This is a genomic window from Caballeronia calidae (assembly GCF_900044055.2).
Taxonomy (GTDB): Bacteria; Pseudomonadota; Gammaproteobacteria; order Burkholderiales; family Burkholderiaceae; genus Caballeronia; species Caballeronia calidae.
In genome coordinates, this window is the sequence record NZ_FCOX02000031.1 from 57,672 (window position 1) to 106,538 (window position 48,867).

Genomic DNA, 48,867 nt, shown 5'->3' on the forward strand with positions numbered 1-48,867 from the left:
GCGTGCGCGCTGGTGTTCGAAGGACGCACGCAACCGAGCGGTTATACGGAACCGCTGCTGCACAAGTTCCGTCTTGCCGCGAAGGAATCGATGTAACCTGAAAGCGCGCGCACGCAAACCAGCGTGCGCGCGCTGTCTTCACTGCTCCGACCAGAGCTTGCCCGCGGTCGCCCAGTTCTCGCGCTTCACGTCCGTCAGGATGATATCCACCGAGCCCGGCTCGCAGCCGAGCGTCTCGCACGTCGTGCGCGTGATCGCCTCGACGAACTTGCGCTTCTCTTCCACCGTGCGGCCTTCGAAAAGCTGAATGTTGAATGTTGGCATGCCGTCGATCTCCTTTGTCAAAGTGGTTTCAATCGCGATAAGACGCATCGATGCGATCGAGCTTGCGCAATAGCGCCGGCCATTCGAGCGCGCCTTCGATGGCGTCATCGTCATGCAGTTGCGCCGCGGTGCGCGTGACGACGTCCGGCGTCGGCACGATCATCTTGCCCACGCCCGCGAGCGCGCGCAGCTGAATATCGCATGCCTTGACGAGCATATCCATCAGCACATAAGCCTCGGCGATCGTGCGCCCGAGCGTGAGCGGACCGTGATTGCGCAGCAGCATCGCGCGATGCGCGCCGAGACTTTTCACCAGCCGTTCGCCTTCGGCCGGTGAGAACGCCAGCCCTTCGTAATCGTGATACGCGAGATGACCATGAAAGCGCATCGCGTGCTGCGACGCAGGCAGCAGACCATGCGGCTGCGCGGACACCGCAACGGCCTCGCGCACATGCAGATGCATCACGCATACGGCATCTTCCCGCGCGGCATGCACGGCGCCGTGCAGCGCGAAGCCCGTCGCATTCACCGGATGCGCGCTTTCGCCGATCACGTTCCCGTCGATATCGATCTTCACGAGATTCGACGCCGTGACTTCATCGAACGAAAGCCCGAACGGATTGATGAGAAAGCGCCCCGGCTCGCCCGGCACGCTCGCGGAAATGTGCGTGTAGACGACATCGTCCCAGCCGTTGAGCGCAACCAGCCGGTAGGCGGCGGCGAGGTCCACGCGCGTTGCGTTTTCGGCCGCCGAGCGCGGTCCGCTTTCCGCGATCCTGCGCTCAGGCGTGTGGGTGAACGACATGCGAATCTCCTTGTTTCGATGTTCCCGACCAGCGCCGCTGAACGACGATCATCGCCCATGACGCGAGCACGAAAGGCGCGGTCAGCGCCGCGATGCCGATGCAATCGATCACGCGCTCGATCAGCACGGCCGCGACGATCGCGCCGAGCGCATAGCGCTTGCCGAGCGGCGCGGTCGCGAGTGCGGCGAGCGCCGCGTTGAAGCCGCACGCACCCGACAGCACGACGGCATCGCTCGCGCCGCCGAGGCCGTGCAGCGTGGCGCCGAGCGCGCTGCCCGCCAGCGCCCATGCCGCCTGCGACGGCCGCGACGCGAACAGCCCCGCCGCGATCAACGCGCCCGCGAGCGCGCCGGTCGCGAAGGTGATGGGCGCGAGACCCGCGAACGCAGCCTGAAGCATCGTGATGAAGCCCGCCGCGACTTGCGGAATCGCGCCCGTGTCGCCGCGATCGGCGAACAGCGGCAGCCAGCACCAGGTCACGATGATCGCGGGGCTCGAAAAGATCGGCAAACGGTGGCGCGAAAGCACGCGCGTGAGCTTGCGGGCGAGAAAGGTCGCGAACATCGCCGCGACGATCGCGACGGCGGCGGCCTGAGACGCATCGCCGATGAAGGTGAAAGCGGCAAGCGCCGCGAGCGCGCCATTGAAGCCGTAGAGATCGTCGCGGAATGCGGGAGCGTCGCTGTCTTCGATGATCACGCTGATGACGTTGCCCGTCAGCGTGCCGATCAGAAGCCCGCACGCGAGGCGCGGACTCGCGCACAGAACGGCGAGAAACAGCAGCGCGCCGGTCGCGGCGTTGCGCTGGAGCACGATTTGCCCGATCGCGCGGGCAAAGCTGCGGAGCTGGTCGCCGAAGGCGGCGTTTGAATGGAGTGCGGAGGACATGCTGGGCGGCGACGGCATGGGAAGCCGCCAGCATATAGCAGCCGGCGCGCGCCGTGCGACGGCGGGCCGAATAACCTGTATCTGGCTTGCAGCAGAGGGCGCGGCGAATGTCGCGCCAGGAGAGAAAGACTTAGTTGAGCGCCATGGGAACCAGCGGCGACGGCTCGCCGACACCCGGATTCGCGAGCGACAGTTCCGCGCTTATCTTGACCATTTCCGTGACGTTTTCGCGGAAATTCGGGTGCTTTTCCCAGGTGATGTAGCTCGCGTCCATGACGGCGGAAATCGTGAGCAAGGCAAAAGCGGCTTTTTCCAGCATTTCGTAGCGGCGGCGCATGATCTGCTCCTCAATTTTTGCAACATTGTAACGGAACCTAGGGTTTCCCCCTAACGGTTTGTTGCAATGCCGCAAATCGCCCGCCGCTACGACGGCTGCGCCCCGGCCCCTTTTTTGGGACGGAGCACGTTTTACGCGATCACATCGATGCTTCGAGCATCGCCTCGTAATCCGCGCTCGACGCCTCGCGCGGATTCGTCTTGTGACTGTGATCCTTCAGCGCGCCCGCGATGATGCGCGGGAACAGCTCGCGCGTCACGCCGAGTTCCGCGAGGCCGCGCGGCAGGCCCAGCGTGGCGGTCATCTTGCGCACCGCTTCGCCGACCTCGCCGCCGGATGTCAGGCCCATCGCCTGCGCGATGCGGTCGAGCTTGCCCTCTTCCAGCATCGTAGGCGCGCTGCTGTTGAACGCGATGACCGCTGGCAAGAAGATGGCGTTGAGCGTGCCGTGATGCAGCTTCGGATTGATGCCGCCGAGCGAATGGCTCAGGCTGTGCACGCAGCCGAGCCCCTTCTGAAACGCGAGTGCGCCCTGCATCGACGCACTCATCATGTTCCAGCGCGCGACGCGGTCCGAGCCGTCGCGCGTCGCGCGCTCGATGTGACGCCACGCGCGCCACAGGCCGTCGAGCGCGATGCCGTCGGCGGGTGCGTTGAACGCCGGCGCCATGAAGGTTTCGAGGCAATGCGCGATCGCGTCCATGCCGGTCGCGGCGGTGAGCATCGGCGGCAGGCCGAGCGTCAGTTCGGGATCGCAGATCGCGACCTTCGGCACGACATGCGGCGAGATCACGCCGACCTTGCGGCCATCGTCGAGGATCAGGATCGCGCCGCGGCCCACTTCGCTGCCGGTGCCCGCGGTCGTCGGAATGGCGATCACGGGCGCGGTCTTCGCGGTGATGCGCGCGAGACCGCCTTCGATCACCGCGAAGCTTTGCAGCGGGCCATCGTGCGTCGCGCAGACGGCGACGCCCTTCGCGAGATCGATCGACGAGCCGCCGCCCGCAGCGATCACGCCGTCGCACTGGTTCTCCTTGAACATCGCGACGGCATCGCGCACGGCCGCCTCGTTCGGATTGGGCGGCGTGGCGTCGAACACCGGCACGGGCGATGAAGCCCCGAGCGCATCGAGCACCTTGTCGAGCAGGCCTGCCGCGCGGATGCCGGCATCGGTCACGATCAGCGGACGGCGAATGCCGATGCGCTCGCATTCGCCGGCGAGCAGGCGCACCGCGCCGAAATCGAACTGAATCTGCGTGATGTAATTGATGAGGGACATGATGACTGACTGAAGGTTATAGTCATTGCCGCCTTGGCTTTCCGGGTTCAGGCGGCACGGTGCCTGCCAGTATACGAGCGGACGCAGCCGCGCGATACTGACGACTTTTGATACCGCTATAACTTTTCGTCAACCCGGAATCCTTCGATGACGCCCTCGCTCAACTCGATCGTCTCGCGCCTTCACGTCAAGCAGCTGCGTTTGTTGATCGCGCTCGAAGAACGCGGCTCGCTGCTCGGCGCGGCAAAACAGCTCGCGTTGACGCAGCCGGGTGCGAGCAAGGCGCTGCATGAAATCGAAACTACCTTCGGCACGCCGCTTTTCGTGCGTACCAATCGCGGCCTCGCGCCGAACGCGGTCGGTCATTGCGTGATTCGCTATGCGCGGCTCATTCATACGGACCTGGCGCATCTGCGTGAAGAGATCGTCGGCATCATGCGCGGCTATGGCGGGCGCGTGTCGGTGGGCGTGATCATGGGCGCGGTGCCGCTGCTCACCGACGCCATCACTGCCGTGAGCGAGCGTCAGCCGGAAATGTCGGTGGAAATCGTCGAGGATACGAGCCCGGGCTTGCTCGGTCTGATCGACGCGGGCCGGCTCGATCTCGCGATATGCCGCACGAGCGTGAGTCAAACGCCGTATCTCTACGACAGCGTGATCGTGAAAGACGAAACGCTTGCGGTCATCGCGAACGTCGCGCATCCGCTTGCGAAACGCAGGCGTATTGCACTGAAGGATCTCGCGAAGCATCGCTGGGTCGTCTATCGCGCGAATATGCCGATGCGGCTTCTGCTCGAACGCGAATTTCACGATGCGGGCCTGCGCTTCCCCGCTCATCTGCTGGAAACGACATCGGCGTTCGCGACGCTCGCCTTATTGCAGAAGGATCCGTCGCTGGTCGCGCTCGTATCCGTCGATGTCGCGCGCTTCTGCACGGCGCATGGCATCGTGTGCACGCTGCCAGTGGCGCTGGCATCGCGCAGCGAGCCTTATGAAATGGTCACGCGCCGCGATGCGCCGCTTTCGCCGGGCGTGCGTCTGCTGATGCAGGCGATCACCGAAGCGGGCAGCGCGGCGGCATAGTTCGCGTCAGAAGCGGAAGTCATTGAAGAACTTTTCGCGCTCCATCACGGTGAGCGCGGCGCGCTTGTGCGGGAAATCGAACTCCTTCAGCGTATAGAAACCCATGCGATGCATGTACGCGATATGCCGCACATGATCGACGCGCGGTTCGCCCACGAGCCGCCCGGTGCGCGGATCATCGATGAACATGTAGTGCAGCACGCCGCTCCACCACGCCTTCAGCTTGCCTGCGCTTTGGAATTGCGCATCCCCGATCAGCAGATGCAGGCCGCGGTCGAAGTCGCCCGCATCGTAGAACGGGCCGAGGCGGTCTTCCTTCGCCCAATAGAACTCGAAGTATCCGAAGGGCTTATCGTCGAAATAGCCGATCATCGGATGCATGTGCGGGTCTTCGCGACGTTCCGCGAGATAAGCCGCGTGCTCGGCCCGTGTGCCGCGCTGGTCCCAGAAGTGCGCTACGCGGTCGAGGTTCATCCATTCGCTGAAGACTTTCGAATCTGATTCGGGATCGGCGGTGCGCAGGCTGAAGGTCATGGCGATCTGCGGGAAGTGGCGTTCGTAGATCGTGCCTTCGGTGTTTTCGGGTCTGACTGGATGCGTGACGCCGTTGCTGCTTTCTGTGTAGCGCAGAAGGGTTTCGCTCGATGGTGGGGCCTTTAGCCAAGGGCGAGGGCTTTGCCAGAAGGTGTTGCGCGATGTGGTGAGCAGAATGTGATCGTCGCGGGGATCGGCATTGTCGATCAGGTTTTCGTTTTGTGCCTGGGCGGCGAAGGCTATTGCTGGTACAGCTTCGCTTGGCGCATGAGGTATGGATAACGTCGCCGTGCGGCGCTCAGGCTCGTTGCAGTAGATTTCGCATAGGGCGTTGAGCAATGTCTCCGACTTGTAATGCTGTTGCCATGCGGGTAATGTGCGGTCCGCTTTTGTTGCTTTTACTGCTTCTGCATCCGGTGCTGTGTTCATTGTTGTGCCTCTCTGGCAGTTTTCTCTCTGATGGATCAGGCTTCTGGCGGATCCTGTGTTCGCGTCGGTCTGTTGGCACTGCCCCTGTGCGGGGCGGCAGTCGCTTTTTGCTTCGCTTTCTATGGAATCCTGTTTTCGTGTCGGTCTATTTGCGTTGCCCCTGTGCGGGGCGGCAGTCACTTTCTTTGCTGCTGCAAAGAAAGTAACCAAAGAAACAGCTATCCCCATCCAAAGTACTTCAAGCCGGCCCCGGCACAGAAGCACTCTCGTGGTCCGGCAGTAGCGAGTGCCCTCATAGGTCTAATCGGGCTTGGATCGCGCACGGTCTGTCTCATCGCACCACTTAACTGACTGGTAAGGCGCCAAATAGCTCCAGCCCGCTTCGCGGCCGACCGGTCCATCGGGGCTGCGTGTGCTTCCTTTCTAACGCTTCCATCTCACTGCATCTGCTTTCCGTTGGTTTCCCTTGCAAACCCAACGGCAGCGCGTAGCGCTGTGCCGGAACTCTTTGGTGCTGCACCAGCGCGCTATAACTTCTAGCTTGTCAGACCGTGCGCGATCCAAGCCCGATTAGGCCTATGAGGGCACTCGCTACTGCCGGACCACGTGCCATCTTCTGTGCCGCGGCCGGCATGAAGTGCTTAGGCTGGGGATAGCTGTTTCTTTGGTTACTTTCTTTGCAGCAGCAAAGAAAGTGACTGCCGCCCCGCACAGGGGCAACGCCAATAGACCACTAAGAAAACGGGATCCGGCGAAAAACCAAAAAACACCCTACACAATGTCCTTGGCAAAACTTTCAGCCATAGCCAAAAGCCCCCCTTCGAGCGCCGGAAACAAACTCCGCTGAAAGTTATTCCAGCGCAACTCGAGAATAGAGTCCACAGGATCAATACTCGTGCCGAGCACATCAAAGATGACTTCCCCCGAATCGATCCCATCATCGACGTAATGAAACGAAGCCCCGGTCCTATCGATCACCGGCGCGGACTGCACGCGCATCGTGCTCCAGTCGACCACGCGTTCACCACGCGCCCCGTACAGCGCATCGAGCGTCGCATACGCGCCGCGTCTTTCAAACGGCGAACCGAGCCGCGTAACCCCAGGATGAATGTTCGCAATGCGACCGCAGAACTCCGCCCCAGGCCGAACGAGTTCATCGAGAATCACGAGCAAGCCATCGAGCACGACGAAATCCGCATCGAGCGCATGAAGCTTGTCGAGCAAGCGCTTCTCGAACGCACTCTTCCCCACCGCGCGCTCGACGACAGCATCCACAGGCAAGCGACGATAGGCAGACGGAATCGCATGAAGCAGACTCATCACCGGCACGCCTTGCACAGCAAGCTCCGGTGGATGAATCCACTGTCCGCCCGGCGCAGGCCGAAAGCCGTATCCAGCGAGTTTGAAGCAATCCCGCGGCGAGTCTTCATCATCGTCGTAGATCACGCCTTCGAGCGAATACAGGTCGCCCAGCGGCGATCGATTGAGCTGTTCGACGAGAAACTCGAGCGGCGATTTCATATACCGCGTGCCGCCCTTGTACTCGATATGCTGTCCCGCGCGATCCGCTGCCGCGTTGCGCAAGGACATGACGTACACCAGTTTTATCTTCGTCATTGAATTCCGCTTCAAAAGTGGCGACGCCGATCACGCTCAGCGCCGCCAACGATCATCACCAGTTATAGCGGGCGCTCGCGATCACCGTGCGCGGATTGCCATAGAAGCAGGCCGAATCCGACTGGCAACCGCTCACGAACGTGCGATTGAAAATGTTCGACGCATTCACCGCGAAACGCCAATGCGGCATGTCGTAATGAACGGCCGCGTCATACACCGTATAGCTCGGGACATACAGCGAGTTGTCCGCCGCGCCCGCAAGACCACTCTGATAACGAATGCCCGCGCCGAATCCGAGTCCATCGAGCGGTCCCGAATGCCACGTCCAGTCGGCCCACAACGATGCCATCTGGCGCGGCAACGGAATCGATACGGGCCACTTGTCGAGCGTCACGTCGTTCGCGCTGATGTTCTTCACATCCTGATAGACATAAGCCGCGATCACCGACAGATTGCGCGTCACGTTGCCCACCGCCGAAAGCTCGATGCCGCGCGAGCGCACTTCGCCCGTCTGCACGGAGAACGTGCCGGTCGGATCGGTCGGGTCGGGCGTGAGGACGTTCGTCTGGTTGATCTGATACACCGCCGCGCCGAGCATCAGGTTCTTGCCCGGCGGCTGCCAGCGCAGGCCCGCTTCGATCTGGCGGCCTCGCGTCGGTGCGGGCAGGCTGCCATCGGCCATCTTCACGCCGATGATCGGATTGAACGAAGTCGAATAGCTGATATACGGTGACAGCCCGTAATCGCCGAGATATGTCATGCCGACGCGCCCCGTGAACGCACTGTCGTCCTGCTTCAGCTGCGTGCCGCCGACGATGTCATCCTGCTTCGTATGGCTCCAGTCCTCGCGGCCGCCGATGGTCAGCATCCAGCGGTTCCACTTCACCTGATCCTGCGCATAGAGGCCAAAAGTATCGAGCGTCGTGCGGGTGTCGGTCTGGCCGAACGAATCCGGTCCGCTGAAGATCGCAGTCGAAACCGGCGTATAGACCGGGTTGTACATGTTGAGGCTCGGACCCAGCGCCAGCCATTCGCTGTCAGTCGAGTTCTGGCGGTTGTACTCGAAGCCGAGCAGCACCGTATGTTCGAGCGGTCCCGTGCCAAAGCGCGCCTGCGCCTGATTGTCGATATCAAAGCGGCTGTAGTTCGGCTGGAACAGCCCCGCATAGCGCGCGAGCGTCTGCTCGGTCGGATCGCTCGGATCGAGGCCCGCGCCCCATACCGCGCCGTTATCGAGCGACAGATGCATCCAGCGCGTGTTCTGACGAAACGTCCAGATGTCGTTGAACTTGTGCTCGAACTGATAGCCGATCGACCATTCCTTCTTGCGATAGTACGAGTACGTCGGATCGCCGGTATAGAGGTCCGGCGAAATCTTGCCGTTCGGATTGGGCAGCACCGTGCCTTGCGCGGGCAGGAAGTTGTTCGATGCATCGCCCCAGTCCTGCAAGTAGCTTGCCGCGATCGTCAACGACGTACTCGCGCTTGGCTGCCAGCGAACCGAAGGCGAAATCGCGAAGCGCTGTTCCGCGTGCGGACCGGTCATCGAGTTGCCGTCGCGCCCGACTGCGAGCACGCGATACGACCATGTCCCGTCCTTATCGATCTTGTCGCCGATATCGAACATCACCTGCTTGCGCGCGTAGTTGCCGATCTGCACGCCCGCTTCGCGATAGCGCCCGCCATCGGCGAGCTTGCTTTGCACATCGACGATCGCGCCAGGATCGCCCTGCCCGTACAACACCGACGTCGGACCGCGCAGGATCGTGATACTGTCGACCATGTACGGATCGACGCGCCAGCTCGACAGGTTCAGCGTATTGGGCACCTGCAAGCCGTCGACGAACACGGTCGGTGTGAAGCCGCGCAGCGCCGAGTACCAGTCGGAACGCACGTCCGAGCCATACGATGAAAATCCCGGCACATAGCGCAAGGCCTCGTTGATGGTCGTCGCGCCGGTCTCCTCGATCTGCGCAGAAGTAACGACGTTGATCGTCTGCGGAATCTCGTCGATGGGCGTATCGGTCTTCGTGCCGGTGCGGCTCCTGCGCGCGACGAGTCCCACGGTGTCGTCGTTGTCCGCAGATGCGTTCACGCGAACCGCGGGCAATGTGTTCGTCTGCGAAGCATCCTGCTGTGTTTCCTGCGGCGCATCCTGTTGTTGCGCCAACGCATGATCGGCCGCTGCCAGGCAAAACGCCGTGCTCGCCGCTGCGGCGATCGCCCGGCGCGTCCCTCTTCCCCACATCATTCTTCTTCTCTCCAATCGCAATGCGGCTTCGCATTCGCCGCTACTTCGTCAAAGAGCTACGGCCATGCGACCGCTGCTCACCCCGTTTTTCTTCGTATCGGCTGCCTGCCCTGCGATGTTTTCTCGTCCCGCGCCGGAAAGCGATGCGGCGATCTCATCCGAACGCACCGCAAGCACGGAAAGCAGCGTGTCGGAGAGACCGTGGCTGTCTTCGCAGCAGCCTTGCAGATAGATGCGCGCCTTGAAGTTCGACGGCGTGGCGAGGCGATAATCACGGCCCACGTTGCGCTCCGCGAGGGCATCGCCGAGATGCGGTGCGAGTCCGTCGAGCAGCGCAAGATGCGCGTCGCGCCGATAACCTGTCGCGAGCACGAGCGCATCGAAACGTTCCGCGTGCGCGTGGCCGGTGAGCATGTCGCGCATCGTCAGTTCGATATGGCCGCTCGCGCGGCGCGCGCTGTTCTCGATAACCGTATTCGCCAGCAACCGGTGCCGCGTTTCATCGGAAACCTTTTGCAGATAGAGCATTTCGTAGATCTGTTCGATCAACGGACGATCGACGACCGCATAGTTCGTATCGCGGAAGCGCTCGATCAGCGAGCGGCGCCCGTCTTCCGATTGCGCATAGACGACATCGGTGAATTCGGGGCTGAAGATCTCGTTGACGAAAGGCGTGTCATCGGCGGGCTTGAGCGCGCTCGCGCGAATCACGAGTGTCGCGTCGACGTGCGGAAAGCGGCGCGTGAGATCGGTGAACACTTCCGCCGCGCTCTGTCCCGCGCCGATCACGGCGATGCGCTTCTTGCCGTCGCGATCGTCGCCCGCGACATGCTCGATCGAACTCAGATACGCCGACGAGTGAATCACGTTATGCGGCCCGAGCGACGCGAACGGCTCCGGCACGCGCGCCGTTCCCCCCACGCCGATCGAAAGCGCCTTCGTCACGCGACGCCATTCGCGGCCGTCCTCATCCTCCGACACGACGCGCAGCGCATTCACGTCACCGCTCGTGTCGAGCATAGGCTCGATAGCCTTGACGCGCTGACCGTAATGCACGCGGTCGTCGAAAGCCCGCGCGACCCAGCTCAGATAATCGTGAAACTCGACGCGCGTCGGATAGAAGTTCTTCAGGTTCACGAACTCGTTCAGACGCCCGCGTTCGAACAGATAGTTGATGAACGTGAAGCGGCTCGTCGGGTCGCGTTGGGTGACGAGATCTTTGAGGAAGGAAATCTGCATGCGGCAATCGTCGAGCAGCATGTCGCGATGCCAGCCGAACGCCTGCTGCCGTTCGATGTAGCAATGCTTCATGCTGGACGCGCCGCGCGCTTCGGCGAGCCGCACGGCAAGCGACAGATTCGACGGCCCAAAGCCGACGCCGATCAGATCGAATACGGTTTCATTTTTCATGTTCCTGTGTCTCTCAGATGTCATTGGTCGATGCCGTCGATAAGCGGCGCGCGAGCGTCGTCGCGAGGCCCGCGAAATGCGGCGTGGCGAATACGTCCTGAATGGCGATATCGAAGCCCGCCTTGCGCGCTGCATCGACGAAGCGCACGACCGCGAACGACGTTGCGCCTGCTTCGAAGAGGTCGTCGTTCGGCGTGAGCGCCTGGCCGTCGAAAAGCTCCCGCCAGATACGGGCGAGCGATCGTGCTTCGCTGCTGTCCTCGTTCGAACAAGCCTCCGATACCGCACTGCGCTGAACACATTCGAGCGCCCCTTCGCATGCGTCGAAGACATCGTGCGGCGCGTGAGCGAATTGCTCGACAGTCGCGAGATAACGCTTTGCAAGTGCGTCGACGAATGCGCCATCGATGCGTTCATTCGCGTATGAAAGCGCGCAACTCACGCGGCCATCCGCATACTCGGTGACGTCCAGTTCCAGATCGAACACCACGCGATGGCGCACATCGTCGAAGCCTTCGATGACAAGACCGGCCCATTCGCGCGTAGCCATCGCGGCCGGGCGCAGATAGTTGAACATCACCTGAAAGAGCGGGTTGCCCGCGCGGGGACGCTCCGCGCGCAACGCCGCCACGACATCGGCGAAGGGCACATCGGCGTGGGCGTACGCGGCGAGCGCGGCGTCGCGCACCGTGGCGAGCAGCGTCGCAGGCGTGTCGTGCTTCGTCATGCGCGTGCGCACGACGACCGCGTTGATGAAGAGGCCGAGCGCATCGCGCGCGGCATCGCCCGTCGATTCCCGTGTCGACGCAAGCACGCCGACAGGTTGATCACACGCGCCCGTCAGACGATGCAGCGCCGCGTTCAATGCCGCGTGCAGCAGCATCGGCAGCGTGGCGTGGCATTCGAGCGCAAACGCGCGGGCACGTTCGACGAGCGCATCGTCGAGTTCGAATGCGATGCGGCTCGCGAGCCATCGCGGATTGTCGACCCGGCCCGAACCGGGCGCGGGCAATGCCATCGCGGGCAAGTCCTGAAGCGTATCGCGCCAGAATGCGAGACGTGCGCCCGTTGCGGACGACGGCAACACCAACGCGTGCGACGCCCGCTCCGATACCGACGCGCCCTTTCGCAACGCGACATACGTTGAGCGGATATCGTCGAGCCACAAATCGATCGAGGTCCCATCGGACACGATGTGATGCACGACGAGCGAAAGCACGTGATCGTCATCGCAAAGACGAATCAGACGTGCGCGCCATAGATGTCTTGCGTGGGCGAGATCGAACGGTGTGAGCGCGTCTTCATCGGTGATGCGCTTCGTTTCGGCGATATCTCCCGCGACGTCAATGACCGGTAACTCGACACGCCACATCGGAGCGATACGCTGGCCCGGCAACGCGCCCTCGCGTTCGATCAGTTGCGTGCGCAAGGCCGGATGACGTGCGGCCGCTTGCGCGAGCGCTTCGCGCAAGGCATCCGCATCGAGCGATCCACGCAGACGCACCGCGACCGGAATGTTGTACGCGGCGCTCTGCGGCTGTGCCCGCCACAAAAACCAGAGACCGAGTTGCGCGGCGGAAAGCGGCCACTCGCCATGTTCATCGGGTTCGAGCACGGTTTTCACGGCTTCCGATGCACCTTCGCAAGCATGTGCCTGCAGCACACGCTTCGCGTATTGCGACAGCACCGGCGTTTCGAACAACGCGCGCACGGGCACGTCGCGTTCCAGCGTCTCCGCGATTCGCGTCACGACACGCACCGCCGCGAGCGAATGCCCGCCCAGTTCGAAGAAATGATCGGCACGTCCCACGCGTTCGATGTTCAACACCTCGCGCCAGATCTTCGCGAGCGCCGCTTCGATGCCCGCCGCCGGCGCTTCGTACACACGCTCCTTCTTCGGCGGCTCGGGCAGCGCCGCGCGATCGACCTTGCTGTTCGCATTGCGCGGCAACGCATCGAGCACGACGATATGCGCAGGCACCATGTAATCGGGCAAGGTGCGGCGCAGATGCGCGTCGAGTTCGGCGGCATCGGCGGAGCGGCCGAGCGCGGCGCGTTCGCGAGCATCGGCCTTCAGTTCGACATAGGCGACGAGCGCCGCCTGTGCGCCCTTGCCGCGCACCACGGCGCACGCTTCGCGCACATCGTCATGCGCCGCGAGTTGCGCTTCGATCTCGCCAAGCTCGATACGCAAACCGCGCAGCTTCACCTGATGATCGACGCGCCCGATGAAATCGAAGACGCCATCGGCACGGCGCCGCACGAGATCGCCCGTGCGATACAGACGCGCGCCCGGCTCGCCATATGGATCCGGCACGAAGCGCTCCGCAGTCAGCCCGGGTCGATCGAGATAGCCGCGTGCGACGCCCACGCCTTCGCCACCGAGATATAACTCGCCGATCACCCCGACCGGCAAGCGATTCAGCCGCTCATCGAGCACATGCGCGGTGCGCGCGCCGACCAGCGTACCGATCGGCAGATAGGCGCAATCAGCGAGCCTCGCAGGATCGTCGCCGGGATGGAACATCCACAGCATCGGCGTGATGACGGTCTCGGTCGGACCATAACCATTGACGATGCGCGCGTTCGGAAACGCACGTCGCATCAATGCGAAGGCTTCGCGCGATGTCGCTTCGCCGCCCACCGTGATCGACTTCAACGTAGCCGGCGCGCCATGCACGAGCGCCCATTCCGCGAGTTGCGTCGCGCAGCCGGGCGGCACGTAGGTCATCGTGACGCCTTCCCTGTTCATGAGCCTGCACGTCAGCGCGGGCGGCCAGAGCGTATCGGCGGTGATGGCGACAGCCGCACCCGAGATGTACTGCGAGAACCAGCCTTCATGCGCGCCGTCGAAGTTGACGGACTGGAACAGCATGAACGTGTCGCGTTCGGTCGCGCCATACCGCTCGGCGATCGCAACGCAATGGCGCGCGAACGAACCGTGATCGACGATCACGCCTTTCGGCTTGCCTGTCGAACCCGATGTATAGATCGCATAGGCCGCCTGTTCGGCAGCGACATCGGGCAACGCGATCCGCGAGGTTGCATCGTCGGCGTAGAGCGTTTCATCGTCGAGAAGCAGGACGTGGGCGTTATCAGGCACGGGCAGCGCATCGAGGCTCGCCCGTTCCGTCACGATGTGCTCGATACGCGCATCGTCGAGAATTTGCGCGAGACGTTCGCGCGGATGGCTCGGATCGAGCGGCACGAAAGCGCCGCCCGACTTCAGCGCCGCGATCAGGCCGACGAGCAGATCGACCGAACGGCTCAACGCCACGCCAACGCGCATCTCCGCGCGCACGCCCGCATCGATCAGCCGTTGCGCGATGCGCGCCGCGCGGGCATCGACGTCGGCGCGCGTGAAGGCGCGTTGCATATCGGCGACGCCGCGCGCATCGGGTCGCGCACGCGCGTGACGCGCGATGCGTTCGTGCACGGCGACGAATTCCGGCGCACGTTCGGGCGCATTGCGATTCCATTCGTCGAGCTGTGCGCGCTCGTCGTGCGGCAGCCATTGCACATCGCCGACGAGCGTTTGCGGCGCGTCGAGCGCATTGCGCAACAGTTCGATGAACCGGCGCGCGAGCCGTTCGATGGCATCGGCTTCGAAGAGATCGAGCGCATAGATGAAGGCCGCCGCGAGCGAACCGTCTGCGCGCTCCTCGAAGCTCGCGGTCAGATCGAACTTCGCGAACGGCGAGCCGGACGGCAATTCGGTCGCGCGCACATCGGCGAAAGCAGGCAACGCACGACGTGCGCCGTATGCGGCCATCACCTGAAAGAGCGGATGATGACTCGCGCTGCGCACGACGCCGAGCGCTTCGACCACTTGCTCGAACGGCACGTCCTGATGCGATTGCGCATCGACGAGCGCGCGTTGCGCCGCATCGACCAGCGTGGTGAACGGCTGCGTTGCATCGACCTGTGTAGCAAGCGTCAGCGTGTTGACGAAGAAGCCGATGAGGCCCGCCGTTTCCCCGCGCTCGCGGTTCGCCGCGGGCACGCCGATCCGGACATGCGTCTCGCCCGATGCACGCGCGAAGAGCGCATCGAGCGCGACGAGCAGCACGGCGAATGGCGTCGCACGGCGTTCGTTCGCGAAGGCGCGCAGGCGTTGGGCAAGCGCTGTATCGAGCGCGAACACATGACGTGCACCGCGCGCGCTGCGCTCGCCGGGACGCGGCCTCGCGCCGGGCAACGTCAGCACATCGCGCGACGGGTCGAGTCGCGCGCGCCAGAAATCCAGTTGCCGATCGCGCTCGCCCGCATCGAGCCAGCGTCGCTGCCACAGCGCGTAATCCGCATATTGAATCGGCAATGGCGCGACGGACACGGCTTCGCCTTTCGCATACGCGCGATAGAACGATGCAAGCTCGGCCAGCGCGATATCGGCGGACCAGCCATCGGACACGATGTGATGCGTCGTCAGCGATAGCCAGTGTGTGTTCGCATCGAGCCTGATGAGATGCGCGCGCACGAGCGGCACATGCGCGAGATCGAAGGGACGCGATTCATCTGCGAGCGCGAGCGCGGCGGCGCGCGATTCGCGTTCGTCAACCGGCACGTGCGTGAAATCCACCGACTGCCACGGACAACGCATCGGCGCATGCACGTTCTGCAGCACGCCGTCCGCGCCTTCCGCGAAGGTCGTGCGCAAGGCTTCGTGGCGCGCGATCAATGCATCGCACGAAAGGCGCAGCGCGTTTGCATCGAGCGCGCCGTCGAGTTGCAGGCGCTCGGTGATGTGATAGGCAGCGGGCTCGTCGATCATGCGCGCATGCAGCCACAGGCGCGTCTGCGCGAACGATGCGGGCACACGGACCTCCGATGGATCGCATGTTTCGCCTCTCGCACGCGGCGGAATCGGCAACATGCGAAAGTCGATGCCCGCATCCGCGAGCCGCGCGACGAACACCTTGCGCTGCGCATCGGGCAACTGCGCGAAGCGCGTCGCGAGCGAGAGCAGATCGGGTTGTGCCTTCGTCATGCGTGTCCTCTTTGTGTTGCATCTTTCATCGCGCGTCTCATTGCGTCTCCAGTTCATCGAGCAAGGCGTCGATCGCGCTTGCCGCGTCTTGCGCGCCGCCTGCGGCATCGCGTCGGGCAAGCGCGCTGTCGATCGCGGCAGCGCAGCGCGCGAGCGTGCGTTCGTCGAAGATCGTGCGCAGCGGCAGCGTGATCGACCAATGCAGGTTGGCTTGCGCGTTCGCTTGCGTTGCGAGCAGCGAGTGGCCGCCAAGCGCGAAGAAGTCGTCATCGCGGCCGATGGCTTCGATATGCAGCACGCGTTGCCAGATTGCGGCGAGCTCGCGCTCGGTCGGCGTTCGCGGGGCCTCGATCGTCTTTTGCCTGCGCGTCGGCGCGGGCAGCGCATTGCGGTCGCATTTGCCGTTCGGCGTGACGGGCAGCGCGTCGAGTGCGATCACATGGGCGGGCACCATGTAGACGGGTAGTTGCATTTGCAACGACTTCAGCACGGCGGCTTCATCGAACGTATCGGGCGCGGCGCACGCGATGTAGCCGATCAACCGTTCGTCGCGCAGGATCACCACCGCATCGCGCACATTCGGCTGCGCACGCAGCAGCGCCTCGATCTCGCCCGGTTCGATGCGCTGTCCGCGCAGCTTCACTTGGGTATCGATGCGGCCGAGATAGTCGAGCGCCCCGTCATCGCGTCGACGCGCGAGATCGCCGGTGCGATAGAGCCGTCCGCCCGCAACGAACGGATCGGGCACGAAGCGCTCCGCCGTCAAGGCCGCGCGACCGAGATAACCGCGTGCGAGACCCGCACCACCGAGATACAGCTCGCCGATGCCGCCGATGGGCACGGGATGCATTGCGGCATCGAGCACATGCAGTTGCAGGTTCGCGATCGGATATCCGATCGGCACCGAAGGCGCTTCGATATCGCTTGCCCCGCACGTCCAGTGCGATACGTCGATGGCCGCCTCGGTCGGACCGTAAAGGTTGTAGAGCCGCGCATCGGGCAAGAGCCTTGCGACACGCGCGACGAGCTCGGGCGCAAGCGCCTCGCCACTCGCGATGATTCGCTCGATGCTCGCGCAGCGCGCTGCCTCGCCGAATTCATCGATATGGGCGAGGAACGCCGCAAGCATCGACGGCACGAAATGCAGCGTGCTCACGCGATGCGCTTCGATCGTGGCGACGAGCCGCGCCGGATCGCGATGATCGCCAGGCGCCGCGATGGCGAGCTTCGCGCCCGTCGCGAGCGGCCAGACGAATTCCCATACGGATACATCGAAGCCGAACGGCGTCTTGTGCAGCACGACATCGTCGCTGGTCAGGCGATAGGCGTCCTGCATCCACGCGATGCGGTTCGCTAACGCGCCGTGCGTATTGCCCGCGCCCTTGGGCTTGCCCGTCGAGCCCGACGTGTAGATGAGATACGCGAGCTGCGCGTCGGCGACATCGATGGGTGTCGCGAGGCTCGCATCGCTTTGCATGAGCGCATTGATATCGAAGACACGCGCAGTGGATGCGACCGCTTCGACACGCTCGAGCAGATGCGCTTGCGTGAGCACGATGGCGGGCTTCGCATCGTCGAGCAGATACGCGATGCGTTCAGCCGGATATTCCGGATCGACAGGCAGATAGGCCGCGCCCGCCTTCAACACACCGAACAGCGCGACGACCATCTCGAACGAACGCTCGACGCACAGCGCAACCGCCGTGTCCGGTGCGGCGCCCGCGGCGACGAGCGCAGCCGCGACGCGATCCGCGCGTTCGTTCAGTTCGCCATATGTCATGCGATTCGACGCGCCATTGCCGGCGTTCATTTCGAGCGCGATGGCATCGGGCGCGGCCTTCGCCATGCGTTCGAATTGCCGATGCAGCGGCGCGCTTTGCGCATCGCTCCATGCGTGCGCGGTAGTGTTGAAACGAGCGGTGTCATCGGCGAGCGATACCGTACCCAGCGGAGCATCCGCATTCGCGGCGAATGCATCGAGACACGCGGACAACGCGCGATGCATCGCGGCCACACGCGATTCGTCCAGACGCGCCGCGTCGTATCCGTAATCGATGACGATCGATTCGCGCGCCTCCACCACGACCGTCAATGCGAAGTCCGTCGCTTCGATGTTGCGCAACTCGCGCATGTCCAGCGCGCGCGCATCGCGGCCAGCCCATGCTTCATCGACGGGATAGTTTTCGAACACGACGAGCGTATCGAAGAGTTCACCGCCACCTTGTCCTGCCCAGCGTTGAATGTCCGCAAGCGGCGTATGCGCGTGTTCGTTCGCCGCGGCGTTATCGGCCTGCAATTCGCGCAGCCATGCCGATACGGCGCGCTGCGGCAGCGGCGTCGTGATGACCGGGATCGTATTGATGAAGAGACCCAGCACGTCATCGATGCCGGCAAGCGCGTCGGGACGTCCCGCCACCGTCGCACCGAACGCAATGCTCGTGCGATGCGTCATGCGTTGCAGCGCGAGTGCCCATGCGCCTTGAACCAGCGTATTGAGCGTCACGCGAAGACGGCGCGCGGTATGGGTGAGGCGCGCGGTCGTCGCGGCATCGAGCGTCGCGCGCCACGTGCGGTGATCGTCGAGCGAAGGTTGCTCGCTCGCCTCGCGTTGCGCGATGCGTGTCGGCTCGTCGAGGCGTGCGAGTCGTTCGAGCCAGAAGGCTTCGTCCGCTTGCACGTCACGCGCGGCGAGCCACGCGATGAAGTCGCGATAATGCGTCTTCGCCTGTGTCGCGAACGGCTGCGCGCGCGGCGGCTCGATGTAATCGCGCAGCACGTCCGCGAACATGCGCGCGGTGCTCCATCCATCGAGCAGCAGATGATGACGCGTCCACACGATGCGCCATTCGTCGCCCGTCAATCGAATCAGCGTGACGCGCATCAATGGCGGCGATGCGAGATCGAAGCCGCACGCGCGGTCTTCGGCGAGCCATGCTTCGAACGAGGTCGACGCGTCAGTACGATCGCGCCAGTCGAGCACGTCGAACGGCATGCGCGCCTGGCGATGCACGATCTGCATCGGCGCGGCTTCATCGTGCGTGAAGCTGGTGCGCAGAATATCGTGACGTGGCACGGCCGCATCGAACGCCGCGCGCAATCTGTCTATATCCGGCGCGATCAGCGTTGCCGCGAGCTGATTCACATATGTCGATTGCTCCGGCGCGAACAGCGAATGGAACAGAATGCCCTGCTGCATCGGCGCGAGCGGATAGATATCGGCAACACCGCGCATATCGAACGTCATACGTTCGAGCGCCGCCTGCGTCAGGCCGCCATCGCGTGCGAGCGGAAAGTCGCCCGGCGTCGCGCCCGCGCCCTTCTGTTCGATGCGCGCGGCACATGCCGTGACGATATCGGCGAGTGCGTGCTCGAAACGCCGAACGAGCGCCTCGATCGTCGCGCGCTCGAACTGGGTCGAGCCATAAACCCAATGCAGCTTGAGCTTGCGTTCGTCGTTGCCGTCGACATAGGCGTGAATCGCGAGCGCGTTGCCGAGCGGGCCTGCCGGATCGCGCTCGCAGCCGGCGCCGCCGAAGCGCGGCGTGAATGCGGCGTCGCGCGTGCCGTGCGAATCGAACTGGCCGAGATAGTTGAAGGTCACGCGCGGACGATGCAACGCTTCGAGCGCGATGCGCGTCGCATCGTCGCCGTAATGGCGCAGCACGCCGAAGCCGAGACCCTTGTGCGGCACCGCTCGCAACGTGTCCTTCGTCGCAGCGAGCGTCTCTATCGGCGATGCTTCCACGGGAAGCGTCACCGGATAGTGACTCGTCAGCCAGCCGAGCGTGCGGCTTGCGTCGATATCGTCGAAAAGCGGCTCGCGGCCATGTCCTTCGAGTTCGATGCGGCATGTCACGCCTATCGCATGCGCGAGCGCCGCGATCAACACCTCGACCGTCTGCGTGCGATACGCGGCATTCGCTTCGGTGAACGCGGCATCGAGCGTCTGTTCGATGACCGTTGCATCGGCGTTCGTGGCCTTCGCGTGCGGATGATCGAGACGCAGATCATCGCCCGATGCGAGCATCGTGGTCCAGTAGTCCGCTTCGCCGGCGAATGGCGAAAGCGGATCGCGTGCAGCCTTCGCAAGACGCGCGGCCCACTGCGCCGCACTCGCGCCGGTACGCGTCAGGCTCGCGATGCCACGCGTTTCGGCCGCGCGATAGGCGCTCTGCAAGTCATCGAGCAGGATGCGCCACGACACGCCATCGACGATCAGGTGATGAATCGCCAGATAGAGCGTCGTGCGTCCGTCCGGCAGCGATGCGGCGAGCGCACACGCAAGCGGGCCGCGTGAAATGTCGAGCGTGCGCTGGATCGCATCGAAGTGCGCGAGGGCTTCGGTTTCATCGCTGGCTATGACGGTTGCGAGCGGCAGCGTGTCGAATGCCTTCTGCGCGTGCACGATGCGCCATGTATTCGCGGCGGGGTCGCGCTCGAAGCGTTGCCGGAAAATCTCGTGATGCGTGAGCAGCGCATCGAAGGCGCGCGCGAAGGTATCGAGATCGAAGGGCGCGCGCGTATCGAATTCGATCGACTGATTCCAGTGGCCGCGCTGCGGAATATCGAGCGCGAAGAAGCGCAGTTGCGCGGGCGTGAGCGTAGTCTCTTGCTCCGTTTGCTTCGCTACGATTGCGGGCGCTTTCGCTTCGGTCGTGTCTATCGGCCTGGCGATGAGCGCGAGTTGCGCAACCGTCGCGTTGTCGAAAACTTGCTTCGGCGTCGCGCGCAGCCCGCGCTTGCGCAGACGCGCGATCACCTGCAGCACGAGAATCGAATCCCCGCCGAGTTCGAAGAAGTTATCGTCGCGGCCGACATGTTTCGCCTTCAACACGTCCTTCCACACGGATGCGATCGCTTCCTCGACATCGCCTCGGGGCGCATCGCTCGTTGCGGCGGATTCGACCGGTTTCATCGCGATATCGCGCAGCGCGGCGCGATCGATCTTGCCGTTGGCCGTCACCGGCAACGCGTCGAGCAGGAAGATCGTCGCGGGCACCATGTAGTCGGGCAAGCGCGCGGCCAGTGCATCGCGCAGCGTGGCTTCGTTGTTTCCGGAACCGCTCACGAAGGACGCGAGTTGAATGCGGCCATCGCGATCGATCGGCAAGGTTTCCGCCTGCACGACACCTTCGATCGCACGCAGCGCCGCGCTCACTTCGCCCGGCTCCACGCGATAGCCGCGAATCTTCACCTGATCGTCGAGCCGCCCGAGAAACACGATGCGCCCATCGGCGAGAAGACGCACGCGATCGCCCGTGCGATAAAGCCGTTCGCCGCGCGCGAACGGATGCGGCACGAAACGCTCTGCCGTAGCGGCCGCGCGGCCGAGATACCCACGCGCAACGCCGGGGCCGCCGAGATACAACTCGCCGATGCCACCGGGTGGCACACACGCGCCGGCCGCATCGAACACATACGCCTGAGCATTCGGTAACGGACGTCCGAGCGGCGCGCCTTGCGAACTGCGTTCATCGTCATTGAAAGCCGATGCTTCGCATGCAAGCGCGCCGACTGTCGCTTCGGTCGGGCCATAGTGATTGATCACGCGGCATGCGGGCTTCAATCTCTTCACACGATCCACGAGCGTCCACGGCAGCAACTCGCCGCCCGTCACGAGCGCATGCGAAGGCAATACATCGGCGGGATGCTGCGCTTCGAGCAACGCATGCAGATGACTCGGCACGATCTTCAACACGCCCACATCTCGCGCGCGCATTTCCGCGGCGAAGCGGTCAGGATCGAACGCGCACTGCGCAGGCAGCAGATGCAGCGTGCGTCCCGAGCACAACGCGCCGAAGAGCGTCGTGTGACCGAGATCGGCGGCGACGGTCGAGACCATCGCCATCGATGCGCCCGGCGCGAACGTGAGTTCATCGAGCAGGCCTTGCACGTAATCGGCCAGCGCGCGATGCGGCACCGCGACGCCCTTCGGCGTCCCCGTCGAACCGGACGTGAAGATGACGTATGCGGTCTGTTCCGGTGCGGGTTGCAGGCGTTGCGCAGCGGCATTCGCGAGCGATGCATCATGCGCGAGCGTATCGGCATCGAACATTCGCGCGTTGCCGAGTGCTCGAGGCGCGTTGCCGTCCTTCTTTGCGATGAGCGCGAGACGTGCGCCGCATGCTTCGATCGCGGCGTCCAGGCGCGCTTGCGGCATCGCAGGATCGAGCGAAACCACGTACGCACCCGACTTCATCGCGCCGATCAACGCGACGACGAAGCCCGCGGAACGCTCGATGCAGACGGCGACCGCTCGCTCCGCCCCCGCGCCCTGCTGACGTAACGCGAGCGCGATGCGGTTCGATGCATCGTCGAACTCGGCGAAACTGAGTTGCGTGTGCGCGTCGGCGAGCGCGATGCGATGCGGCGTAGCGCTCGCATGCTGAGCGATCAGCGCGAGGACGTCGTTGGCGTGGAAGGTAAGCGCACGGCCTCGTTGCCATTCGCTCTGTGCCGTGCAGTTCAGCGATGCAATCGGGCGCGATGGATCGCGCACCGCATCGGCGACGAGTGTCGCGAAGCTCGCGAGCCACGCGTGTGCCGTTGCGTCGTCGATGCAATCGAGCGCATGCGCCGCGACGAGTTCGATGCCGCGCGCATCGTCGATGAAGTCGATCGCGAGATCGAAGCGCGCCGCAAGGTCAGGACCGGGCTTCGCGATCGCCGATGCATCCGGCAACGTCGCCTTAAATTCCGCATCGAATTGCTGAGCGAACTTCACGCGCAGCCATTCGTCGCCGCGCGCGACGGGCGGCTTCACGGCATCGAGCACGCGATCGAAGGGCACGTCCTGATGCGCGAATGCCGCGAGCGCATCGGCGCGCACTTCATCGAGCAATGCGGAGAAGCTCCGATGCACATCGACGCGCGCACGCAATGCCAATGTGTTGAGGCACAGGCCGATGAGCGACGCGGTCTCAGGCCGCTGCCGATGCGCGACCGGCACCGCGACCACGAAATCGTTTGCGCCGGTCAATCGATGCAGCCACGCATCGAACGCGGCCAGCAGCACGACGAACGGCGATGCCTGTGCACTGCGCGCGAGCAGGCGCAATGCGTTCGATGTATCGACGGACAAGCGCAGCGACACGCGTCCACCGCGATGATCGCGTTCAGCGGGACGCGCGCGGTCATAGGGAAGCGCGAGCGGCGTGGGCGCCGCGCGCAGCGCTTCACGCCAGTAAGCAAGCTGACGCTCGCCCTCTTCGCTCTCAACGAGATCGCGTTGCCATTGCGCGTAGTCCGCGTACTGGATCGGCAACGCGGGCAGCGATGGCGCGTTGCCCCGCGCATACGCCGAATAAGCGTGCGCGAGTTCATCGAAGACGATGCGCGAGCTATAGCCATCCGTGATGGCGTGATGCGCCGTCAGCATCAGCCGATGCGATGCAGCGTCGAACGAGACGAGCGTCGCGCGCAACAGCGGACCGTTGGACAGATCGAACGCGTCGCTTGCATGACGTTGCGCGAGCGCGTCGGCATCGTCGGTTGCATCGAGGTGCACGCGTTCCATCGTCACCGGCAAGGACGCGTGAATGCGCTGCATGACGATGCCGTCCTCGTTTTCGACGAGCGTCGTGCGCCAAGCCTCGTGACGCTCGATCACATGATCGAGCGCGCGTTGCAGCGCGTTTGCATCGAGTGTGCCGCTGATGTCCCAATGGCCCGCGATGTGATAGGCCGCACTCGCGTCGCGCGTTTGCGCGAGCACCCAGAAGCGCTGCTGCGCGAACGATGCGGGTCGGTCGATATGACGCGCGTTCGCCGATGCCGTGCGCTTCACGATCGACACGCCGCGCGTTTCCTTCTCACTCGCGTCGATCAACGCGCTCAGCGCGTCGAGCGATGGATCGTCGAAGATCGCGTCGAGGCGCAGATTCACGCACCAGTCGATGCGAATGGCCGCTTGCAGTTGCATCGCCGCGAGCGAATCGCCGCCGCGTTCGAAGAAGCGATCCGTTCTGCCGATGGGCGCGGCATCGTCGAGAATGCGCTGCCAGGTCTGGGCAAGACGGCGCTCGGTATCGGTGGCGGGCTCGATGTGATCCGCGTCATGCCGTGCCGATATCGAAGCCGCTTGCGCCTTCAGTGCATCGCGGTCGAGCTTGCCGTTCAGCGTATAAGGCAGGCGCGCAACGCGCACATAGCGATGCGGCAGCCACGCCGCGGGCAATCGTTCCGAGAGATACGTCTTCAAGGCGGCATCGTTCGCGGCTTCATCGGCGATAGCGAAGCAGGCGGTTAATTGTGTGCGGCCGTTCGTCGAATCGGCGAGCACGGCTGCATCATGAACCGATGGATGCGCGCGCAGGCACGCCGCGATTTCCGCGGGCTCGACACGCACGCCGCGAACCTGCACCTGATCGTCGATGCGGCCGAGATAATCGTAGACGCCATCGGCACGTTCGCGTGCGAGATCGCCCGTGCGATAGATGCGCGCGCCCGGCTCGCCCGAAGCATCGGGCACGAAGCGCTCGGCCGTCAGCGCCGCGCGTCCGTGATAACCGCGCGCGATGCACGCACCGCCGAGCAACAGTTCACCTTCTTCGATGCGCGCGACACGCGGCCCGATCACGCGTCCGATGGGCAACGACGCGTAGGGATCGGCATCGTTCAGATCGGGTGTGACGTGCGGCTCGACAGGCCAGAGCATCGGCGAGATGACGGCTTCGGTCGGCCCGTAACCGTTGATGAGACGCTGCGCCGCGAACACACGGCGCACGCGCGCGAACGCTTCGCGCGACAGCGCTTCGCCGCCGAACGCGAGCACGCGCAGCGATGCGGGCACGCCTTCGCGCTCGGCAACGGCCGCGAACTCGCGCAGATAAGCCGGCGGAAACGCCGCGACGTTCACGCCCTCGCGCTCGATCAGCGCATGCGCCGCCTCGGGCGCGAACGGCGGCGGCGCCGTGATGACGACGCGCGCGCCCACCGCGAGCGGCGCGAGCCAGCATTCGTGCGCGGCATCGAAATTGACCGACGCGAAGTGCAGCAGGCTATCGCCCTCGCCGATGCCAAGCGCCGTCGCGAGCGCATCGCAATGCGCGGCGAGCGGACCGTGCTCGACGACGACGGCTTTGGGCGTGCCCGTCGAGCCCGAGGTGTAGATCATGTATGCGGCCGCGCGCGGATGCACGGGTGCTTCGTCATCGAACGAGGGCGCATCGCCCGAATCATTCCGTATCTCGAAGCACAGGTTGAAGCGGGCACGCATCGCATCGTCGGCGCCTGCATCGACGATGCCGTGCGCGAGATTCGCATCGTTCGCGATCCAGTCGAGGCGCGCGGCAGGATGATGCGGATCGAGCGGCACGAAGACGCCGCCCGCTTTCAGCACGGCAAGGAGCGCGACGAACAGTTCGCAAGAACGCTCGACGCATACGCCGACGCGCACTTCCGCACCGACGCCTGCCGCACGCAGTTGCGCCGCGAGACGCGACGCGCGGGCATCGAGTTCGCCGCGTGTGAGACACGCATCGTCATGGGCATCGAATGCGAGCGCGGCCGCTTCGGGTCGAAGGCGCGCGAGGGCTTTGATACGAAGATGCAGCGCGGTCGGGAAACTCGTCATCGGCATGAAATTCCTTCGGGGTTCTGGCCGCGCCGGAAAGAGCTGCAGCATGAACGGGGCGCCGCTGGAAATGCGGCTTCACTCGGGATGACGATTCGCGCGAAAAAATTTTTACCGCTTTTCATGCGCTAAAGATTCGGCGTGCTGAAACGTCTGTTTCTAGAGGCGCACTCGGCGCCGTCTTCCCGACTACAGCGATGCCTTGCCAATGACTGCTATCAACGAGCCTTTAGACTTTTCCGCCGGACAGAAGCCCGCGGCGCGCCTGATCCTCGCACTGCTCAAGCGTGCGCGCGGTGCGTTCGCGATCGCGCTGATCGCCTGCATCATGAACGGCATCGCGAGCGTGATGCTCGTCGCGACGCTCAATCGCGCACTGTCCGCGCCTTCATCGGCCGATGGCGCGCTCGCGTGGCGGTTCGCGTTATGCGCGGTCATCGCGTTATGCACGCGCGTCATCTCGGGCGTGCTTTTCGCGCGGCTCTCGCAGGACACGATGGCGCAATTGCGCGAGCATGTGGCGCGGCGCGTGGCGTCGGCCGAGCTGCGCGATGTCGAGCGCATCGGCGCGGCGCCCGTGCAATCCGTCCTGACCGACGATGCCACCAACGTCTCGATGCTCTTCTTCGCGTTGCCGAACATCGTGATGCACGGATCGATCGTGTTCGGCTGCCTCGGCTATCTCGCGTGGCTGTCGTGGCCGGTGTGCCTGCTTGCGCTCGCGGCCATCGTCACGGGATCGCTCGGCTATCACCTCGGCGACAGGCGCGCGATCGCATCGCTCGAAGCCGCGGGGCAATCGCAGGACAAGTTGTTCGGCTATCTCGGCGCGCTCTTTGCGGGCGCAAAGGAATTGAAGCTGCATCGCGCGCGCTCGCAACAATTCGTCGACGGCCAACTCGGCGCGGCGATCGGCGAGGTGCGCGATCATCGCCGTCGTGCGTTCAGCGCGTATGCGATCGGCGTCGGCTGGATCATCTTTCTGTTCTATGGGTTTCTCGGCGCGGCGGCGTTCTGGCCTTCGCTCGGCGTGCGCGCGGATGCCGCCGCGACCGCGGGCTATGTCGTCGTGTTTCTCTTCATGCTCGTGCCGCTCGATGGCCTGCTCAACAACATCCCGACGCTGAATGCGGCGCGTGTTTCGCTCGCGCGTATCGAGAAGGTGATGGCGGAGTTCGGCGGTCTGCGTGTGCCTGCGTCGGCGGTTTCATCGACGCATGATGCGGGCTTCGAAACGCTCACGATGCGCGGCATCACGCATTCGTATTTTCATGAGCGCGATGAACGCATGTTCCGTATCGGCCCGGTCGATCTGACATTCAGGCCGGGCGAGCTGGTGTTCATCGTCGGGGGCAACGGCAGCGGCAAGACCACCCTTGCCAAAGTGCTGACGGGGCTTTATGAGCCGGAGTCGGGTGTTATCGAAGTCGATGGCAAGGCTATCGGCATGAGTGAGCGCGCGGCGTATCGCGAGCGCTTCACGGCCGTGTTCAACGATTTCCATCTGTTCGATGCCCTGCTCGGCATCGTCGATCCTGACGATGCATCGCGCGCGGCGGCCGATGAGCGCGCGAATGCGCTCGTCGCGAAGCTGGCGCTGGATCACAAGGTGAAGGTGATCGATGGCGCATTCTCCACGCGCGCTCTCTCGACCGGGCAGCGCAAGCGGCTTGCGTTGGTGGTGGCGTATCTGGAGGACCGGCCGCTTTATCTCTTCGACGAATGGGCGGCGGATCAGGACCCGGCGTTCAAGGCGGTGTTTTATGAGCAGTTGTTGCCGGAGTTGCGCGGGCGCGGGAAGACGGTGATCGTCGTTACGCACGATGACCGGTATTTTTCGATCGCGGACCGGGTGTTGAAGCTGGAGAACGGGGTCGTGGTGAGTGAGACGCGGGGCGCGGGGGTCAGGGGCGCGGTTGTGGACGTGAAGGGGAATGGGACGGTGGGGTGAAGGTGGGCGGGGCGTGATGCCCCGCCGCCAAGGACCATTCGACGGCGCTACGGAGCAGTTCGCGGCAACGCCAGCAACTTCTCCGTAATCACATCCCCGAGCCGCAACGCCGACATCGGCCCGCCGAAACCCCAGATATTCGGCTCGACGAGCGTCACGCGCCCTTCTCTCTTCGCGGGCACGAAGCGCCAGACGGGCGAATCCAGTTTCGCCTCGACAGGCGCATCGGCGCCCGACGCGGTCACGAACAACACCGCCACATCGGGCCGCTTCAAAAAGTCCGCCGACGTCACATACACCGTGCCTTCGCGCGTCGGCTTCTCCGGCCACAGCTTCACGCCGAGCGCGCGCGCCACGCCCGCCGCCGTGCTGTTGCCCGTGTAAGCCCAATAGCGATCGGGCAAGCCGAGTTCCTGCAAGAGCGCGAAGCGCGTGCCCGACAAACCCGCCTCCCGCAAACGCGCCGCATCGCGGGCCAGGCCCGCATCGAGCTTCGCATCGGCATCGCGTGCCTGTTGCTCGCGTCCCGTCATGCAGGCGATCGTGTGAAAGATGCTGCGCGTCCATTCGAGCTGCGTGCGCGCGCCGTCGCCGTTGCCGTTCGCGACATCCGGGCTGAACTGAAACAGCACCGTCGGCGCAATGCGGTCGGCCATCGTAATACTCGGGATCGACCACGCCGACGGGCGTCAGGTCGAGCGCCGCCACATCCTCCGCGAACATGAATTCGAGTACGACGATGCGCTTCGGATGCACGGGCATCGTCTTGCTGAACTGCGAGACGGTCGGGTTGCCCGCGAGCGGCGCGCACGCGTTCGCATCGCCGGCGAGCGCGTTGCGCGCGGCGAACGCGAAGCACACACAGGCGGCAAGCGAAAGCGCGCGCTTCACCGGATGGCGTCCTGCAACGCGAGTTCGTCGTCGCGCATCGTCAAAAGCAGCGGGCAGCTTGCGCACAGTTGCGTCTCTCCGGGAATTTCATAGCGCACGCAGCATACGCGGCGCGCGCGAAACGGGCTGGGCAAGAGCGGCGAACGCGGCGTCGTGTCGCGTATCGGCGTGCGCAGCGGGTTCGCATCGTCGGGGCGAAAGAGCCATTCGGCGTCGATGTCTTCATCACTCACATTCGACGGGCAACTCGCCAGCAAGTAATCCAGCAGATTGCCCGCGTTGCTCCACAGCACGCGCGGCGCGATCTTCGTCATGCCCGCGATCATGCCGATCACGCTATCCAGATGCGCGATGAGGCCCGCATAACGCAGCGCGGGATCGGCTGCGGGCGCGCGCAATGCGTCGGCGTCGAAATGAAGCGCGGCGGGCATGCCTTCTTTCAGCACGAGCCAGGTGCGCTCGGGCGACATATCGAGCGGACGTCCGAGCAGCCGCGCCGCCGCCACGCCCGCAGGCGCTGCAAGGCCGAAGTAGTACTTGCTCCACTGCGACAGCAACGCGCGCGCATGCAGTCCGGCATCGCCGCCATACAGCGCGGTCATCGCGGCGAGCAAAACGTCGCGGTGTGCGTGCAACGATGTCAGCGGGATGCACAGGGTATCGTCGCCGAAGGATTCGCAAGGCGTGCCGAGCCACACGTTCTGCAGATACGGCGCAAGCGCGGCCGGCGCGAACTCCGCGAAGCTGCGCGCTCGATGCATCATCGCGTGCGGCCTCGTCGATGGTCGCGCCGCGTCTCGATGACGAGCAGCGCCAGCATATAAGGCGCGCCGATCAGCGCAGTCAGCACGCCCGCCGGAATCTCGCGCGGCGCGAGCAGCGTGCGCGCGGCGAGATCGGCGGATGCGAGTATCAGCGCGCCCAGCAGCGCCGCGAACCAGAGCCGCGTGCCGTGCGAGCGCGCGCCGAGCATCGCCGCGAGATGCGGCGCCATCAGTCCGATGAAGCCGACCGGCCCCACCGCCGCCACCGCCGCGCACGCGGCGAGGGTCGCCACCGTCAGCACGAGCGGACGCAGCAGCGCGATCGGAAGGCCGAGCGCGGACGCCTGATCGTCGCCGAGCGCGAGCAGATCGAGCGGACGCGCGATCGACGCGAACACCGGCAACGCGAGCACGCACCACGGCAGGATGGTCGCGACTTCGCCCCAGCTCCTTCCATACGTGCCGCCGACGAGCCACACGACGAAGCGCGCCGGCTGCACGCTTTGCTGCGTGATGAGCCATTGCGCGAGCGTCGTGCACAGCGTCCCGATGACGATGCCCGTCAACGCCACCGCAAGCGGCGCGTACCGATGCCGCCGGTTGAACAGCAGCGTGATGACGAGCGTCGCGCCGCCGCCGGTCAACGCGGCGGCAGCGAGAAAGAGATGCCCCGCGAGCGGCCAGATCATCAGCGCGGCGAGCGTCGCGAGTCCCGCGCCCTGCGTCACGCCGAGCACTTCCGGACCCGCGAGCGGATTGCGCACGATGCTTTGCATCAGCACGCCGCTCGCCGCGAGCATCGCGCCCGCGAGCAATGCGCAGAGCAAACGCGGAACGCGCAGTTCGAGCAGCATGCGGGCGATGTCATCGCGATGCGTGAGCGCATCGATCCAGCGCGCGGGGCCGAGCATCGTCGGACCGATGGATGCGCCGATCAACAGCACCGCGCATCCGCTCACGAGCAGCAACGCCGTGAGCGCGGGCCACGGCAGCGCGGACATCGCCTGCACCGCGCGCATGCCGCGCTTCACCGATTCGCGCGCCGGGCCCGCGTGCAGTGCGCCGGACCACGCCGCGCCGCTGCGGATCATCGCGAGCATCAGCGGCGTGCCGACGAACGCAATGGCGACGCCCGTCGACAAGGTCGAATCGAGATCGAGCGCAAGCACGGCGCTGTCGGTGGCGAGCACCAGCGCGCCGCCCGCCAGCGCCGAGAGCGGCACGAGCGCCGCCAGCTTCGACGCCTTCGCGCCGCGCATCCGACGCAGCAGATTCGGCGCGATCAGCCCGACATACGACAGCGGCCCCGCGATCGCCACCGCGACGCTCGCGAAGCCCACGGCGACGGTCATCGCGAAGAGGCGTGCCGCATCGACATTGACGCCAGCGGCCGCGGCGGCATCGTCGCCGAGCGCGAGCGGATCGAGCGGACGCATCACGAACGGCAACGCGACGAGCGGCAACACGAGCCACCCGAGCGCCGACATCAATCCCGATGCGCCCGGCTGATACAGACTGCCGCTCGCCCACAGCGACGCACCGACGACCGTCTGCTCGAAGAACGCGAGCAACAGCGTCGAGATCGCGGAGAAGAGCAGCATGCACACGCTGCCCGCGAGCACGAGCCGCAAAGGCGTCGCGCGCCAGCCGCCCGCCGCGGCCGCGACGCAGCCCGCCGCCGCGAGGCCGCACACGAACAGCAGCGGCACGGACGCCGCGCCGACGATCTCCGGCGCGATCATCGCCGCGAGCAGGCCGAGTTGCGCCCCGCCAGTGATGCCGAGCAGATCGGGCGCGGCGAGCGGATTGCGCGTCAACGCCTGAAAGAGCGCACCCGCGACGGCGAGACAGCCGCCCGCGACCAGCGCCGCCGCGACGCGCGGCGCGCTCAGATCGAACAGGAAGACATGCGCGAGCTGCGCGGCATCGCTGCCCGATGGCGCATCGAGCCAGGCGCGCCATTCAGGACCGAGACGCAGCGCGGCGAGCGCGAGAATCAGCGCGATCAACGCAGCGGCGATCACGCCGACACGATCCGGCGCGGCCACGCGATGCCGCGTCGCCCTGGCTGTGGCGAGCATCGTCATGTTCTGCCGCGCCCCGCGATCAGATCGATGACGAAGGACACGCGCGCCCAGAAGGCATTCGCGCGATGCAGGCGGCGTCGGGTGGAAAGCGTCGTCATGCCGCGATATCCCTTTCCCTGGCGTTGTCATACGCGGGCACGCACATCGGCGCGCCCGTCTGCGGATGCGTGACGCGCAGCATGCGCACGCCGAAGGTCTCCTGCAAATGGCGCGGATCGATGATCGCTTCGGGCGTGCCTTGCGCGACGATGCTTCCCGCGCGCATCAGCACGATCTCGTCGGAAAACGCGGCGGCCTGATTCAGATCGTGCAGCACCCAGACGATCGTCAGGCCGCGCTCGCGATTCAAGCGGCGCAATTCGCGCAGGATGTCGAGCTGATGATGAATGTCGAGATACGTCGTCGGCTCGTCGAGCAGGACGATGGGCGCTTCCTGCGCGAGCGCCATCGCGATCCACGCGCGCTGACGCTCGCCGCCGGAGAGCGCGGCGACATCGCGCGCGGCGTCGTCGATGAGGCCGCTCGCGTCCAGCGCCGCATCGATGGCCGCGTGGTCCGCGCTCGTGAGACCGCGCATCCAGCCGCCGTGCGCGTAGCGTCCATACGCGACCAGCTCGCGCACCGTGAGGCCCGCCGGAATCTGATTGAACTGCGCGAGCATCGTGAGCGTGCGGGCGAGCGCGCGGCGGCGCATCGACGCGATCGGCTGGCCGTTCACGGTCACTTCGCCCGAACGCGCGGGTTGCAATCCGGCGAGCGTGCGCAACAGCGTGCTCTTGCCGCAACCGTTCGGCCCGCATAACGCGGTGATGCGCCCCGCCGCGATATCGATGTCGAGGTTCGCCAACACCACATCGTCGCGATAAGCCACCGTCAATGAACGCGCGCGCAGCGCCGTGCGGACCGTCATCGCGCCTCGCGGTAACTCTGCGCCATCGCGACGACGACCTTGCGCGGCCCGTCGAACGGATCGCGTGCGTGCGCGGTGAGCATGTTGTCGAGCATCAGCACGTCGCCGGTGAGCCAGGGAAACACGATGCGCTGGTCGTCGAGCACCGCGCGGATTTCGGCGAGCGCATCGGCTTCGAGCGGCGCGCCGTCGCCGTAATAGACGTTGCGCGGCACGTTGTCCAGACCGACGGCATCGACGAGCGCTTCCTGCATGTCCTCGTCGAGCGTCGACAGATGAAAGAGATTCGCCTGATTGAACCAGACCATGTCGCCCGTGCGCGGATGACGCGCGACCGCCTGACAGAGCTCTTCCGTGCGCAGCAGCAGTTCGCCGTCCTCGCCGTCGCGCCAGCCGCACGCGATACCGCGCGCCGCGCAGATGCGTTCGACCTCGCGCGGATCGTCCGTGCCGAACGCGTTCTGCCACGGCAGGTCGAGCCCTTGCCCGAAGTTGCGCACATAGCGCAGCTCGCGCTTCGCGAAGCGTTCGACGAGCGCCGGATCGAGCGCGCGATACACCGCGCGGCTGTCGGCGATCGGCGTCGCGCCGCCCGAGCGCGCCGCGAGCGCGCAGTGAAACCAGATGCGCATCGGCCATTCGCGCGTATACGACTGCTCGTTGTGCAGCGGAATCGAGCGATGCGGCGGATATTCCGTCGACGTGTACACCGCGCCCTCGACCTGGCTGCGCGGCGTCGATGCGAACTCATAGCCGATCAGCGGATCGCCGAACGATGCGGCGAAGCGCTGGAACGCCTCGATCGACTCGACGCGAAAGCCGGTGAAGCGCACGCCGCCCGCGCGTTCGAGCGATTCGGCGACGATCGCATGCAGCAGCGGCGCGGCGTCGGCGAGCGCGATGTCGGCGCCCGCGCGCGGCGATACGACGACCGGCAAGCCCGCCTCGATGCGCAGATCGGCCAACTGGATCGCTTTCACTGGGAGTTCGGTCATGCGATGTCCCGGATCAGTTGAGTTGCGACTTCGCCTGCGCGCTCAACGCGTCCATGTGACGGCGCAGGCTCGCGGGCCGCATATCGGTCCACACGGTTTCGATGTACGCGAGGCAATCGGCCTTCGCGCCGCGCTTGCCGGCTTCGCGCCAGCCCGCGGGCACGTCGCGGAAGGTCGGCCAGATCGAGTACTGCTCTTCTTCGTTGATGACGACCGTGTAGACGAGATCGTCCGCTGCCTGGTTCTGCTGTTGCGTCATGGTGATGTGTCTCTCTGGTTCGCGGCGCGTGCGGCGCCTTCATCGAATAGACGTTCGGGGCGCGCGCTTTTTTACCGCCGCCGCGCCCGCCCGCCGACGAACGCCGGACACTCGACATTGCGCTCGCACGCGTCGAGGCAATCGGCGCAATGCTGTTGCGCGTCGCGGACCATGAAGTGCACGAGCGTCTGCGAGACGTTCAGCGCGCGCGCCGTGCTCTCTAGCGTCTCCTCGCGCAGGCGCACCATTTCGAACGCGGCGCGGCTGCGGTCGGGCAACTGCGCGAGCGCATCGCAGACGCGCCGCAGCGTATCGCGCGCCTGCGCGCTCGCTTCGGGCGTCAGTTCCTGCGAGGGCACGTCGAGGCCGTCCTCCTCGTCCGCGCGATAGATGTTTTCGAGGCTTTGCCGCCTGCATGCGTCGATCGACGCGTTGCGCACCATGCGCGCGATGTAGCCCATCGGCTGACGCACCTCGTCCTGCCGCGGCAAGCCGATGAGATGGAGGAAGACGTCCTGCACCACGTCTTCGGCACGGCTCGCGCAACCCACGACGCCGCGCGCCAGGTTCACGAGCATCTGCCGGTTGGCGACGGCGATATCGAGCAGGCTCGGCGTCGCGGCGCTCGTCTGCGGCGATGGCTCCGGCGTGACGCGCGTGGCCGGCCCGGGCCAGTACGCATCGAGAGACAGATTTGACGGGGGCGGCGGCGAGATGGAAGTCCGTTTCGACGATGCCTGCTGAACGACGCGCATGTAAGCCATGAATCGTGCTCCACTTTCACAGGAGCCGCAAAGCTAGCGTAAACGCGAATCATTCTCAACGTCAGCCCTACATGACAGCAGGTTGTAAGATTTCGTCCTTTCGAGCGCATTCCGTGTGTAGATACGGAAGCCCGCGAAGCGGACGAAATGTCAAGGACGCGCAGGGAATGAAAATTTTTTATCGCGAATCAGGCCGCGATTGCATGCCTTCGGGCAGCACAACGACTAAAGTTCGCATTTTGATAACCGTTATCCGAGGTGAGGTCCGGCTTTCCCGTGAGGGTCCAGCCAACACCGGGCCCCGCCGGAAGCCAACATGGATCATCAAACTGAGGTGTTCACCCTGCCGCGCGGACGTGCGGCCACGTGGTTGCTGCATGCGGGAGCCGATATTCCCCTCGCGATCCGCGTCGCCCTCGTCGGCAGCCTGTTCGGCACCTTGCCGATCTTCCTCGGCGGCGTGTTCAACACGATCGCGGTGGCGTGGGTGCTGGATCGCCGTCACCCGACGATGGCCTTCCACATCTGGCTCGCGCTCGAAATCGCGGTGTGTCTCGCGCGGCTCGCGGTGCTCGTCGTCGCGCGGCGGCGGGCGCGCGAGCGCCGATCCACGCTGACCGATACCTACGTGCTGCTCGCGCCGCTCTGGGGCGCGACGGTCGGTTACGGCGCGCTCGTCTCGGTGCTCTCGGGCGACTGGGTGTCGTCGACGCTCTCGTTTCTCTCCGCCGCCGCGATGGTCGGCGGCATCTGCTTCCGCAACTTCGGCGCGCCGCGTCTCGTCGCGGCGATGATCTTCCTGTCGCTCGGGCCGTGCTGCATCGGTGCGGTGCTGTCGGGCGAGCCGACGCTCTGGCTCACGCTCCTGCAAATCCCCTTTTATCTCTTCGCGATGAGCGCCGCCGCGTGGCGCCTGAACGGCATGCTCGTCTCGACGATGAAAGCCGAGCAGGAAAACGACCGCCGCGCGCGCCACGACGAGCTGACCGGCCTGCTCAACCGCGCGGGCCTGTTCCAGGCGGTGCGTTCGCGCGAGCCGGGACACGCGCGCGAGAGCGCCCGCACCGCGCTGCTCTATCTCGATCTCGACGGCTTCAAGGCCGTCAACGATGCCCACGGCCACGAAGTCGGCGACACGCTGCTCGCGCTCGTCGCGCGGCGTCTGCGGCATTTGTCGGGCGAAGGCTCGCTGGTCGCGCGGCTCGGCGGCGACGAGTTCGTGATCGTCACACCGCCGCACACCGATCCGCTCGCGCTCGCGGATGTCGTCGTGCACGAGCTGTCGAAGCCCTTTCTCACCGATGCCGGCGTGATGCTCGAGATCGGCGTGAGCATCGGCATCGCGAGGTTCGACCATCATCACGACGAGCTCGACGGCGTGCTGCGCGATGCCGACAACGCGCTCTACGGCGCCAAGCGCGCGGGCAAGAGCCGCTGGGTGCCGGCGGGCGCGATGGAGCCGGCCGGGCTCGTCGCCTGAAGGCTCAGCCGCTCAGCTCGGCGCTCAGGCTCTCCGCCTCCTTCGCGAAGCGCTGACGCTCCTCGCCGCGCAGACGATCGTCGCCCGGCAGATCGACCGTGAGCGGGTCCATGGCCACGTCGTCGACGTGCACTTCGTAGTGCAGATGCGGCCCCGTCGCCCAGCCGGTTCTGCCGACATAGCCGATCACCTGCCCGCGCGCCACCGTTGCGCCGTTCCTGAGGCCCTTCGCGAAGCGCGACAGATGCGCGTACACGGTCGAATAAGGCGGCGGATTTTCGAGCATGACGACCTTGCCGTAGCCCGTCTGCCTGCCGATGAACGTCACCGTGCCCTGCGCCGTCGCGCGCACCGGCGTGCCGATGGGCGCCGCGAGATCGACGCCGTCGTGACTTTGCCAGCGATGCGTCACCGGATCGAGCCGCCGCAGCGAAAAGTCCGACGATACGCGCGTGAACTCGACCGGATAGCGCGTGAACGCGGGCTTCGTGCTGTCGCCGTCCTTCGAGTAGTAGCGTGCTTCGCCTTCCGCGTCGCGATACAGGAACACGTCGTGCGACGACGAACCGGTGGTGAGGCGCGCGGCGAGCGGTTCGTCATGCGGCGTCGCGCCGCCTTGCGGCCGGTCGTAGATGACGCTCAGCGTGTCGCCCTTGCGCAGATCGCGGCGCAGATCGACCTTGGCGGCGAACGCCTGGGTCAATGTCGCGATGGTGGACGAATCGAGTCCGAGGCTTTGCGCGGCATCGGAGAACGTCCCGTCGACGGTCGCGCTTTCGGTCATGCGCGCCGGTTCGGGCGGAGCGGCGGGCGGCGCCGATGCGGGCGCGGCGGACGGAACGGCGGTTTGTCTGAACGAAACGGCGGGCGCATCGTCCTTGACGGCGGACGACGAATGCGGACGCTGAAGCGCGTTGCAGATCACGACGGTACAGACGGAACCGATCGCGCACGCGAAAAATAGTCTGCCTGCCTTGCCGGGCGAGGCGGTAATGGGAGAGAACGGCATCGGTGAGGAAACGGAGCGAGCGAAGCGCGTGGCGCTCAGGCTCGAAAGATCAGAAGGCGCGGCGCGCGGGCCGCGGGCGGCGGGAAAGCGCGCGCGCTATTCGATCTGCCGCGAAAACGGGCGGAACGTCGTGAATATCGAGGCAGAACGGCGAACGAGCATGCGGCTTGGAGGCGGCGTAAGGGGGTCGCGTCGAGACTATGGGAGTTTTCTTAAGCGAAACTTAAGCCGCCCCTTTTAACGCTTTTGCATGAAGATTGAGCACAATTGACCGCCGATAGCGTCAGATGAATGCGGAACGACCAGAAACGATTACCGCTTCTCCACCTCGAGGGTTTTCGCGTAGCCGGTCAGTTCGAGATATCCGTGCCCTTTTCCACCGCTGCCGTCCAGCGTGACCGCCCCTTCCCAATACAGCGCGCCGGTCGAATCGCGCGAGTCGAGCTCCTGATCGTCGATGAGCGGACTCAGCCGCCAGCGCATCCCGCCGACGCGCACGTTCATCGACACCGGATACGCCGTGTTCGTGCGCGGCGAGCGCCACTCGCGCTCGGGCGTGAACTCGACATCGCCGGGGCCGAACTGCTGCGTTCGTCCGTCGCGGTCGCGCAGCGCGGCGTGCGCCCAGACTGCGCGGCCATCGCGGGCGCGGATCTTGAAGGCCATCAGCGCGGCGCCGTCGTCGAAATTCGCGCCGAGCCAGTCCCACCCGGCGGCATCCGATGACAACAGCGTGCTCGACCATTCGTGATCGAGCCACGCACGGCCCGTCACGTCGACGCTCGCATTCGCCTTCCCCGATGCCGACGGCCGCACCACACTGCCCGTCACCTTCAGTCGGGGCTCGCTGTAGTAATAGCTCGCCTGCTCCGGCCGCGGACCTTTGCGCGAAAAGCCTTGCTCGCCCTGGAGCATCGGCGGCTGCGTCGGCGTGAAAGTGAGATGCAGCGCGAAGCCGGCGGCATCGACGACGACCGCATAGCTGCCGTCCGCCGCGCGCGTCATGCGCCACGCGTCGAGCTTGACATCGGTGTTGCCTTCCTTCGAATACACGAGGCCGAAGCCCTGCCGCGCGATGTTCTGATCGTGCACGAGCCGCCCGTACGCGGGATCGGACAGCGCCGCATGCGCGATGATCAACTGCGACGGATCGAACGCGCTCGCGCTTTCTTGCCTGCCTTTGCCCGTATTCGAGCGAAAGAACGTGATCTGGAAGCCGAGCGGCTGATGATCCGGCGTATCGAGCCAGCCGGTCGCGTACCACCATTCCGTGCGATACGCGGGATGCGCGCCGCTGTCCTTCGGCCATTCGACCGCGTGGTCCGGCACGACGGGCGCGAACGCCGGCTCATCGGCGAGCGCGGTCATCGACATCGACAGCATCACGAGCAGCAAAACCCGCATCACCAGTCCTCCCGCACGGCGCGCACCGCATCGACGGATACCGCGCGGCGTCCCGCGAGCACCGCCGTCGCGCAGGACGACGCGAGCATCACGCACGCGATGACCGCGATCATCGTCCACGGAATATGCAGCGACATGCTCCAGTGAAACGACTGCGGATTCACGACGAACACGAGGATCAGGCTGATCGAAAAGCCGAGCGCGCAGCCCATCGCAATGCCCAGCAGCGTGAGCCATCCCGCTTCCGACGCCAGCAACGCGAAAATCTGCGCGCGCGTCACGCCGACGTGCCGCAGCATGCCGAATTCGCGCGAGCGTGCGAGCGTCTGCATCGAAAACGTCGCGCCGACGCCGAACAGCCCGATCACGATCGCCACCGCTTCCAGCAAGTACGTGACGGCAAAGCTGCGATCGAAGATGGTCAGCGTGCGCGCGCGAATCTCGCCGGGCTGCGAGAACTCGAGCGCGTCGCCGAAGGGCAGTTTTTTGATCGCATCGATGACCTGCGCCGCCGAAGCGCCCGCGCGCAACGTGATGGCGGCATCGGTCGCGCTCGTGTCGCCGGTGAGACGCCGATAGTCCGCGATACGCATCTGCAGCGCGCCCGTCTGACGCACGTAGTCGCGCCAGATGCCCGCGACGACGAAGCGCTCGCCCGTCCCGCCGACCGGCAGATTCACGCGCTCGCCGACGCGATAGCCGTACAGATCGGCCATCGCTTCCGATGCCCAGACCGGCGTTTCGCCTGCGCGCCACGCGGACGGCGGCAACACGTCGCCGGTCATTTGCAGCGTCGCGCCGGGATCGGCGGCGTCGATCTCGCGCGCGATCAGCGCAACGGACGGCTTCGCGGCATCGAGCGTCAGTTTCGATGTGCGCATGAACTTCGCATGCGCGATGCCGCTGGCGGCGGCAAGCTGCGTCTGCTGGTCGGAACGCAGGCCGCCGGTATCGCCGCTCGCCGCCATCCGCACATACAGATCCGCCGACAGCAGATGCGCGAGCCAGTCTTCGACCGACACGCGAAAGCTCGTCACCATGATCGCCATCGCGACGATCAGCGTGAAGCTCGACAGCACGCCGCCCATCGCGATCGACGCCTGGCCCGGCGCATTCGCGAGCCGCGCGAGCGCGAGTGTCGCGACGGCGCCGCGCGGCTTCATCGCGCGTCGAAACACGATGGCCGTGAGGCGCGGCATCAGCGCGATCCCGCCGACGAGCAGAAACCCGACGGCGAGATAGCCGGCGACGGGCGCATCGAACACGGGCGGCGCCTGCGTCAGCGCGCCGCCGATCGCGAGGCACGCGAGCGCGGGCCACGGCGTGCCGAGCGGCGCGAGCGCGGCTTCCTCGCTGCCGGCCTTCAACGCGGGCGCGGGCCGTGCGCGCGCCGCTTCGAGCGCCGGAACGAGCGTGCCCGCGAGCGCCACGCCGATGCCGAGCGCCAGAAAAATCGCGCTGGCGACCGGCTCGAAAACGACGCGCGGCTCGACGCCCGGAAAGTAGCCGCCGCCCAGATCGCTGCCGAAGAAGCGCAGCGCGAGCGCGGCGACGGTGAAGCCGAGCGCGATGCCGAGCACGCCGCCCACGACGCCGAGCAGCGCGCCTTCGAGCATGATCTGCCGCACGAGCGCAGCGCGCGTCATGCCGAGCACGCGCAACATCGCGAATTGCGCGCGGCGGCGCACGACGCCCGCCGCCTGCGTCGAAAACACGAGAAACGCGCCGGTGAAGAGCGCGACGAGCGCGAGCACGTTCATGTTGATGCGATACGCGCGCGACAGCCGATCGGTGCGGCTTTCGACATCGCGCGTCTCCGTCACGACGAGCTGCGCGCCGAGCTCGCGTTGCAGCGCCTGCCGGAACGCATCGCGATCGACGCCGCGCGCCAGTTGCACATCGACGCGCGACAGCTTGCCGGTCATCGCGAAATGCGTCTGCACGGCGGCGATATCCATCACCGCGATGCGCTGGCCCGGACGCGTGCGCGCGATGCCGCCCGCGACGCGCAACTTCACCGGCGACGTGCCGCTCTGCAATCGAACCTGTCCGCCATCGCGCGCGGCGAGCCAGGTTTGCGCGGCGGGAGACAGAAAGATGGCGTCGCCGGCGAGCACGTCGAGCGATGCATCCGGCGACGGCACGCCGGTCAGGTCCGGCGCGATGCGCTTCGCGCGGAACACGTCGATGCCGAGCACCTTGAGCGGCGTGTTCTTGCCGGGCACGGCGGCATCGACTTCGAGTACCGGACTCGCCACCGCGACGCCCGCATGGGTCGCGAGAAGCGGATACACGTTTTCATCGATGAAGGGCTGCGCGCCGCGCACCTGCAGGTCCGCCTGCCCGGAAAGACTGCGCGCGGCGGCGGAAAACTCGTTGAAGGCCGCGCCGTTGATGAGTTGCACCGCATAACCCAGCCCGACGCCGAGCGCGATCGTCAACATGGCGACGAGCGCGCGGCCCCGATGACTGCGCCATTGCGCGCCGAGCAGCCAGCGCGTGAGCGTGTCGAAGCGCCGATGCGTGACGGCCATATCGCTCATCGCGCGAGCGTCGCGGCGTGCAGCGCGCCGTCGCTCAGCACGACCACACGATCGGCGAACGCGGCGGCGGCCTCCGAATGCGTGACCATGACGGTCGCGGCTTGCGTCGCTTTCGTCTCGGCGCGCAGCAGTTCGAGCACTTCGTGCGCGGTGTGCGGATCGAGATTGCCGGTGGGTTCATCCGCGAGCAGCAAACGCGGCCGATGCACCAGCGCCCGCGCGATCGCCACACGCTGCAGTTCGCCGCCGGAAAGCTGGCGCGGCATGTCGTCGTCGCGTCCTTCGAGGCCGACCGCCGCGAGCATCGCGCGCGCGGGCGCGGGCGGCATGCCGTTCAGCAGCAGCGGCACCGCGACGTTCTGATACAGCGTCAGATGCGGCAGCACGTGAAACGCCTGGAACACGAAGCCGAGCTTTTGCCGGCGCAGGCGCGTGGCGGCATCGTCGGAGAGGCTGGAGATCGGCGCGCCGTCGATGAGCACGTCGCCGCTGTCGGCGGTATCGAGGCCCGCGATCAGATTGAGCAGCGTCGATTTGCCCACGCCCGAGTCGCCCATGATCGCGACGAACTCGCCCGCGCCGAGCGCGAAGTCGAGCGCGTCGAGCACGATGCGGCCGCCGCCATAAGTTTTTGTGAGGCGGCGGCATTCGAGGGCGGGAGCAACGTCGGAGTCGGCGGGTCGCATGTTGAGTGGCGGACAGGCTATCGGATACGCAAGCATTGTGCCCATGAATCGCGCGAGACGCTTTCATGCTCGGCCCGCAGGGTTATCCCTGAGGCCGTTTCCATTGACTTAAACCGATACGGAAATCACACTGTGATCACAGATCATCAATCAAAGGACATGTACGTGGCGCCCCGTTCCGCATCGCCGATTCCGCAACTCGAAGTCATCGCCACCGAGACGATGGCGACCAAGGTTTATCAGCAGCTCCGCGAAGCGATCATGAGCGGCAGCTTCGCCGCCGGTCAGCCGTTGAGCCTGCGCGGTGTCGCCGAAGCGGTCGGCCTGTCGACGATGCCCGTTCGCGCCGCGCTCACGCGTCTGCGCGCGGAAGGCGCGCTGGTCGACGGCCCGTCGCGCGGTCTCATGGTCCCGCCGATGACGCCCGACCTGCTCGAAGAGTTGCGCGACGTGCGCGTCGCGCTGGAAGGCTGCGTCGCGGAACGCGCGGCGGCGCGCATGACGAACGACGACGTCGCCGCCGTGCAGCGCATCTTCGACGAAATGGACGCCCACGTCGAAGCCGACGACGCGCGCGCCTATCTGCGCTGCAACTTCGCGTTCCACACGAGCATTTACCGCCATGGGGCGAGCGAGATGACGCTCGCGACGATCCAGAACATGTGGATGCGTATCGGTCCTTTCCTGAACATGGTCGCGCCCGATGTCGCGCACATGCGCGTGTCGATGGAAGCGCATCGCCAGATCATCGACGCGCTGTGGAAGCATGACGGCGCGGCCGCACGCGAAGGCATCGCGAAGGATATTCGCGACGCGGCGCGCGATCTCGAAACGCGTCTGCGCTCGCAGGATGCACGGATGCTGCGTCAGGCGCAAAGCTGAGTCATAAAGGCGCGCGGTTCGCGCCTCTGCACACGATCATCAGTATGTCTAATCGCACGAGCGAGGACGGCGCACGTCCCCGCAAAACATAACCAGAAAGGAGTCAGACGATGGATTTCATCAAAATGCTCACGCCGCGCGCCGGTTTGCGCGTGCTCATCACGGGCGGCGCATCGGGCATCGGTCTCGCGATCGCCAAGGCTTTCGTGTCGACGGGCGCGCGCGTGCATGTCTGCGATGTCGATCCGAAAGCCATCGACGCGGTATCGACCGTTTCGCCGTCGATCACCGGCACGCGTGCGGATGTCGCGAACAAGGACGACGTGAAGCGCGTCTTCGAGGACGTCAGGCGCGAGCTCGGCGGGCTCGACGTGCTGATCAACAACGCGGGCATCGCGGGTCCGACGGGCGGCATCGACGCGATCGATATCGACGACTGGGAAAAGACCATCGACGTGAATCTGAACAGCCAGTACTACTTCTCGCGTGAGGCGGTGCCGATGCTGCGCGAGGCGGCCGATGGCGGCGTGATCGTGTTCATGTCGTCGGTGGCGGGACGCCTCGGCTACGGCTTCCGCACGCCCTATTCCGCGACGAAGTGGGCCGTGGTCGGTCTCGCGAAGAGTCTCGCCATCGAGCTCGGCCCCGACAACATCCGCGTGAATGCGGTGCAGCCGGGCATCGTGAAGGGTCCGCGCATGGAAGGCGTGATCGCCGCGCGCGCGAAGCAGCTCGGCATCGCTTACGAAGAGATGGAGAAGCAGTATCTCGCGAAGATTTCGCTGCGCCGCATGGTCACGCAAGAGGAGATCGCGGCGAGCGTGCTGTATCTCAGCTCGCCCGCCGGCAGCGCGATCTCGGGGCAGGCGCTCTCCGTCTGCGGCAACGTCGAAACGCTCTAAGGAACAACGAGGAAACCATGGCAACGAAACGCAAGGTCATCATCACGTGTGCGCCGACGGGCGCGATCCATACGCCGTCGATGTCGCCGTATCTGCCGGTCACGCCCGACCAGATCGCCGAAGCCGCGCTCGCGGCCGCGAAGGAAGGCGCGGCGATTCTGCATCTGCATGCGCGCGATCCCGAAGACGGCCGCCCGACGCAAGACCCCGCCGTGTTCCAGCGCTTTCTGCCGCACATCAAGTCCGAGACGGATGCGGTCATCAACCTGACGACCGGCGGCAGCCCGCACATGACGGTCGCGGAGCGCCTGAGGCCCGCGCATCATTTCCAGCCGGAAGTGGCGTCGCTCAATATGGGCTCGATGAACTTCGGCCTTTATCCGATGCTCGATCGCTTCAAGGATCTGAAGCACGACTGGGAGCGCCAGCATCTGGAAAAGAGCCGCGACCTCGTGTTCAAGAACACGTTCGCGGATATCGAGTACATCCTGACCTCGTGCTCGGCCAACGGCACGCGCTTCGAGTTCGAGTGCTACGACATCTCGCATCTCTACAACCTCGCGCATTTCGTCGATCGCGGGCTCGTGAAGGGACCGTTCTTCGTGCAGAGCGTGTTCGGTCTGCTCGGCGGCATCGGCGCGCATCCCGAAGATCTCGCGCACATGAAGCGCACCGCCGACCGCCTCTTCGGCAACGACTATGTCTGGTCGATTCTCGGCGCGGGCCGCAATCAGATTCCGCTCGGCTCCATCGGTGTCGCGCAGGGTTCGAACGTGCGCGTCGGGCTGGAAGATTCGCTGTGGATCGGCCCGGGCCAGCTCGCCGAATCGAGCGCGGCGCAGGTCCGCAAGATCCGGCAGGTGATCGAAGGCTTGTCGCTCGAAGTCGCGACGCCCGCCGAAGCGCGCCAGATGTTGTCGCTCAAAGGCGGCGACAACGTCAACTTCTGATCCCCTGATCCTCTGATCGCACGCGCCGTGCATGCGGCGCGTGCTCACGCAATCACAACACAAAAAATATAACGCTCACGGAGACACGTCCTTGAAACGCCTTCCCGACACCGCATTGCCTACGCGCATCGCGCGTCTTTTCTGATTCCGGGAGTCATCATGTCCAAGCCCAACACCACGAGCGCCGCGCCGCACGCGTCGCTCAACAGCCTGATGCTGCGCAAGCTGATGCCCTTGCTCGTGATCGTCTACGTCATCAGCTTTCTCGACCGCACGAATATCGCGCTCGCGAAGCATTCGATGAGCGTCGACCTCGGCATCTCCGCCGCCGCGTACGGACTCGGCGCGGGCCTCTTCTTCCTGACCTACGCGGCCTTCGAGATTCCCAGCAATCTCATCATGCACAAGGTGGGCGCGCGCTTCTGGATCACGCGCATCATGGTGACGTGGGGCGCGCTGTCCGTCGCGATGGCCTTCGTTACCGGCGAAACCTCGTTCTATGTGATGCGTCTTCTGCTCGGCGCCGCCGAAGCGGGTCTCTTTCCCGGCGTGATGCTCTATCTCACGTACTGGTTCGGCCGTGAAGAACGTGCCCGCGCGACCGGCTATTTCCTGCTCGGCGTGTGCGTGGCGAATATCGTCGGCGGGCCGCTCGGCGGAGCGCTGCTCGAGCTCGACGGAATGCTCGGCTTTCACGGCTGGCAATGGCTCTTCGTGATCGAAGGCGTGCCCGCGATCCTGCTCGCCTTCGTCGTGTGGAAGATGCTGCCCGATCGCCCGACGAGCGCGCCCTGGCTCTCGCGCGATGAAGCCGTCGCGCTGGAGCGCCGCCTCGCCGCCGAAAACGATGCGCAAGGCAGCGCTCATGGCGCCGGCGCTTTCCGCAGCGTCCTCGGCGATCGTCAGGTGTGGCTCGCGATTCTCGTCTACTTCTGCCATCAACTGACGATCTACACGGTGATCTTCTTTCTGCCGGGGATCATCGGCAAATCGGGGCATTTTTCGCCGCTCATGATCGGCCTGCTCACCGCGACGCCCTGGGTCGCCGCGGCCATCGGCGCGGCCACGCTGCCGCGCTTCGCGAGCAATTCGTCGAAGAGCCGCCGCATGTTGATCGGCGGGCTCGTCATCATGGCCTCGGGCATGCTGATCGCCGCATGGTCGACGCCCGCGATCGGGCTTCTGGGCGTGTGCCTGTCCGCGTCGATGTTCTTCGTCGTGCAGTCGATCATCTTCACGTTCCCGTCGTCGCGGCTCTCGGGCAGCGCGCTCGCGGGCGGCCTCGGCCTCGTCAACTCGTGCGGCCTGCTCGGCGGCTTCGTCGGTCCGACGGTGATGGGCATCATCGAGCAGACGACCGGCCGCGCGATGAACGGTCTCGTGTGTCTCGCGGTTGCGTTGCTGATCGCGGCGGTGTGCAGCGCGCGCCTGCGCCACGGCAACGAGCAACGCGCCGACGACAAGCGCCGCGGTGTGATGTCCAACGCGTGATCCTCTGACGCTTCGACCGGCACGCCGTGATCGCGCAAACTCGCTTGCGCGGTCACGGCGTGACTGCTTCAACCGCCGAGCAGACCAAACACGGCGACGCCCGTCTTCGTGCCCACGAAGACCTTGCCGTTCGCGATCGTCGGCGAGATGAACTTGTTGCCCGGCCCGAACTGATCGCGCGAGCCCGCTGAATTGCTGCTGTAGAGCTCGTTCGCGAGATTGCTCGCGTCATAGGCGTGCAGCACGGCCGGCGTCACGTTCTCCACGCCCCATACGATGCCGTTCGCATTGCCGTTCGCGGAGATCACGGGCGCGAGACCCGGGAAGCTCCAGTTGCCCGCCGGACTCTGACTCTGGCTCGACGCCGTGGTCGCCACCACCGCGTTCTGAACCGGCAACGCCTTGAGATGATCGCCCGCCGGGCCGACATAGATCGTGTTGTTGAAGTACGCGGGCGCGGTGAACATCGGGCCGGAGATCGTCGAGAACAGCTCCTGATAGATGTGATCGGCGTTCGAATCGAATTTGCCCATGTTGTCCCGATCGACGATATAGAGCGCGCGCGTCTTGCCGCCGCCGATCGCGAGATGCTTCACGTTGCCGTTGATATCGGTGACGTCGGGCAGCACGAGCACGCCGCCCGAGCCGAGATCGAGATCCTGATTCGACTCCATCACCGTGTTCGACGGCTGGAAGTAATCCGCCACATGCAGCGTGGGTGACGGCGTGACCTTCAGGAAGCCGTTGCCGAAGTTGTTGTGGATCGGCATGTCCTGCGCGTTGATGGTCGGATCGAAGGTGCCGTTGCCGTCGAGGAAATAGATCGACGTGCCATCGGACGCGAGGCCCGCGCCGCTCATCCAGATGCCGCCCATCTCGCCGTTCGGCGTGATGTTCAGAATGCTCGTCTGCTTCAGCGTGTCCGCGCTGTAGCCGATCACCCAGCCGGTGTACGGCAGTATGTCGCAGTGCGAGCTCCATGACGTATAGACGACGCCGTTCAGCAGCAGCAGCGACGCGCGCTCGATGTACTGGCCCGGCGTGAACGGCACGACGCCGTTGACGCTGCCCGAACCGGTGCCGGGATACGAGCCGGTGATTTCGGTCGGTCCGCCGAAGAGCTCCGCGCCTGTCGCGATATCGATCGCGTGAATGCGCTGGTGATACGCGCCGCCGCTGTCGCGCGACATGCCGACGACATACATCGCGCCGTTCGGCCCGCGCGAGCGATCGATGACGGGCGTCGACGTGATGCCGATGGTCGGCGTGGTCTGATTGCAGCCATGGTCGTCGCTCGGCACCTCGCCCGCGAGCAGCGTGGAGACGCGCCAGAGCACGGTGCCCGTGTCGGCGTCGAAGGCATAGACGCTCGCGTTCTCGGTCACGACATAGAGCACGTTATGCGTGCCGCCCGCGACCGGCACGTTGGCGAGAAAGAGCGGCTGTGCATCGACGGCGCCGTCGACGGAATAGAAGCCGAGCTTGCCGAACGTCGACGGATTGACGTTGGCGCGCGTGAGCCTGGTCTCCGCGAGTTGCTGCGCGGTGCGGCGAATGTCGTTGTGATACGTGGTGACGTCCATCGGATTCGATGCGGACGGCGTGTTCGTCGTCGGGGCGCTCGCTCCCGACGGTGCACTCGCCCCGCTCCCCGCCGATGCTCCCGATGGGCTCGATGCGGACGGAGGTGCCGAGGCTGCCGGTGTGGCGCCTCCGGTCGTTGCGGACGTATCGGAATTCGAGCTTCCTCCGCTGCATCCGCCGATGATTGCCACGAAAGCCACTGCGATCACGCCTACCGATAAGTGCCCTTTCATCTGCGGAGTCTCCGTTTGGAGTAGCTGAGCCCGGTGCTTTGCGATTATTGTCCGCGACGTTTTGATCCGAAAAAAAAGCGTCGGGCAATGGCTAGGGTTTGGCGGAATGATCGGAGGGGTTCGTGCATGCGTATGAAGTTTGATTGCACATGACGAGTCGCTATTACCTCCTGGTTATTCGGCCTGTGTCGCAAATTACCTCGACGCTATCGAAACCTGTTACGAGCAATACACGAAAACGCGGACGATCGGTCAATGCACATCGACACCTGAGCAGGACGGGCACCCGTTGCGAGCGGCACAGTACGTGACAGGACGGGACCGTATCGACTTCGAGGTCTTGCCCGATTTCCGAAGTGACGAGGTGAGACGATGAAACGCTTGACCAGTGAGGTGCTCTACCATCCGCTCGTCGCGCAATCGACGTTCTATCTGACCGACGTTCTCAGCAGGACCGACCTCGGTCTGTCAGGCGCCCTGTTCGTCCTCGCCGCGCGATGGATTGCCCGCTTCCTCCGCGAAAGACGCAGCGACCCTGCGTGATCGGCACATTGCTCTTCATCAGATTTAAGCGCATACAGAAAAAAAGTAAAAAAGCTTAAATCGGTTGAGGAGACAAAATCTGAACGGTTAGGCTTACTCTTACGAAACGCAGACAAAACGGCGCTGGTCGGCATTTCCTTCCGGTGCCACTTTTGCCTGACCAAACACATAGAACCTGAGAGAGTAATGACCCAACCCAACGACGTAGTCTATAAAGGACACGTTCTGAGCGCGACCGCCATACTTGAACAGGACAAGTATGCGGCGATGCTCGTCGTTCGAGATCCGAGCGGCACGCGCCGCGCAAGCGGCATGCTCGGCGAATTCGCGAGTGCGATCGGCGCCGTGCGCTATGCGTTCGCTTATGGCATGGCCGAAATCGATCATCGGCAGCCCGCGCAGAACCCGCGCCAGCCCCAAGACTCCGGCGTTCGCTAGGAATCCGCGCGGCAGACAGAATTTGAGCTGCCGGTACTGACGCCACATCGTGCGGGCGTCAACGCCGATTGCGGTTTGGCCCGCCATTGCGCGCAAAAGTGGCTTTCCCGGCGGCGAAATCAGGGCAATGTTGTCCCCTTCGGGACTTACGCAGGCGTCATTTTCGACATTCTGCGTAGGTTCAGCGCCGCGCAGACGAGTTTCCATTCGGCCTGTGCCTTGGCCAGTCCACGCATGCTGAATTGTCGAAATCCGAGAACGCTCTTTACCCAGGCATTCGGCGGTTCGGACAGCCATTTGCGCTTTCGATAGGCCGCCTGAGTTTGCGCACAAGTAAACTTGTCGGCCATCGCGGCGCATAGCGGGCGCTTCCGGGCATCGACCTTCACCTCTTTCTTGCCCTCGCGTCCGGGCGCCACGATCAACTCGGCGGGGTGCTCGCGCAATTGTTCGAACGTCGCCTCCGAGCGGTAGCCCGCATCGGCAAGGACTTGCTTGGGGGCGGCCCCGGCGTCGCGCGCTACCGCCGCCAGAACGATCGGCAATTGGCCGCTGTCGGCAGCACAGTTACCCAGTTCGGCC

33 protein-coding genes and 1 pseudogene (1 of these 34 cut by a window edge) are annotated in these 48,867 nt (G+C 65.1%); 9 read left to right on the forward strand and 25 right to left on the reverse strand.

Translation table 11 applies throughout. From position 1 onward, the window contains the following. Positions 1–96, forward strand: partial view of a malate synthase G gene (locus AWB78_RS25020; protein ID WP_062608678.1) — the 3' portion only. It extends 2,082 nt beyond the left edge of the window; 96 of the gene's 2,178 nt are visible here — the last part of the coding sequence; the start codon falls outside the window, past its left edge; the stop codon is at positions 94–96. 42 nt (positions 97–138) lie between these two features. On the opposite strand, the gene AWB78_RS25025 is transcribed toward AWB78_RS25020, so the two are convergent. The 5 genes from AWB78_RS25025 to gbd form a co-directional block, all read right to left on the reverse strand. After that, positions 139–324, reverse strand: a complete 186-nt coding sequence (locus AWB78_RS25025) for a 4-oxalocrotonate tautomerase (protein ID WP_008347661.1) — start codon at positions 322–324, stop codon at positions 139–141. A gap of 28 nt (positions 325–352) precedes the next feature. Then, on the reverse strand, positions 353–1,129 hold the full coding sequence (locus AWB78_RS25030; protein WP_062608679.1) for a class II aldolase/adducin family protein: 777 nt from the start codon (positions 1,127–1,129) through the stop codon (positions 353–355). Next, a complete protein-coding gene (locus AWB78_RS25035) occupies positions 1,107–2,018 on the reverse strand; it encodes an urea transporter (RefSeq protein WP_062608708.1) in 912 nt (303 codons plus the stop codon). Before AWB78_RS25035 ends, AWB78_RS25030 begins: the two co-directional genes overlap by 23 nt. A 130-nt stretch (positions 2,019–2,148) precedes the next feature. Next, a complete protein-coding gene (locus AWB78_RS25040; protein ID WP_062608680.1) occupies positions 2,149–2,355 on the reverse strand; it encodes a hypothetical protein in 207 nt (68 codons plus the stop codon). 139 nt (positions 2,356–2,494) lie between these two features. Further along, positions 2,495–3,634 (reverse strand): 4-hydroxybutyrate dehydrogenase, encoded by a 1,140-nt coding sequence (gene gbd, locus AWB78_RS25045; RefSeq protein ID WP_062608681.1) that lies wholly within the window; start codon positions 3,632–3,634, stop codon positions 2,495–2,497. A 147-nt stretch (positions 3,635–3,781) separates the two neighbouring features. On the opposite strand from gbd, the gene AWB78_RS25050 reads away from it, so the two are divergent. After that, positions 3,782–4,717, forward strand: a complete 936-nt coding sequence (locus AWB78_RS25050) for a LysR family transcriptional regulator (RefSeq protein ID WP_062608682.1) — start codon at positions 3,782–3,784, stop codon at positions 4,715–4,717. A gap of 6 nt (positions 4,718–4,723) precedes the next feature. Here the strand turns inward: AWB78_RS25050 and AWB78_RS25055 are convergent, their stop codons facing one another. The 6 genes from AWB78_RS25055 to AWB78_RS25080 all read right to left on the reverse strand — a co-directional run bounded on the left by AWB78_RS25055 (position 4,724) and on the right by AWB78_RS25080 (position 25,519). Next, positions 4,724–5,680 carry a GNAT family N-acetyltransferase gene (locus AWB78_RS25055; protein WP_062608683.1) on the reverse strand — a complete coding sequence of 319 codons (957 nt, stop codon included), beginning with the start codon at positions 5,678–5,680 and terminating at the stop codon, positions 4,724–4,726. Positions 5,681–6,451: 771 nt separating this feature from the next. Then, complete coding sequence (locus AWB78_RS25060) at positions 6,452–7,297, reverse strand: formyl transferase (protein ID WP_062608684.1); 846 nt, start codon at positions 7,295–7,297, stop codon at positions 6,452–6,454. 55 nt (positions 7,298–7,352) lie between these two features. Next, positions 7,353–9,548 carry a TonB-dependent siderophore receptor gene (locus tag AWB78_RS25065; protein ID WP_062608685.1) on the reverse strand — a complete coding sequence of 732 codons (2,196 nt, stop codon included), beginning with the start codon at positions 9,546–9,548 and terminating at the stop codon, positions 7,353–7,355. 48 nt (positions 9,549–9,596) lie between these two features. Then, positions 9,597–10,958: a lysine N(6)-hydroxylase/L-ornithine N(5)-oxygenase family protein gene (locus AWB78_RS25070; RefSeq protein ID WP_062608686.1), complete on the reverse strand. Its 1,362-nt coding sequence runs from the start codon at positions 10,956–10,958 to the stop codon at positions 9,597–9,599. Positions 10,959–10,971: 13 nt separating this feature from the next. Further along, complete coding sequence (locus AWB78_RS25075; protein ID WP_062608709.1) at positions 10,972–15,945, reverse strand: non-ribosomal peptide synthetase; 4,974 nt, start codon at positions 15,943–15,945, stop codon at positions 10,972–10,974. Between the two features lie 37 nt (positions 15,946–15,982). Further along, positions 15,983–25,519 (reverse strand): non-ribosomal peptide synthetase, encoded by a 9,537-nt coding sequence (locus AWB78_RS25080; RefSeq protein WP_062608710.1) that lies wholly within the window; start codon positions 25,517–25,519, stop codon positions 15,983–15,985. A 208-nt stretch (positions 25,520–25,727) separates the two neighbouring features. Between AWB78_RS25080 and AWB78_RS25085 the strand changes: the two genes are divergently transcribed. Then, on the forward strand, positions 25,728–27,470 hold the full coding sequence (locus AWB78_RS25085) for a cyclic peptide export ABC transporter (protein WP_062608687.1): 1,743 nt from the start codon (positions 25,728–25,730) through the stop codon (positions 27,468–27,470). A gap of 47 nt (positions 27,471–27,517) precedes the next feature. Here AWB78_RS25085 and AWB78_RS25090 read toward each other — a convergent pair. The 7 genes and pseudogenes from AWB78_RS25090 to AWB78_RS25120 form a co-directional block, all read right to left on the reverse strand. After that, positions 27,518–28,361 (reverse strand): annotated as a pseudogene (locus AWB78_RS25090) (ABC transporter substrate-binding protein). After that, the gene (gene fhuF, locus AWB78_RS25095) at positions 28,358–29,125 is read right to left on the reverse strand and encodes a siderophore-iron reductase FhuF (protein ID WP_062608688.1); all 768 of its coding nucleotides are present in this window, start codon (positions 29,123–29,125) and stop codon (positions 28,358–28,360) included. The pseudogene AWB78_RS25090 and the gene fhuF overlap by 4 nt, the downstream one beginning before the upstream one ends. Continuing rightward, complete coding sequence (gene fhuB / locus AWB78_RS25100) at positions 29,122–31,212, reverse strand: Fe(3+)-hydroxamate ABC transporter permease FhuB (protein ID WP_062608689.1); 2,091 nt, start codon at positions 31,210–31,212, stop codon at positions 29,122–29,124. Before fhuB ends, fhuF begins: the two co-directional genes overlap by 4 nt. A 94-nt stretch (positions 31,213–31,306) precedes the next feature. Further along, positions 31,307–32,122 (reverse strand): ABC transporter ATP-binding protein, encoded by an 816-nt coding sequence (locus tag AWB78_RS25105; RefSeq protein WP_062608690.1) that lies wholly within the window; start codon positions 32,120–32,122, stop codon positions 31,307–31,309. After that, positions 32,119–33,117: a TauD/TfdA family dioxygenase gene (locus tag AWB78_RS25110; RefSeq protein WP_062608691.1), complete on the reverse strand. Its 999-nt coding sequence runs from the start codon at positions 33,115–33,117 to the stop codon at positions 32,119–32,121. Before AWB78_RS25110 ends, AWB78_RS25105 begins: the two co-directional genes overlap by 4 nt. A gap of 13 nt (positions 33,118–33,130) precedes the next feature. Next, a complete protein-coding gene (locus tag AWB78_RS25115) occupies positions 33,131–33,376 on the reverse strand; it encodes an MbtH family protein (RefSeq protein ID WP_062608692.1) in 246 nt (81 codons plus the stop codon). Positions 33,377–33,447: 71 nt separating this feature from the next. Further along, positions 33,448–34,140, reverse strand: a complete 693-nt coding sequence (locus AWB78_RS25120; RefSeq protein WP_062608693.1) for an RNA polymerase factor sigma-70 — start codon at positions 34,138–34,140, stop codon at positions 33,448–33,450. A 316-nt stretch (positions 34,141–34,456) separates the two neighbouring features. Between AWB78_RS25120 and AWB78_RS25125 the strand changes: the two genes are divergently transcribed. Then, a complete protein-coding gene (locus tag AWB78_RS25125; RefSeq protein ID WP_062608694.1) occupies positions 34,457–35,620 on the forward strand; it encodes a GGDEF domain-containing protein in 1,164 nt (387 codons plus the stop codon). 4 nt (positions 35,621–35,624) lie between these two features. Here AWB78_RS25125 and AWB78_RS25130 read toward each other — a convergent pair whose 3' ends face one another. From AWB78_RS25130 to AWB78_RS25145, 4 genes are all read right to left on the reverse strand, one after another. Further along, on the reverse strand, positions 35,625–36,629 hold the full coding sequence (locus tag AWB78_RS25130; RefSeq protein ID WP_082883420.1) for a M23 family metallopeptidase: 1,005 nt from the start codon (positions 36,627–36,629) through the stop codon (positions 35,625–35,627). A gap of 312 nt (positions 36,630–36,941) precedes the next feature. Next, a complete protein-coding gene (locus tag AWB78_RS25135) occupies positions 36,942–38,033 on the reverse strand; it encodes a lipocalin-like domain-containing protein (protein WP_062608695.1) in 1,092 nt (363 codons plus the stop codon). Then, positions 38,033–40,576 carry an FtsX-like permease family protein gene (locus AWB78_RS25140; RefSeq protein ID WP_062608696.1) on the reverse strand — a complete coding sequence of 848 codons (2,544 nt, stop codon included), beginning with the start codon at positions 40,574–40,576 and terminating at the stop codon, positions 38,033–38,035. The genes AWB78_RS25135 and AWB78_RS25140 overlap by 1 nt, the downstream gene beginning before the upstream one ends. Continuing rightward, on the reverse strand, positions 40,573–41,262 hold the full coding sequence (locus AWB78_RS25145) for an ABC transporter ATP-binding protein (RefSeq protein ID WP_062608697.1): 690 nt from the start codon (positions 41,260–41,262) through the stop codon (positions 40,573–40,575). Before AWB78_RS25145 ends, AWB78_RS25140 begins: the two co-directional genes overlap by 4 nt. Positions 41,263–41,427: 165 nt before the next feature. Between AWB78_RS25145 and AWB78_RS25150 the strand changes: the two genes are divergently transcribed. The 4 genes from AWB78_RS25150 to AWB78_RS25165 all read left to right on the forward strand — a co-directional run bounded on the left by AWB78_RS25150 (position 41,428) and on the right by AWB78_RS25165 (position 45,487). Beyond that, positions 41,428–42,144: a GntR family transcriptional regulator gene (locus tag AWB78_RS25150; protein WP_062608712.1), complete on the forward strand. Its 717-nt coding sequence runs from the start codon at positions 41,428–41,430 to the stop codon at positions 42,142–42,144. Positions 42,145–42,254: 110 nt separating this feature from the next. Next, on the forward strand, positions 42,255–43,046 hold the full coding sequence (locus AWB78_RS25155; protein WP_062608698.1) for an SDR family oxidoreductase: 792 nt from the start codon (positions 42,255–42,257) through the stop codon (positions 43,044–43,046). Between the two features lie 17 nt (positions 43,047–43,063). Further along, positions 43,064–43,996 carry a 3,5-dioxohexanoate:acetyl-CoA acetone transferase gene (gene kce / locus AWB78_RS25160; RefSeq protein ID WP_062608699.1) on the forward strand — a complete coding sequence of 311 codons (933 nt, stop codon included), beginning with the start codon at positions 43,064–43,066 and terminating at the stop codon, positions 43,994–43,996. Positions 43,997–44,155: 159 nt separating this feature from the next. After that, positions 44,156–45,487 (forward strand): MFS transporter, encoded by a 1,332-nt coding sequence (locus AWB78_RS25165; RefSeq protein ID WP_062608700.1) that lies wholly within the window; start codon positions 44,156–44,158, stop codon positions 45,485–45,487. A gap of 68 nt (positions 45,488–45,555) precedes the next feature. Here AWB78_RS25165 and AWB78_RS25170 read toward each other — a convergent pair whose 3' ends face one another. Next, on the reverse strand, positions 45,556–47,304 hold the full coding sequence (locus AWB78_RS25170; protein ID WP_062608701.1) for a PQQ-binding-like beta-propeller repeat protein: 1,749 nt from the start codon (positions 47,302–47,304) through the stop codon (positions 45,556–45,558). 372 nt (positions 47,305–47,676) lie between these two features. Between AWB78_RS25170 and AWB78_RS46730 the strand changes: the two genes are divergently transcribed. Further along, the gene (locus AWB78_RS46730; RefSeq protein ID WP_157697619.1) at positions 47,677–47,847 is read left to right on the forward strand and encodes a hypothetical protein; all 171 of its coding nucleotides are present in this window, start codon (positions 47,677–47,679) and stop codon (positions 47,845–47,847) included. Between the two features lie 99 nt (positions 47,848–47,946). Here AWB78_RS46730 and AWB78_RS47735 read toward each other — a convergent pair whose 3' ends face one another. Together AWB78_RS47735 and AWB78_RS25180 are read right to left on the reverse strand one after the other, a co-directional pair. Beyond that, positions 47,947–48,492, reverse strand: a complete 546-nt coding sequence (locus AWB78_RS47735) for a hypothetical protein (protein ID WP_198399347.1) — start codon at positions 48,490–48,492, stop codon at positions 47,947–47,949. Beyond that, a partial coding sequence (locus AWB78_RS25180) for a transposase (protein ID WP_157697436.1) occupies positions 48,432–48,867 on the reverse strand: 436 nt, incomplete at its 5' end. The genes AWB78_RS25180 and AWB78_RS47735, both read right to left, overlap by 61 nt.

Excerpts from the sequence above, each read along its gene's own strand:
- AWB78_RS25025 (WP_008347661.1), bottom strand. The coding sequence starts at position 324 with ATGCCAACATTCAACATTCAGCTTTTCGAAGGCCGCACGGTGGAAGAG.
- AWB78_RS25030 (WP_062608679.1), bottom strand. The coding sequence starts at position 1,129 with ATGTCGTTCACCCACACGCCTGAGCGCAGGATCGCGGAAAGCGGACCG.
- AWB78_RS25035 (WP_062608708.1), bottom strand. The coding sequence starts at position 2,018 with ATGTCCTCCGCACTCCATTCAAACGCCGCCTTCGGCGACCAGCTCCGC.
- AWB78_RS25040 (WP_062608680.1), bottom strand. The coding sequence starts at position 2,355 with ATGCGCCGCCGCTACGAAATGCTGGAAAAAGCCGCTTTTGCCTTGCTC.
- gbd (WP_062608681.1), bottom strand. The coding sequence starts at position 3,634 with ATGTCCCTCATCAATTACATCACGCAGATTCAGTTCGATTTCGGCGCG.
- AWB78_RS25050 (WP_062608682.1), top strand. The coding sequence starts at position 3,782 with ATGACGCCCTCGCTCAACTCGATCGTCTCGCGCCTTCACGTCAAGCAG.
- AWB78_RS25055 (WP_062608683.1), bottom strand. The coding sequence starts at position 5,680 with ATGAACACAGCACCGGATGCAGAAGCAGTAAAAGCAACAAAAGCGGAC.
- AWB78_RS25060 (WP_062608684.1), bottom strand. The coding sequence starts at position 7,297 with ATGACGAAGATAAAACTGGTGTACGTCATGTCCTTGCGCAACGCGGCA.
- AWB78_RS25065 (WP_062608685.1), bottom strand. The coding sequence starts at position 9,548 with ATGATGTGGGGAAGAGGGACGCGCCGGGCGATCGCCGCAGCGGCGAGC.
- AWB78_RS25070 (WP_062608686.1), bottom strand. The coding sequence starts at position 10,958 with ATGAAAAATGAAACCGTATTCGATCTGATCGGCGTCGGCTTTGGGCCG.
- AWB78_RS25075 (WP_062608709.1), bottom strand. The coding sequence starts at position 15,945 with ATGACGAAGGCACAACCCGATCTGCTCTCGCTCGCGACGCGCTTCGCG.
- AWB78_RS25080 (WP_062608710.1), bottom strand. The coding sequence starts at position 25,519 with ATGACGAGTTTCCCGACCGCGCTGCATCTTCGTATCAAAGCCCTCGCG.
- AWB78_RS25085 (WP_062608687.1), top strand. The coding sequence starts at position 25,728 with ATGACTGCTATCAACGAGCCTTTAGACTTTTCCGCCGGACAGAAGCCC.
- fhuF (WP_062608688.1), bottom strand. The coding sequence starts at position 29,125 with ATGATGCATCGAGCGCGCAGCTTCGCGGAGTTCGCGCCGGCCGCGCTT.
- fhuB (WP_062608689.1), bottom strand. The coding sequence starts at position 31,212 with ATGACGATGCTCGCCACAGCCAGGGCGACGCGGCATCGCGTGGCCGCG.
- AWB78_RS25105 (WP_062608690.1), bottom strand. The coding sequence starts at position 32,122 with ATGACGGTCCGCACGGCGCTGCGCGCGCGTTCATTGACGGTGGCTTAT.
- AWB78_RS25110 (WP_062608691.1), bottom strand. The coding sequence starts at position 33,117 with ATGACCGAACTCCCAGTGAAAGCGATCCAGTTGGCCGATCTGCGCATC.
- AWB78_RS25115 (WP_062608692.1), bottom strand. The coding sequence starts at position 33,376 with ATGACGCAACAGCAGAACCAGGCAGCGGACGATCTCGTCTACACGGTC.
- AWB78_RS25120 (WP_062608693.1), bottom strand. The coding sequence starts at position 34,140 with ATGGCTTACATGCGCGTCGTTCAGCAGGCATCGTCGAAACGGACTTCC.
- AWB78_RS25125 (WP_062608694.1), top strand. The coding sequence starts at position 34,457 with ATGGATCATCAAACTGAGGTGTTCACCCTGCCGCGCGGACGTGCGGCC.
- AWB78_RS25130 (WP_082883420.1), bottom strand. The coding sequence starts at position 36,629 with ATGCCGTTCTCTCCCATTACCGCCTCGCCCGGCAAGGCAGGCAGACTA.
- AWB78_RS25135 (WP_062608695.1), bottom strand. The coding sequence starts at position 38,033 with ATGCGGGTTTTGCTGCTCGTGATGCTGTCGATGTCGATGACCGCGCTC.
- AWB78_RS25140 (WP_062608696.1), bottom strand. The coding sequence starts at position 40,576 with ATGAGCGATATGGCCGTCACGCATCGGCGCTTCGACACGCTCACGCGC.
- AWB78_RS25145 (WP_062608697.1), bottom strand. The coding sequence starts at position 41,262 with ATGCGACCCGCCGACTCCGACGTTGCTCCCGCCCTCGAATGCCGCCGC.
- AWB78_RS25155 (WP_062608698.1), top strand. The coding sequence starts at position 42,255 with ATGGATTTCATCAAAATGCTCACGCCGCGCGCCGGTTTGCGCGTGCTC.
- kce (WP_062608699.1), top strand. The coding sequence starts at position 43,064 with ATGGCAACGAAACGCAAGGTCATCATCACGTGTGCGCCGACGGGCGCG.
- AWB78_RS25165 (WP_062608700.1), top strand. The coding sequence starts at position 44,156 with ATGTCCAAGCCCAACACCACGAGCGCCGCGCCGCACGCGTCGCTCAAC.
- AWB78_RS25170 (WP_062608701.1), bottom strand. The coding sequence starts at position 47,304 with ATGAAAGGGCACTTATCGGTAGGCGTGATCGCAGTGGCTTTCGTGGCA.
- AWB78_RS46730 (WP_157697619.1), top strand. The coding sequence starts at position 47,677 with ATGAAACGCTTGACCAGTGAGGTGCTCTACCATCCGCTCGTCGCGCAA.
- AWB78_RS47735 (WP_198399347.1), bottom strand. The coding sequence starts at position 48,492 with ATGGAAACTCGTCTGCGCGGCGCTGAACCTACGCAGAATGTCGAAAAT.